57 protein-coding genes and 1 pseudogene (2 of these 58 cut by a window edge) are annotated in these 56,197 nt (G+C 65.0%); 40 read left to right on the forward strand and 18 right to left on the reverse strand.

Annotated elements, in window-relative coordinates; genetic code table 11:
* The 5 genes from gatB to DES52_RS11180 form a co-directional block, all read left to right on the forward strand.
* Positions 1–1,296: the 3' portion of an Asp-tRNA(Asn)/Glu-tRNA(Gln) amidotransferase subunit GatB gene (gene gatB, locus DES52_RS11160; protein ID WP_110886897.1), read on the forward strand. It extends 117 nt beyond the left edge of the window; 1,296 of the gene's 1,413 nt are visible here — the last part of the coding sequence; its start codon lies beyond the left edge, outside the window; the stop codon is at positions 1,294–1,296.
* Complete coding sequence (locus DES52_RS11165; protein ID WP_110886898.1) at positions 1,293–1,949, forward strand: hypothetical protein; 657 nt, start codon at positions 1,293–1,295, stop codon at positions 1,947–1,949. Before gatB ends, DES52_RS11165 begins: the two co-directional genes overlap by 4 nt.
* Positions 1,950–1,995: 46 nt before the next feature.
* Positions 1,996–2,913: a class II fructose-1,6-bisphosphate aldolase gene (fba, locus tag DES52_RS11170; protein ID WP_110886899.1), complete on the forward strand. Its 918-nt coding sequence runs from the start codon at positions 1,996–1,998 to the stop codon at positions 2,911–2,913.
* A 161-nt stretch (positions 2,914–3,074) separates the two neighbouring features.
* Positions 3,075–3,866, forward strand: a complete 792-nt coding sequence (locus DES52_RS11175; RefSeq protein WP_110886900.1) for a hypothetical protein — start codon at positions 3,075–3,077, stop codon at positions 3,864–3,866.
* A gap of 5 nt (positions 3,867–3,871) precedes the next feature.
* Positions 3,872–4,123 (forward strand): hypothetical protein, encoded by a 252-nt coding sequence (locus DES52_RS11180; RefSeq protein ID WP_245900931.1) that lies wholly within the window; start codon positions 3,872–3,874, stop codon positions 4,121–4,123.
* Between the two features lie 21 nt (positions 4,124–4,144).
* On the opposite strand, the gene DES52_RS22945 is transcribed toward DES52_RS11180, so the two are convergent.
* Both DES52_RS22945 and DES52_RS11190 read right to left on the reverse strand, forming a co-directional pair.
* Entirely contained in the window at positions 4,145–5,545 is a 1,401-nt protein-coding gene (locus DES52_RS22945) for an anti-sigma factor (RefSeq protein ID WP_170131015.1), read from the reverse strand.
* A 39-nt stretch (positions 5,546–5,584) separates the two neighbouring features.
* Positions 5,585–6,166: an RNA polymerase sigma factor gene (locus DES52_RS11190; protein WP_110886902.1), complete on the reverse strand. Its 582-nt coding sequence runs from the start codon at positions 6,164–6,166 to the stop codon at positions 5,585–5,587.
* A 99-nt stretch (positions 6,167–6,265) separates the two neighbouring features.
* Here DES52_RS11190 and DES52_RS11195 point away from each other — a divergent pair, with 99 nt between their 5' ends.
* Entirely contained in the window at positions 6,266–6,586 is a 321-nt protein-coding gene (locus DES52_RS11195) for an FUN14 domain-containing protein (RefSeq protein ID WP_110886903.1), read from the forward strand.
* Between the two features lie 114 nt (positions 6,587–6,700).
* Here DES52_RS11195 and map read toward each other — a convergent pair whose 3' ends face one another.
* Both map and DES52_RS11205 read right to left on the reverse strand, forming a co-directional pair.
* Positions 6,701–7,444 carry a type I methionyl aminopeptidase gene (gene map / locus DES52_RS11200; protein WP_110886904.1) on the reverse strand — a complete coding sequence of 248 codons (744 nt, stop codon included), beginning with the start codon at positions 7,442–7,444 and terminating at the stop codon, positions 6,701–6,703.
* Positions 7,445–7,957: 513 nt separating this feature from the next.
* Positions 7,958–8,437: an FKBP-type peptidyl-prolyl cis-trans isomerase gene (locus DES52_RS11205; RefSeq protein WP_110886905.1), complete on the reverse strand. Its 480-nt coding sequence runs from the start codon at positions 8,435–8,437 to the stop codon at positions 7,958–7,960.
* A gap of 152 nt (positions 8,438–8,589) precedes the next feature.
* Here DES52_RS11205 and der point away from each other — a divergent pair, with 152 nt between their 5' ends.
* Positions 8,590–9,930, forward strand: a complete 1,341-nt coding sequence (gene der, locus DES52_RS11210; RefSeq protein WP_110887038.1) for a ribosome biogenesis GTPase Der — start codon at positions 8,590–8,592, stop codon at positions 9,928–9,930.
* Between the two features lie 142 nt (positions 9,931–10,072).
* On the forward strand, positions 10,073–11,662 hold the full coding sequence (locus DES52_RS11215) for a S8 family peptidase (protein ID WP_110886906.1): 1,590 nt from the start codon (positions 10,073–10,075) through the stop codon (positions 11,660–11,662).
* A 43-nt stretch (positions 11,663–11,705) separates the two neighbouring features.
* Here DES52_RS11215 and DES52_RS11220 read toward each other — a convergent pair whose 3' ends face one another.
* Positions 11,706–13,229, reverse strand: coding sequence for a flavin-containing monooxygenase (locus tag DES52_RS11220; RefSeq protein WP_110886907.1), 1,524 nt, complete (start codon positions 13,227–13,229; stop codon positions 11,706–11,708).
* Positions 13,226–13,870 carry a hypothetical protein gene (locus tag DES52_RS11225; protein WP_110886908.1) on the reverse strand — a complete coding sequence of 215 codons (645 nt, stop codon included), beginning with the start codon at positions 13,868–13,870 and terminating at the stop codon, positions 13,226–13,228. The genes DES52_RS11220 and DES52_RS11225 overlap by 4 nt, the downstream gene beginning before the upstream one ends.
* Positions 13,871–14,010: 140 nt before the next feature.
* Here DES52_RS11225 and DES52_RS11230 point away from each other — a divergent pair, with 140 nt between their 5' ends.
* From DES52_RS11230 to DES52_RS11250, 5 genes are all read left to right on the forward strand, one after another.
* On the forward strand, positions 14,011–14,961 hold the full coding sequence (locus DES52_RS11230; RefSeq protein WP_110886909.1) for an SDR family oxidoreductase: 951 nt from the start codon (positions 14,011–14,013) through the stop codon (positions 14,959–14,961).
* A gap of 105 nt (positions 14,962–15,066) precedes the next feature.
* Positions 15,067–15,843 (forward strand): SRPBCC family protein, encoded by a 777-nt coding sequence (locus DES52_RS11235; RefSeq protein ID WP_110886910.1) that lies wholly within the window; start codon positions 15,067–15,069, stop codon positions 15,841–15,843.
* Between the two features lie 4 nt (positions 15,844–15,847).
* The gene (locus DES52_RS11240) at positions 15,848–17,113 is read left to right on the forward strand and encodes a zinc-dependent alcohol dehydrogenase (RefSeq protein ID WP_110886911.1); all 1,266 of its coding nucleotides are present in this window, start codon (positions 15,848–15,850) and stop codon (positions 17,111–17,113) included.
* Positions 17,110–18,285 carry a zinc-dependent alcohol dehydrogenase gene (locus DES52_RS11245; RefSeq protein WP_110886912.1) on the forward strand — a complete coding sequence of 392 codons (1,176 nt, stop codon included), beginning with the start codon at positions 17,110–17,112 and terminating at the stop codon, positions 18,283–18,285. Before DES52_RS11240 ends, DES52_RS11245 begins: the two co-directional genes overlap by 4 nt.
* Before the next feature lie 113 nt (positions 18,286–18,398).
* Positions 18,399–18,632 (forward strand): hypothetical protein, encoded by a 234-nt coding sequence (locus tag DES52_RS11250; RefSeq protein ID WP_110886913.1) that lies wholly within the window; start codon positions 18,399–18,401, stop codon positions 18,630–18,632.
* A gap of 95 nt (positions 18,633–18,727) precedes the next feature.
* On the opposite strand, the gene DES52_RS11255 is transcribed toward DES52_RS11250, so the two are convergent.
* Positions 18,728–19,504, reverse strand: coding sequence for a VC0807 family protein (locus DES52_RS11255; protein ID WP_245900933.1), 777 nt, complete (start codon positions 19,502–19,504; stop codon positions 18,728–18,730).
* Positions 19,505–19,552: 48 nt separating this feature from the next.
* Here DES52_RS11255 and hrpB point away from each other — a divergent pair, with 48 nt between their 5' ends.
* Entirely contained in the window at positions 19,553–22,000 is a 2,448-nt protein-coding gene (gene hrpB, locus DES52_RS11260; protein WP_110886915.1) for an ATP-dependent helicase HrpB, read from the forward strand.
* A gap of 3 nt (positions 22,001–22,003) precedes the next feature.
* Here the strand turns inward: hrpB and DES52_RS11265 are convergent, their stop codons facing one another.
* On the reverse strand, positions 22,004–22,249 hold the full coding sequence (locus DES52_RS11265; protein WP_110886916.1) for a hypothetical protein: 246 nt from the start codon (positions 22,247–22,249) through the stop codon (positions 22,004–22,006).
* Between the two features lie 108 nt (positions 22,250–22,357).
* On the opposite strand from DES52_RS11265, the gene DES52_RS11270 reads away from it, so the two are divergent.
* From DES52_RS11270 to DES52_RS11285, 4 genes are all read left to right on the forward strand, one after another.
* Positions 22,358–23,410 (forward strand): M42 family metallopeptidase, encoded by a 1,053-nt coding sequence (locus tag DES52_RS11270; RefSeq protein ID WP_110886917.1) that lies wholly within the window; start codon positions 22,358–22,360, stop codon positions 23,408–23,410.
* A gap of 51 nt (positions 23,411–23,461) precedes the next feature.
* Positions 23,462–24,688 (forward strand): cytochrome P450, encoded by a 1,227-nt coding sequence (locus tag DES52_RS11275; RefSeq protein WP_110886918.1) that lies wholly within the window; start codon positions 23,462–23,464, stop codon positions 24,686–24,688.
* Positions 24,689–24,831: 143 nt separating this feature from the next.
* Entirely contained in the window at positions 24,832–25,371 is a 540-nt protein-coding gene (locus tag DES52_RS11280; RefSeq protein WP_170131016.1) for a DUF4142 domain-containing protein, read from the forward strand.
* 145 nt (positions 25,372–25,516) lie between these two features.
* Complete coding sequence (locus DES52_RS11285) at positions 25,517–26,074, forward strand: DUF4142 domain-containing protein (protein ID WP_110886920.1); 558 nt, start codon at positions 25,517–25,519, stop codon at positions 26,072–26,074.
* Between the two features lie 152 nt (positions 26,075–26,226).
* Here the strand turns inward: DES52_RS11285 and DES52_RS11290 are convergent, their stop codons facing one another.
* Both DES52_RS11290 and DES52_RS11295 read right to left on the reverse strand, forming a co-directional pair.
* Positions 26,227–26,529, reverse strand: coding sequence for a hypothetical protein (locus DES52_RS11290; protein ID WP_110886921.1), 303 nt, complete (start codon positions 26,527–26,529; stop codon positions 26,227–26,229).
* A 61-nt stretch (positions 26,530–26,590) separates the two neighbouring features.
* The gene (locus DES52_RS11295) at positions 26,591–27,157 is read right to left on the reverse strand and encodes a YIP1 family protein (RefSeq protein ID WP_110886922.1); all 567 of its coding nucleotides are present in this window, start codon (positions 27,155–27,157) and stop codon (positions 26,591–26,593) included.
* A gap of 115 nt (positions 27,158–27,272) precedes the next feature.
* Between DES52_RS11295 and uvrB the strand changes: the two genes are divergently transcribed.
* Positions 27,273–29,288 (forward strand): excinuclease ABC subunit UvrB, encoded by a 2,016-nt coding sequence (uvrB, locus tag DES52_RS11300; RefSeq protein WP_110886923.1) that lies wholly within the window; start codon positions 27,273–27,275, stop codon positions 29,286–29,288.
* A 282-nt stretch (positions 29,289–29,570) separates the two neighbouring features.
* Here uvrB and DES52_RS11305 read toward each other — a convergent pair whose 3' ends face one another.
* Positions 29,571–29,981, reverse strand: coding sequence for a response regulator (locus tag DES52_RS11305; protein ID WP_110886924.1), 411 nt, complete (start codon positions 29,979–29,981; stop codon positions 29,571–29,573).
* 387 nt (positions 29,982–30,368) lie between these two features.
* Between DES52_RS11305 and DES52_RS11310 the strand changes: the two genes are divergently transcribed.
* From DES52_RS11310 to DES52_RS11325, 4 genes are all read left to right on the forward strand, one after another.
* Positions 30,369–31,076, forward strand: coding sequence for a uracil-DNA glycosylase (locus DES52_RS11310; RefSeq protein WP_110886925.1), 708 nt, complete (start codon positions 30,369–30,371; stop codon positions 31,074–31,076).
* Positions 31,077–31,122: 46 nt separating this feature from the next.
* The gene (locus DES52_RS11315; protein WP_110886926.1) at positions 31,123–31,617 is read left to right on the forward strand and encodes a DUF427 domain-containing protein; all 495 of its coding nucleotides are present in this window, start codon (positions 31,123–31,125) and stop codon (positions 31,615–31,617) included.
* Between the two features lie 111 nt (positions 31,618–31,728).
* Positions 31,729–31,923 (forward strand): DUF2795 domain-containing protein, encoded by a 195-nt coding sequence (locus tag DES52_RS11320; RefSeq protein WP_110886927.1) that lies wholly within the window; start codon positions 31,729–31,731, stop codon positions 31,921–31,923.
* A 67-nt stretch (positions 31,924–31,990) separates the two neighbouring features.
* On the forward strand, positions 31,991–32,503 hold the full coding sequence (locus tag DES52_RS11325; RefSeq protein ID WP_110887039.1) for a 3'-5' exonuclease: 513 nt from the start codon (positions 31,991–31,993) through the stop codon (positions 32,501–32,503).
* 74 nt (positions 32,504–32,577) lie between these two features.
* Here DES52_RS11325 and DES52_RS11330 read toward each other — a convergent pair whose 3' ends face one another.
* Complete coding sequence (locus DES52_RS11330) at positions 32,578–33,045, reverse strand: hypothetical protein (protein ID WP_110886928.1); 468 nt, start codon at positions 33,043–33,045, stop codon at positions 32,578–32,580.
* A gap of 176 nt (positions 33,046–33,221) precedes the next feature.
* Here DES52_RS11330 and DES52_RS11335 point away from each other — a divergent pair, with 176 nt between their 5' ends.
* Positions 33,222–34,616, forward strand: coding sequence for an alpha/beta fold hydrolase (locus DES52_RS11335; protein WP_110886929.1), 1,395 nt, complete (start codon positions 33,222–33,224; stop codon positions 34,614–34,616).
* Between the two features lie 32 nt (positions 34,617–34,648).
* Here the strand turns inward: DES52_RS11335 and DES52_RS11340 are convergent, their stop codons facing one another.
* Positions 34,649–35,200: a DUF1802 family protein gene (locus tag DES52_RS11340; protein ID WP_110886930.1), complete on the reverse strand. Its 552-nt coding sequence runs from the start codon at positions 35,198–35,200 to the stop codon at positions 34,649–34,651.
* Between the two features lie 225 nt (positions 35,201–35,425).
* Between DES52_RS11340 and DES52_RS23725 the strand changes: the two genes are divergently transcribed.
* Positions 35,426–35,956 carry a pilus assembly FimT family protein gene (locus DES52_RS23725; protein WP_425451125.1) on the forward strand — a complete coding sequence of 177 codons (531 nt, stop codon included), beginning with the start codon at positions 35,426–35,428 and terminating at the stop codon, positions 35,954–35,956.
* Positions 35,953–36,030 (forward strand): annotated as a pseudogene (locus DES52_RS23730) (type IV pilus modification PilV family protein); the annotation flags it as partial. The gene DES52_RS23725 and the pseudogene DES52_RS23730, both read left to right, overlap by 4 nt.
* A gap of 92 nt (positions 36,031–36,122) precedes the next feature.
* Here the strand turns inward: DES52_RS23730 and DES52_RS23455 are convergent.
* Complete coding sequence (locus tag DES52_RS23455; protein ID WP_245900939.1) at positions 36,123–36,260, reverse strand: hypothetical protein; 138 nt, start codon at positions 36,258–36,260, stop codon at positions 36,123–36,125.
* A 90-nt stretch (positions 36,261–36,350) separates the two neighbouring features.
* On the opposite strand from DES52_RS23455, the gene DES52_RS11355 reads away from it, so the two are divergent.
* Both DES52_RS11355 and DES52_RS11360 read left to right on the forward strand, forming a co-directional pair.
* Positions 36,351–37,307 carry a prepilin-type N-terminal cleavage/methylation domain-containing protein gene (locus DES52_RS11355; RefSeq protein ID WP_211317914.1) on the forward strand — a complete coding sequence of 319 codons (957 nt, stop codon included), beginning with the start codon at positions 36,351–36,353 and terminating at the stop codon, positions 37,305–37,307.
* Positions 37,308–37,317: 10 nt separating this feature from the next.
* A complete protein-coding gene (locus DES52_RS11360) occupies positions 37,318–38,811 on the forward strand; it encodes a hypothetical protein (protein WP_110886933.1) in 1,494 nt (497 codons plus the stop codon).
* 174 nt (positions 38,812–38,985) lie between these two features.
* On the opposite strand, the gene DES52_RS11365 is transcribed toward DES52_RS11360, so the two are convergent.
* The 3 genes from DES52_RS11365 to DES52_RS23735 are packed head-to-tail and all read right to left on the reverse strand — an operon-like array spanning position 38,986 to position 41,262.
* Positions 38,986–39,345, reverse strand: coding sequence for a prepilin-type N-terminal cleavage/methylation domain-containing protein (locus DES52_RS11365; protein ID WP_110887041.1), 360 nt, complete (start codon positions 39,343–39,345; stop codon positions 38,986–38,988).
* 60 nt (positions 39,346–39,405) lie between these two features.
* Entirely contained in the window at positions 39,406–40,863 is a 1,458-nt protein-coding gene (locus DES52_RS11370; protein WP_146237267.1) for an O-antigen ligase family protein, read from the reverse strand.
* A gap of 12 nt (positions 40,864–40,875) precedes the next feature.
* Entirely contained in the window at positions 40,876–41,262 is a 387-nt protein-coding gene (locus DES52_RS23735) for a prepilin-type N-terminal cleavage/methylation domain-containing protein (protein ID WP_110886935.1), read from the reverse strand.
* A 268-nt stretch (positions 41,263–41,530) separates the two neighbouring features.
* Here DES52_RS23735 and cobA point away from each other — a divergent pair, with 268 nt between their 5' ends.
* The 4 genes from cobA (at position 41,531) to DES52_RS11395 (ending at position 45,815) form a co-directional block, all read left to right on the forward strand.
* Entirely contained in the window at positions 41,531–43,012 is a 1,482-nt protein-coding gene (gene cobA, locus DES52_RS11380; RefSeq protein WP_110886936.1) for a uroporphyrinogen-III C-methyltransferase, read from the forward strand.
* A 103-nt stretch (positions 43,013–43,115) separates the two neighbouring features.
* Complete coding sequence (locus DES52_RS11385; protein ID WP_110886937.1) at positions 43,116–43,670, forward strand: precorrin-2 dehydrogenase/sirohydrochlorin ferrochelatase family protein; 555 nt, start codon at positions 43,116–43,118, stop codon at positions 43,668–43,670.
* Positions 43,667–44,677 (forward strand): glutamyl-tRNA reductase, encoded by a 1,011-nt coding sequence (gene hemA, locus DES52_RS11390; protein WP_110886938.1) that lies wholly within the window; start codon positions 43,667–43,669, stop codon positions 44,675–44,677. Before DES52_RS11385 ends, hemA begins: the two co-directional genes overlap by 4 nt.
* A 28-nt stretch (positions 44,678–44,705) precedes the next feature.
* Positions 44,706–45,815, forward strand: coding sequence for a DUF418 domain-containing protein (locus tag DES52_RS11395; protein WP_110886939.1), 1,110 nt, complete (start codon positions 44,706–44,708; stop codon positions 45,813–45,815).
* On the opposite strand, the gene metK is transcribed toward DES52_RS11395, so the two are convergent.
* Complete coding sequence (gene metK, locus DES52_RS11400; protein ID WP_110886940.1) at positions 45,812–47,002, reverse strand: methionine adenosyltransferase; 1,191 nt, start codon at positions 47,000–47,002, stop codon at positions 45,812–45,814. The two genes, DES52_RS11395 and metK, sit on opposite strands and share 4 nt — an antisense overlap.
* A 166-nt stretch (positions 47,003–47,168) precedes the next feature.
* Between metK and DES52_RS11405 the strand changes: the two genes are divergently transcribed.
* The 8 genes in view from DES52_RS11405 to DES52_RS11435 are tightly spaced (at most 57 nt apart) and all read left to right on the forward strand, a layout consistent with a single transcriptional unit that may run on beyond the window.
* Positions 47,169–48,371, forward strand: coding sequence for a GGDEF domain-containing protein (locus tag DES52_RS11405; RefSeq protein WP_110886941.1), 1,203 nt, complete (start codon positions 47,169–47,171; stop codon positions 48,369–48,371).
* Between the two features lie 57 nt (positions 48,372–48,428).
* Positions 48,429–49,964, forward strand: a complete 1,536-nt coding sequence (locus DES52_RS11410; protein ID WP_110886942.1) for a phytoene desaturase family protein — start codon at positions 48,429–48,431, stop codon at positions 49,962–49,964.
* A complete protein-coding gene (locus DES52_RS23465; RefSeq protein ID WP_245900941.1) occupies positions 49,961–50,875 on the forward strand; it encodes a carotenoid biosynthesis protein in 915 nt (304 codons plus the stop codon). The genes DES52_RS11410 and DES52_RS23465 overlap by 4 nt, the downstream gene beginning before the upstream one ends.
* Positions 50,842–51,507 (forward strand): 1-acyl-sn-glycerol-3-phosphate acyltransferase, encoded by a 666-nt coding sequence (locus tag DES52_RS23470; protein WP_245900943.1) that lies wholly within the window; start codon positions 50,842–50,844, stop codon positions 51,505–51,507. Before DES52_RS23465 ends, DES52_RS23470 begins: the two co-directional genes overlap by 34 nt.
* Entirely contained in the window at positions 51,504–52,679 is a 1,176-nt protein-coding gene (locus DES52_RS11420) for a glycosyltransferase family 2 protein (RefSeq protein ID WP_110886943.1), read from the forward strand. Before DES52_RS23470 ends, DES52_RS11420 begins: the two co-directional genes overlap by 4 nt.
* Positions 52,676–54,073 (forward strand): phytoene desaturase family protein, encoded by a 1,398-nt coding sequence (locus DES52_RS11425; protein WP_110886944.1) that lies wholly within the window; start codon positions 52,676–52,678, stop codon positions 54,071–54,073. The genes DES52_RS11420 and DES52_RS11425 overlap by 4 nt, the downstream gene beginning before the upstream one ends.
* Entirely contained in the window at positions 54,073–55,203 is a 1,131-nt protein-coding gene (locus tag DES52_RS11430; RefSeq protein ID WP_110886945.1) for a cytochrome P450, read from the forward strand. Before DES52_RS11425 ends, DES52_RS11430 begins: the two co-directional genes overlap by 1 nt.
* A gap of 38 nt (positions 55,204–55,241) precedes the next feature.
* A protein-coding gene (locus tag DES52_RS11435; RefSeq protein WP_110886946.1) for an NAD(P)/FAD-dependent oxidoreductase crosses the window boundary here: on the forward strand, positions 55,242–56,197 show its 5' portion. It continues 61 nt past the right edge of the window; only the first 956 of its 1,017 coding nucleotides appear in the window; its start codon is at positions 55,242–55,244; its stop codon lies off the right edge, out of view.

Genomic DNA, 56,197 nt, shown 5'->3' on the forward strand with positions numbered 1-56,197 from the left:
CTGACGCTCGGCTTGCCGGGAACGCTGCCGACGATCAACCAGGAAGCCGTCGAACTCGCCCTCATGTTCGGCCTCGCGCTGAACTGCGACGTCGAGGGCTTCACGCAGTTCCACCGCAAGAACTACTTCTACCCGGACGCTCCCAAAAACTATCAAATCAGCCAGTACGACCGACCCATCGCCCGCGACGGTTTCGTAGAAGTCATGGGCCGCCGTATCGGCATCAAACGCGCGCACCTCGAGGACGACGCGGGCAAGCTCATCCACCCGACGTACGCGCCGTACTCGTTGCTGGACCTCAACCGCGCCGGAATGCCCCTCATCGAGATGGTGACGGAAGCGGACTTGCGCACGCCCGAGGAAGCGCGCGAATTCCTGAGCCTCATTCGCTCCGTCGCGCAAGCCCTCGGGGTGTCCGACGCGAACCCCGAGGAAGGCCAGATGCGCTGCGACGTGAACGTCTCGATTCACAAGCCCGGCGAGCCTTGGGGCACCAAGGTGGAAGTCAAGAACCTCAACTCCTTCAAAAGCGTCGCGCGGTCCCTGGAGTACGAGATCGCTCGGCAAACGCGCGTCCTCGAAAACGGCGGCAAGATCAACCAGGACACCATGGGCTGGGACGAGGGCGGTCAGAAGACGTACCTCATGCGAACGAAGGAAGGCGAGGCGGACTACCGGTACTTTCCCGAGCCGGACCTTCCGCCCCTCAACATCACCCGCGAGTGGATCGAGACCGTTCGCGCGAAGATGCCCGAACTGCCCGCCAACAAGAAAGCCCGCCTCGTCGCCCTCGGCGTCAAGGAAGCGGACGCACACGCGATTTCGCACGACGTGGGGCTCAGCCGCTTTCTCGACGAGGCCTTGCAGAGCGGCGCGGACGCGCAGAAGCTCGCGAACTGGTTGCTCGGGGACGTCGCGGGCTGGCTTGCCGCGCGAGAACTCGAAGTGTTCGCCAGCAAGCTCGTTCCCGCGCACCTCGCGGCCCTCGTGAAGCTCATCGACAACGGCGCGATCAGCGGCAAGATGGGCAAGGACCTCCTGCCCGAACTCATGGAAGGCGCCGACCCCGAGGCGCTCGTCAAAGAGCGCGGTCTGAGCGTCGTCACGGACACCTCGGCCATCGAGGCGGCCGTGGACCGCGCCATCACCGCCAATTCCACGGCGGTGGCGCAGTTCAAGGCGGGCAACGCGAAGGCCATGAACGCCTTGTTCGGCCCAGTGATGCGCGAACTCGGCGGAAAGGCGAAGCCGGAACTCGTGCGAGACGTTTTGACGCGCAAGCTCGGCGAAGCGTGAGCGACCTTGCCCGAGCGCCTCTCTGGGCGATTCGCGCGCAACAGGCGAGCGCCATCGGGTACGCCGTCGCGTCGCTGGTCGTCGATGACCTCAGCGTCTTGTCGCTTTGGACGATCTTGCTGACGTTGCTGTCCGTCGCCGTGCTGCAATTGCAAGCGGCGCTGTTGCCGAACTTGCTGAGCTTGCGCGCGGTCGAACCGTTCGACGTCTCGCTGCAACGCTTCCGTCGCGTGTATCTGTGGTCGCTCGGCGGGTCGACCGTGCAGTTCGGGTTTCTGACGTTGCTGTGGCTTTCGGCGCTCGTGTCGCCCGACGACACCGACGCGTTCAACGTCGGCACCTTCGCGATGGTGCTCGTCGCGTGGAGCTTTTCCTTGTACGCGAGCTTCCGCGTCCTCGTGACCTTCGTCGTGGCCCTGCAGCAACCGCGCGACTTGCCCGTGCGCGCGGAGCTTCGCGAGTGGCTGCTTCGCTCCGCGCTCGCAGGCGGTCTGTTCGCTTTGCTGAACGTCGCAGAGTCGGTGCGAGGTCAAGACGTCGCGAAGGCCCTCGCGTGGCCCGACGTCGTGCCGCTCGCCTTGTTCGCGCTCGTCGCCGGACTCGACGCGGTGGTGCCGCTCTTGATTCGCCGTGCGCTCGCCCGGGTGCCGTGAAGGCAAGGTAGAGTGAGCGCGTACAATTCATTCCCGGGAGGTATTCATGCTCGTCACTGGTTCCGAAATTCTCGTTCCCGCCCGCGAGGGCAAGTACGGCGTCGGCTCGTTCAACACCAACGACCTCGAAATCACCCAGTCCATCATTCACACGGCGGAAAAGCTGCGCAGTCCCGTCATGGTCCAAGTCAGCGAGGGTGCGCTGAAGTACGCGGGCAAGGACCTCGTGAACGTCGTGATCGACCTCGCGACGCGCGCCAGCGTTCCAGTGGCTTTGCACCTCGACCACGGCTCGTCGTACGAAAGCGCCCTCAAGGCCATTCGACTCGGCTTCACGTCCGTCATGATCGACGCGTCGCACCACCCCTTCGAGGAGAACACCCGTGAAACGAGGCGCGTCGTGGAAGCCGCGCACGCCATGGGCATCACCGTGGAAAGCGAACTCGGCCGTCTCGGCGGCATCGAGGAGCACATCGTCGTCGACGAGAAGGACGCGTTCCTCACCGACCCCGAGGAAGCCCAGCGCTTCGTCGAAGCGACCGGCACGGATTATCTCGCGATCGCCATCGGAACGTCGCACGGCGCGTACAAGGGCAAGGGGCGCCCGTACATCGACCACGCGCGCATCCAAAAGGTTTCCGAACTCGTCTCCGTGCCGCTCGTCGCACACGGCTCCAGTGGCGTGCCGCAAGACATCGTCGAGCGCCTGCGGGCCGCGGGCGGCGAGATCGGCGACGCGCAGGGAATCGCGGACGAGGACCTCAAGGAGGCCACGCAGCACGGCATCGCCAAGGTGAACGTCGACACCGACCTGCGCCTTGCCATGACGGTCGGCATTCGCGAAGTGCTGCAAAAGAACCCCAAGGAATTCGATCCTCGCAAAATCCTCGGGCCTGCACGCGACCTCATGAGCCGCATCGTGGAGCACAAGATGACGGTGCTCGGCTCGGTCGGCAAAGCGTAAGCGAGAAATCCCGTCGGCGTCGAGCGGAACGCCAGCCGTCGGAACGTCCGTGGCGGGCGTTCCTGACGGCATTCTCGACGCACCGTACCTCTTCTTATATCTCTTCATGGACCGCAGCTTGAGGTTTTCTCACGCACGGAAGCTATGCTCGAGTCGCCATCATGCTCTCAGCGCGCCTTTTCCGCACTTCGCACCTCCTGCTCGGCACCGCCTTCCTGACCGTGACCCTCGGTGACGTCGCCGCGCAAGGCACTTTGCCGAGCGACGTGCGCAGTCGCTTGGCGGCCCTACTTCCCGACAGCGGGCAGAGCGCGCAGGTGATGAGTCTCGTGCGCGACTCGAACTGGCTGGCCTTGCAACGCAAACTGCAGCAAGCCATCGCGCAGGACACGCGGTGGTTCGACGAGTACCGCCGCGTCAACGCCACCGCCACCGACTTGCCCTGGAACGCCAAGTTCGGCCTCAGCCGAGACGAATGGGAGGCGTTCAACAAGGACTCCGGTTGGCGCTTCATTCGAACCGTCCCCGCTCAAACCGTGCGCGTCGCGTTTCAACGCGTCGGAAATCGCGTGACGTTCCTTGGAACGTCCGGAGCCGAAGGCCTCGACGGTCTCTCGCTTGACTTGTCGAGCGGCGAGATGCGCTTGCCGGAAGGCTACACGACCAAGCCGTACAGCGTGGACATCACCGTTCGCAACGGACGCGACACCAAGAGCGGGTACGTCGATCCTTTCGGGCAGTCGCGGCGCGGTCTGGCGTGGAAGTTCGTCGTGATGAACTCCACCACCCAAGTCTCGGCGTACGTTCATCTGCTGCAACTCGAAAACGGCTCGGTGGTGCTGTCATACGACCGCAGTGTCGGCGTGCGCAACCAAAAGCTGCTGCCTAAAGTCGAGATTCGCCTGCAGTTCGACAAACGTGCGGGCGCGAGCACCACGAAACGCACGAATTGAGGAACTTGACCGTGACGTGGCGGGAACTGGAGGAACGCGTCGGCTTGGAGAACCTGCCGGCCTTTCACCGAGCGTTCCTGCTTTGGCGCGGCGTGGACGACCCGGGCGCCATGCCTCTGCGGCGCGTGCAGCAACGCGTGGAAGCCGAGCTCAACCGCATGGTGCAAAGCGGCGACGCGACGCGCTTGGACGGCGATTGGAACTTGCAGCCGAACGCCCTGGCGACCTTCGAGGCGGCCAAGGCGTACTTGTCTTGAGCGAACTCGTTCGGCGCGACGTCAAGCGCGCAACTCGGGACGGGCGAGCAGCAAGGTTCCCGCGCCCCACAAGCCTCCCAGGATCCACGTGGCGAGCGCGAAGGGCGGCACGAACAGCGTCGCCGCGAACAAGGCGAGGCCGAGAACCGCGCCGAGCACGTCCGCCCGCGGAAGGCGCAAGGCGAGCGCGACCGCTCGGCCTCCGTCGTAAAGACTCACGGCGAGCCCCACGCTGAGCGCGAACAACGCCAGCACCGCGCCCACGAGCGCCGGGACGAGAAAGCCCGACAGTGCGCCAACCACCAGCGGCGGCACGATGAGGCCGAACACCAGCGTTCCCAACGCGAGGGTGCGTGTCAGCGCGTGGCGTTGGCGACGCGCGAGGCGCTCGGCGACGCCCGAGAGGAAGAGCAGCAGCACGATCGCGCACAAGGCGGCGACGTACAGCGGCGTCCACGCGCCCGCCCCGATCCACGCCAGCAACGGCTGGAAGGCGCTCGCCGTGCCGAGCGCGGGCAGCGGCTTGGTGCTGAGACCCTCGCGGCTGCCCTCGACGTTGCCGAGCAGTGCGCTCGGCGCGTTCGCCACGACGGCGCCGGGCCGCTGACGCACATCTCCCAGGAATGCCACGACGTCTCCGCCCACGTTCGCGCCGGGCAGCAAAACGACGTCGCCGCCAAGGGCCACGACATTGCCGGGCACCGCGTGATCCACGACGACGTCGCGTCCGACGCGAACGACGTTCGTGCCGGTGGTGCCGCCTGAAAAGAGAGTGCCGAGCGGCGCGAACATCAGCGCAAAGGCCGAGGCGAGGGCCAGCGCGCCCGAGCGCCGCACGGTGGGGGTGGGGCGCCACAAGCTGAGGACGCTCGCGCCGAGCGCCAGCGCGAATCCCACGAATACCAGCGGCGACAACCCTGAAAGCAGCGACTGCAGAACGGTAACGCCCACCGCGACGTTCGGCCAAGCGAAGGCCATCGTCAGTAGCGAGAACGCCACCAGCAAGCCTCCGACGAGCACGAGCGGCGCCGGGTTTTGGCTCGCCTCGGCGTGCACGCGCTTGGCGACCGCCGCCGCGATCGAGACAGGCGGCGCGACCCTCGGCAAGCTTCTCAGTGACGCCACGACTTCCGGGCGCGCGTCCTCGGCGACGCGGCTCGCGACGATCGCCGCGACGCTGCGCGGCATTCCCGGCGCGCGCGACAACGCCTGCGAGAGGGCGACGTCCCTCGCGACGCGGCTCGCCACCGACGCGGGCAGGGGAACGGACGGCAGGACGCTCAGGTCGTCGCCGACACGCTTGAGCTGCTCGTACGCGCGGCGACGCTCCTCGTCGGCGAGGCCCGCCTCGAAGGCGGCGCGCTCTTGAGATGACAGCGCTTCACCGTCCAATACGCGGTGCATCAATTCCTGCCAATTCACGGTGTTCCGTTCACCTCCTTTCGTGTCTTCGCGGCGTCCTCAATCCACATCCACCGCCCCTTGCAGCAATTCCGCCAGCATCTCCTTGGCGCGAAACACCCTGCTTTTCGCCGTCCCGACCGCGCAGTTCTGAATCTTGGCGATCTCGTCGTACGGCAGTTCCTCCACGAATCGCAGCACGACCGCTTCTCGGTACTCGGGCGCGAGGCGGCTCAGCGCCACTTGCACCCGCTCCGCCGTATCTGCGCTTTCCGCGACTTGCACGGGTCCGCGGCGCGAACTCGTCACCTCGAAGCCGACGTCCTCGGCCGCCTCCTCGATCGAGAAGCGCGGCAGCACCTTGCGGCGATGCCGTTCGATCTGCGTGTTGCGCGCCACTTGATACAACCACGGCAACACCTTCTCACCGGGTTTGAACGTCGAGATCGAGCGCCACGCTCGGTAGAACACTTCTTGCGTCAAGTCCAGCGCGTCCTCCTTGTTGCCTTCGAGGCGAAACAGGTAATTGAACATTCGGCTTTCAAAGGCGCTCACGAATTCGTGCCACGCCTCCTCATCTCCGGTCTTGAGGCGCGCGAGAGCGTCCGCAGTCAGAACTTCGGCCTCCGACACGTCTTTCATTACGCTCCCTTCCGCCCGAAAGTTCCGCGGCGATCCGACAAGGTGATCTTCCGTGCGTGTCCTCACTTTAGCGAGATTTGTCGCTATCTTGATGGCACCTTGAACGCCGTCGACGTCATCACGCCCTTGCTGCCCGACCTGAGCCTCGGCGGTCTGCTGGGATTCTGCGCTGGCTTCGCGATCAAGAAGGCCAGCCGTGTCCTCATCCTGGTCGTCGGCGTCGTGTTCGTCCTCGTGCAAATCCTCGCGTACTACGGCATCATCACCGTGCACTGGACGAAAGTGCAGGAACTCGCCGAACCCGTGCTGCGAACGGGCGCCGAGGACGGCGGCGCGTGGGCGCTCGAAGTCCTGCGCGCCAACCTTCCGTTCGGCGGAGCGTTCGTGGCGGGTCTGCTGCTGGGCTTGCGAGCGAAGTGAGCGGTGCGGGACGGGTGAGCGCCCGATTCGTTCGCGGCCCGCTCGATTCGAGTTCCAACCGTGTCGCACGATCTCGGGCGGGCGCTTTGACACCGCTGCCTCGACGCGCGCCCTTCACGCCGTGAGAATCAGGGGGCGCCGCTTGGTGATCACCACGGTGTGCTCGTAATGCGCGGCCAGTCCACCGTCGCGGGTGCAGATCGTCCAGCCGTCCGTCCGAGTGCGCGTGCGCCACGACCGTCCGCTCGACACCATCGGCTCGATCGCCAGCACCAGCCCTTCGCGAAGCGGCTTGCTCAACGACGGCTGGTAGAAATTCGGCACGTCGGGCGCTTCGTGGATGGTGCGGCCCACGCCGTGCCCTTGCAACTCGCGCAGCAACGAGAAGCCGCGCCGCGCCACTTCCGCTTCGACGGCTCGCCCGATGACGTTGAGCGGACGGCCCGCGCGCGCCGCTTGCATCGCCGCCTCGAACGCGGCTTCGGCGCACGCGACGAGCCTCTGCGCGACCGGGGAAACGGGCGGCACGGCGACCGTGAGGGCGGCGTCTGCGACGAATCCGTCCACGAGCGGCGTGACGTCGAGGCTCACGACGTCGCCCTCTTTCAAGGGGCGCTTCGAGGGCAGGCCGTGCACCACGTCGTCGTTGACGCTGACGAAGACGTTGACGGGGGCGCCGTACACGGCGCGCGGAGCGGAGGAGGCGCCGTGCCGTCGAAACACTTCGCCTGCGAGCGCGTCGAGGTCGGCGGGAGTGACGCCGGGCGCGACGGCCTCCTCTAGGATTCGGAGGGTGTCTGCCACGACGTGTCCCGCGCGCGTCATGCCGTCAAGGTCCCGCTCGTCTTGAATCGTCATGCTTCACTGTACGCTCGTCGATCCCTCTGTTCGGGGATTGCCGAAGCCGTTCCTCTCTTTTTCGAGGCGGAGGTGCGCTGCAACATGGCGGTACTTGATTTCATGTTCGTTGCGTTTTTGCCGCTCACGACCGGACGGTTCGCGGCGCAAACGCGCCGCGTCGGCGTGGCCATCGACCCTCACCCGAGCGTTCCGGCCGAGACCACCACGCAGCATGTCACGCGTCCGCTCGCTTCGTCTCGAGCGCTGCCGCCCCTGGAGACGATGGAGGCCCGGTATCGAAGCGAGCGAGCGCGGCGTGAAGGACGCGTCGTTCCCCTTGCGCGGGACAGCTCTCACGGTCACGGTGATCGTCGGTTCTGTCGCGAGCGGCAAGACGACGTTGCTGCGCGCCCTGCTCGGCCTCTCGCCGGTGCGCTGCAACGGGGCTCGGTCGTGCCGCCGACGGCGAGCCGCGCTGACGCGAAAAGGAGCGGGACCGGCACGACGGTGCCGGTCCCGCTGCTCGGTCGCTCACTCTTCGTCTTCGAATTCGTCGCCGTCAACGTGGCCGCGCTCGAGCTCCTCGGGCGTGGCGTCGCGGATGGTGCGCACCGTGACTTGGAAGTCGAGGGTCTCACCGGCGAGCGGCGGGTTGAAGTCTACCTTCACGCCCTCGGGGAGCACTTCCACGACCGTGAGGGGCGTGATGGAGCCGTCCTCGCTTTGCGCGAAGTAGCTCGCGCCGACTTCCACGTCGTCCTCGAAGTCTTCGCGCGGCAGGATCTGCACGTTCTCCTCGTCACGCTCGCCGTAGCCTTCCTCGGGCGGCACGGTGACTTGGAAGGAATCGCCGACGGACTTGCCTTCCAGCGCTCTTTCGAGGCCCGGAATGATGTTGTTGTGTCCGTGGAGATATGCGAGAGGCTCGTCCGGATCGCTTTGATCGACGACCTCCCCACCAACGCGCAACACATAATCCAGCTCGACCACTTTGTTCTGAGTAATTCGCATGAAATCTCCTCCCACCAATCCAGGTCTTCAAACTCTAACACGGTTGCGAATGCACACTGGTCGCCATGAGGACGCGCTAAACTTTGGTTTGCATTTTCTCGGCGCGCGAGGAACACCGACTCGGCTTCGCGCGGCACCGAAAGGAGTCTGAAATGCATAAAGTTGCGATCGTCGGACGCCCCAACGTGGGCAAGTCCAGCCTCTTCAATCGCCTGATCGGCCGACGCGAAGCCGTCGTAGCCGACTTTCCGGGCGTCACGCGCGACGTCAAGGAAGGCGTCATGCTCTACGAAAACCACCGAATGGTCCTCATGGACACGGGCGGTTTGTGGAGCGGCGACGAATGGGAGCAAGCCATTCGCGAGAAAGCCGAAATGGCCCTTCACGACGCGCTCGCCGTGATTTTCTTGCTCGATCCGCGCGAAGGATTGTCCACCGCCGACTATGAAGTCGCCGAGTGGCTGCGCCGCCTCGACAAACCCGTCGTGATCGCCGCGAACAAAATCGATTCGCCGCTGCACGAGGCGTACCTCGCCGAGTTGTGGGGCCTCGGATTCGGCGAGCCCGTTCCCGTCAGCGCCGAGCACGCTCGCGGACTCGACACCCTCATGGAGCGCGTCTTGGAGCACCTTCCCACAGATGACGAGGACGTGCCGGAGATCGCTCCCATCCGCATCTCCCTCATCGGTCGCCCCAACGTCGGAAAGTCGAGCTTGCTGAACGCTATTCTCGGCGAGGAGCGCGTCATCGTGTCCGAGGTTCCCGGCACGACGCGCGACTCGGTGGACGCCGAGTTCAACTTCGCCGGGCAACGCTTCGTGCTCGTGGACACGGCGGGCATTCGCCGCAAGCCTGACACGTCCATCGAGGAATACTCGATGCAGCGCTCCGAGACGGCCATCAAGCGCAGCGACGTCATCTGGCTCGTCATCAACGCCACGGATCTCGGCGACCACGAGCTCAAGCTCGCCAACCTCGCGTACGAAAGCGGCAAGCCCGTGATCGTCGTCGTGAACAAGTGGGACCTCGTGCCCGACGAGGACCTCAAGCGCACCACGAAAGACCTCGACCAAAAGCTGTTCCACATCAGCTTCGCGCCGCGCGTTTACACGTCGGCGATCAACGATTACGGCATTCACGACATGCTCGCCGAGGCGATGAAGCTCTACGCGAAGTGGCAGTCGCGCCTGCAAACGTCCGAGCTCAACCGCTGGCTCGAAATTTGGCAGGTGCGTCAGCGCGTTCCGAACTTCCACGGCAAGCCCTTGAAGATGTACTTCATGACGCAAGCCGAAACGGCGCCGCCCACGTTCGTGATCTTTTGCAACCGCGCGGATTTCGTGACGCGCGCCTACGAAAACTTTTTGCACAACCGTATTCGCGAGGATCTCGACCTCGCGGGCATTCCCGTGCGACTCGTGTGGCGCGAGAAAGGTCCGTACAAGAAGGGCAAAAAAGGCGAGCAGGACGAGGAAGCGCCCGTCAAGAAGTAATCGGGCGAACAGCGAAGGGGAGCCGAGATTCGGTTCCCCTTCGTTTTTTGACGAGAATCTGATGATGTGAGCTTTTACGAGGCGCACATGATGTGTCATTGGAAAGAATGACAGCACTCATCCCTTGAGAGGAGCTTCATCCATGCGTCATCCCTCGACTTTTGCCGCCTTCGCCCTTCTCACGCTCACGCTCGCCGCCTGCGGGACCACGCCGCCTGCATCCGGCGCTCAAACGCCCGCCGCGCCCTCGGCGGCGAACAGCGACGCGACGGCGCCGCTCCTCGCGTCCGAAAACGCCATTCCCGGCCAGTACATCGTCGTCTTCAAGAAGGACGCCAACGTCGTCGCCGACGGCTTGCGTGCCCAGAGCGCCGACGGCCTGCTGCGCGCCCTCGCCCTCGACGCGAGCGGCGTTCAAGTGCAAAACGTCTACGCGACGGCCATCCAAGGCTTCTCGGGCCGCCTCGACGACGCCAGCCTCGCCAAGCTTCGCCGAGACGAGCGCGTCGCCTACATCGAGCAGGACGCCCGCGTGAACGCCACGGCCACCCAAAGCCCCGCGACGTGGGGCCTCGACCGCCTCGACCAAGCGAGCTTGCCGTTGAGCAGTTCGTACACCTACAACCTCACCGGCGCCGGCGTGAGCGCGTACGTCATCGATACGGGCATCAACACGACGCACTCGGACTTCGGCGGTCGCGCCTCGGTCGCGTACGACGCGGTCGGCGACGGCAAGAACGGCGTCGACTGCAACGGGCACGGCACGCACGTCGCCGGAACGATCGGTGGCGGAACGTACGGCGTGGCCAAAGGCGTGAAGCTGTACGCCGTGCGCGTCCTGGGCTGCGACGGGTCCGGCACCACGTCGGGCGTCATCGCGGGCGTGAACTGGGTTGCCCAGAACGCGCAAAAACCCGCCGTGGCGAACATGAGCCTCGGGGGTGGCGTGAGCTCCTCGCTCGACTCGGCCGTTCAAAGCGCCATCAACAACGGCGTGACGTTCGCCGTCGCGGCGGGCAACGACAACCTCGACGCGTGCAACTCTTCGCCGTCGCGCGTCACGAGCGCGCTCACCGTCGCGGCGAGCACGAACGCCGACGCCCGCGCCAGCTTCTCGAACTACGGCACGTGCGTGGACGTCTTCGCGCCCGGCCAGAGCATCACCTCCGACTGGATCGGCTCCACGTCCGCCACCAACACCATCAGCGGCACGTCCATGGCCACGCCGCACGTCGCCGGAGTCGCCGCGCTCTACCTCCAAGGTGCGCCCAGCGCTTCGCCCGCCACGGTCGCGAGCGCTATCAAGGGCGGCGCCGCCTCGAACAAGATCACCGGCGTGAACGGCAGCCCGAACTTGCTGCTGCAAAGCCTCATCGGCAATGCCACCACGACGCCCACGCCTACCCCGACGCCCACGCCGACCGCGCCGTGCACGACGTGCGAGAAGTACACGGGCAGCCTCTCGAGCAGCGGCGCCTACGCCTACCAGCCCAACGGCACGTACTTCCAGTACGCGGGCGGCACGCTGCGCGGTTGGCTGCAAGGCCCGAGCGGCACGGACTTCGACCTTTACCTGATGAAGTGGAACGGCTCCGCGTGGGCGACCGTCGCGAGTGCCGCCACGAGCAGCACGAACGAGAGCTTGTCGTACAACGCCAGCGGCGGCTACTACACGTGGCGCATCGTGTCCTACACGGGCAGCGGAACGTACACCTTCTACTTGCAGCGCTGAGACCGTCCGCAAAAGAGAGCCTTCCACAGGGAAGGCTCTCTTTTCACGTTTTCGAGCTTCGGCGTGCTTCGCGCGGCGCGTACGGCCGTACCCGCAAGCGCCACTGATACGCGGCGGGATCGAACGCTCGAAGGCGGCGGCGAAAGCTCAAGGCGAAGTCGGGCCAAAGGGTGACGTTGCGACCGTGCTCGTCAAGGTACCAACTCGCGCAGTGCCGCGCCGACCACGCCGACCGCTCGAAGCGTGCCTGAAGCGCGTCGTTGTACGTCCGCTGCGCTTCGGGCCGCACGTCGAAGGCCTGCAGGTGCTCGCGGCGCGCGTGCTGCAAGCAAGCGGCGACGTACGCGACTTGCGCCTCCATCATGTACAGCACCGAGTTGTGACCGAGCAGCACGTTCGGTCCCAACAGCAAGAAGAGGTTCGGGAAGTTCGCCACGGTCGTGCCGAGGTACGCCTCGGGTCCGGACGCCCACGTTTGCGCGAGGGTGCGTCCGTCCTTGCCTCTGAACAGTCGCGCGAAGGGCATGGTGGCGACCTCGAAGCCCGTGCCGCACAACATCGCGTCCACCTCGTGCAAGGTGCCGTTCGCCGTCACGACGCCACCCTTGGTGACGCGCTCGATCGGTTCGGTGACGAGCGAGACGTTGGGCTGCTGAAGCGCCGGGTAGTAGTCGTCCGACACGAGGATGCGCTTACAGCCGATGCGGTAATTCGGCGTGAGCTTGGCCCGCAGCGAAGCGTCGCGAACTTGCGCCTTCAAATGCCGAGCGGCGATGCTGCGCACGTACGGCTCCAAGCGCGGCTCCCAAAAGCCCAAGCCGTCACGCTCGTGCTTCAAGAAGATGGCGGCGCGCGACAAACGCTGCGTGATCGGAAGGCTACGGAAAGCTCGCCGCTCGTTGGACGTGAACGCCCGGTCGCCGCGCGGCACGATCCACGGCGCGGAGCGCTGAAAGACCGTCAGGTGCGCGACTCGCGGTTGAATCGCGGGAACGAACTGAATCGCCGAGGCGCCCGTGCCGATCACCGCCACCCGCTTGCCCGCCAGGTCGTACGCGTGATTCCAACGCGCCGAGTGCATCAACTCACCGCCAAAGTCGTGCAACCCTGGAAGGTCGGGCCATTTCGGCGTCGAGAGCGGCCCTTGACCGGACACCACGAAGGTCGCCGTCCACGGCCCTCCGCTCGTCTCCAAGCGCCAAATGCCTTCCGCGTCGTCCCAAGTCGCCGTTCGGACTTCATGCGAGAAGCGCACGTGTGGCAACACCCCGAAGCGCCGCGCGACGTCTCGCAGGTACGCGAGGATCTCCGTTTGCGGAGCGTAGCGACGCGACCAGTCCGGGTACGGCGCGAACGAGAACGAGTACAAGTTCGACGGCACGTCGCACGCGCAACCGGGATAGGTGTTGTCGCGCCACGTGCCGCCGACGTCGCTCGCGCGCTCGAACACCACGAAGTCTCGTTCGCCGTCGCCCAACAGCCGAATCGCCATGGCGATGCCCGCGAAGCCCGATCCGATGACCGCCACGTGAACGTGCGAAGCGGTCGCTTCCGTCGAACTGGTCATACCGCAGTATGATCGCCGCGCCCGCCCGCTCGAAAGGTGGGCGGCGGAAAGCGCATCGTGAAGTTCGTGACGCGCAGCGATACGAGCGGCGTCGGTAACGGTGGAAAAAGGTCGGGATTCACGAGGGCGTGCGAAAGCCGCGCGAAGCGAACGCGTCCGGTTCCTCGGGGACGCGTGAGAAGCACGCGTTCCTGGCACGGTTGTGCCAGCGTGCCCCACCTCGCCGGGATCAACGCGGTCGTCGCCGGGACGCTCGGTCCTGCCTCGGTCCAAGCGAACTCGCCGAGGAGGCGTCCTGACTGCTCCACACGCACGAATCCCCCTTGCCCGTCGCTTCCTTGCCAATCGAAGCGCGCGACTTCCTTCGGTAAGCCCCAATTGCGCCGTCCCCACCGCGCGCTCGCCTCGGAATCCACCACGATGCGCGTGACCTTCGGGTGGACCACGCCGCCCGACTCGAAGAAGCCGCCCAGGAACAGCAACTCGCGGTAAGGACCCACCGGCGAACTCGTGTAGTTCACGAGCATCATCGCCGCGACGCCTCCGCGAAACGAAGAGGCGGACGGATCTTGCCGAGGCGTCGCGGGCAGCAGCGAAATGAAGCCGTGTCCGTGAAGCGTCCATGGAGGAGGCGCGTTCATGCCTCATGATGCGCTTCTCACGCTCCCTTGAGAGCCTCGCTACGCGCTCTTAGACGTTCGGTCATCTTGTGGTCCGCCTGACTTAGCGAGTGGGGGGGCGTTGCTGTGATGGGCTCGATTTTCTCGCGAGGAGGAGCGACATGACGCAGCAATCCGGCAAGCAAGGCGCGCAACAGCAAGGTGGAGCTCAGGAACCGTCGTTCGAGGAAGCCGTCCAGAAGACGACGTCGAACGAGGAAGGCAAGACGCTGCCCGAGCAGCAGCAAAGCCACCGGCCCGGCATCGAAGCCGAGATGAATCCCAAGCCCGTGTACATCAAGGAGACGTACAAGGCGGCGGGCAAGCTCGCAGGCAAGAAGGCCCTCATCACCGGAGGCGACTCGGGCATCGGGCGCGCGGTCGCCGTGCACTTCGCGCGTGAAGGCGCCGACGTCGCCATCGTGTACCTCGGCGAGGAGGACGTGGACGCGCAAAACACGCGTCAACTCATCGAAGCCGAAGGCCGCAAGTGCCTCCTGATTCCCGGCGACGTCGGCAGCGAGCAGTTTTGCAAGGACGCCGTGAACCGCACGGTCTCCGAGCTCGGCGGACTCGACATTCTCGTGAACAATGCCGCCGAGCAGCATCCGCAAGAAAGCCTCTCGGACATCTCCTCCGAGCAACTCGAGAAGACCTTCCGTACCAACATCTTCGGTTACTTCTACATGGCCAAGGCGGCGCTGGAGCACCTGAAGGAAGGCGCGGCGATCATCAACACGGCGTCCGTGACGGACTACAAGGGCAGCCCGCAGCTTCTCGATTACTCTTCCACGAAAGGCGCCATCGTCGCCTTCACCCGCTCGCTGTCCATGAGCCTCATCGAGAAGGGCATTCGCGTCAACGGCGTCGCGCCCGGCCCAATTTGGACGCCTCTCATTCCGTCGACCTTCCCGCCCGACAAGGTGGCGTCGTTCGGCGCGGACGTGCCCATGAAGCGCCCCGGCCAACCGGCTGAAGTCGCCACGTGCTACGTGTTCCTCGCGAGCGACGACTCGTCGTACATCAACGGCCAATTCCTGCATCCCAACGGCGGCGAGGTGGTGAACGGCTGACTTCCGAGGCGCTTCGCGGCCTCTTCTCGAAGCGTGGAAACATCGACGGCAGAGTGCACTTTGGCCTCCTTTCACGGGAGGCCCCTTCGGGATGAGTGAGGAAGTATGACCAACACGCAATTCACCGATCAGCAATTCACGGAAAAGCCCACGAACCGCACGGCGAGTCCCACGGAGCGCATCGTCTTCAGCGCGATCGGCAGCCTCATGGTGCTCGGCGCGGCGCGGCGCGTCTTCCCGACGGGACGCGCGAACGTCATCCTCGGCACGCTGGGCGGAGCGCTGCTGTTCAACGCGGCGCGCGGCTACAGCGTGTACGACGATCTCGTCGGCATTCGCCGGACGAACGAGGGCGGCGGCATTCACGTCAAGAAGAGCATCACCATCTTGGAAGAGCCGCGGCGCCTGTACGAATTCTGGCGGCAGTACGAGAACTTACCGCAATTCATGAGCCACCTGCAGAGTGTGTCGCAACGTGACGCGCGCGTCTCGCATTGGGTCGCGAAGGCCCCGGCGGGTCTCGACGTCTCGTGGGACGCCGAGACGATCGAGGACGTGCCCGGCGAGCGCATCGCTTGGAAGGCGATCGAGGGCAGCACGATTCCCAACGAGGGCCACGTGGAGTTTCGCCGAGCGCCCGGCGACAAGGGCACGGAAGTGCACGTGGAACTGCAGTACTTCCCGCCCGGCGGTACCCTCGGCGCGGGCGTCGCTCGGTTGTTCGGCGAGGAGCCCGGACAGCAGGTCGAAGACGACCTCCGGCGACTCAAGCGCCTCATGGAAGTCGGCTTCGAGCCCACCATCGAAGGGCAGTCGACCGGAAAGCGCGGCCTGAGCGGCAAGATGGCGGCGGCCCTGTACGACTCGGAGAGGACGAAGTGAGAGCGTGAAGGCCGTCGTCTGGAACCGCATCACGGACGTGCGCGTCGAGGAGGTGCCCGACGCGAAGATCTTGCAGCAGAGCGACGTCGTCATCAAGATGACCGCCGCGACGATTTGCGGCTCGGACTTGCACCTCTACGACGGTTACGTGCCGTCCATGACGCCCGGCGACATCATCGGGCACGAGTTCATGGGTGAAGTCGTCGAGGTCGGCCCGGATGTCACGAAGTTCAAGGTCGGCGACCGCGTCATCGTGCCGTCCGTCATCGCCTGCGGGCAGTGCTGGTACTGTCAGCACGGCCGCTTCTCCTTGTGTGACAACACCAATCCCAACGCGAAGATCGCCGAGGCGATGTACGGTTACTCGGGCGCCGCGATCTTCGGCTACTCGCACGCGTTCGGCGGCTACGCGGGCGGTTTCGCCGAGTACGTGCGCGTTCCGTACGCGGACGTCGGCCCGATCCTCGTGCCCGACTCGCTCACGGACGAGCAGGCCCTGTTCGTGTCCGATGCCTTTCCGACCGGTTGGCAAGCCGCGTACTTCGCCGACATCAAGCCTGGAGACGTCGTGGCCGTGTGGGGCGCGGGCGCCGTGGGCTTGTTTGCCATCGCGAGCGCGTTCATGATGGGCGCGGACGACGTCATCGCCATCGACCGCTTCAGTGACCGTCTCGACAAGGCGCGGCAACTCGGGGCGCGCACCATCAACTACGAGGAGATCAACCAGCAAGGCGTCACGATCGTCTCGGCCCTCAAGGAGATGACGGCGGGACGCGGTCCGGACCGCGCGATCGACGCGGTCGGCATGGAAGCGCACGGAACGGGCTTCGGCGCGAACATCGACCGAGTGAAGCAAGCGACGCGCCTCGCCGAACTCGACCGTCCGTACGTCCTGCGTCAAGCCATCCAGGCGGTGCGCAAGGGCGGCACGGTCAGCATCTCGGGCGTGTACGCGGGGCTGGTCGACAAGATGCCGTTGGGCGCCATCGTGAACAAGTCGCTGCACCTTCGTGGCGGGCAGATGCACGCGCAACGCTACCTCAAGGACCTCGTGAAGCGCGTCGAGAACGGCGAGATCGACCCCTCGTTCGTCGTCACGCACCGCCTTTCGCTGGAGGACGCGCCGCAAGCGTTCGAGACGTTCAAGAAGAAGCACGGCCCGAACGAGCACGGCGAGGATTGCCCGTGCTGCCGCGTCGTCCTCAAGCCTCACTTGAAGAAGATCGAGTCCAAGCAAGGACCAGGCAAGCCCGTGGAGGTGAACGCGTGAAGGCCCTCGTTTGGCAAGGCGTCAACCGTGTCGGCATCGAGAACGTTCCCGACCCGCAAATCCTGCAGCCCACCGACGCCATCGTGAAGATCACCTCGACCGCCATCTGCGGCTCGGACCTTCACCTCCTCGACGGGTACGTGCCGACGATGATGCACGGCGACATCCTCGGGCACGAGTTCATGGGCGAAATCGTCGACGTCGGCAAGGACGTGCGGAACGTGCGGGTCGGCGACCGCGTCATCGTGCCCTTCCCGATCTCGTGCGGTTCGTGCTGGTACTGCACGCACGACGAGTCGAGCTTGTGCGACAACTCCAACCCGAACGCCAAGAACGCCGAGGCGTTGTGGGGCCACTCCCCGGCGGGCATCTACGGCTACTCGCACATCACCGGCGGGTACTCGGGCGGCCAAGCGCAATACGCGCGCACCGTTTTCGCCGACTCGAACTTGTTCAAGGTGCCGTCGCACCTCACCGACGATCAAGTGCTGTTCCTCACCGACATCCTTCCGACGGGGTACATGGGCGCCGAGCAAGCGAACATCGAGCCGGGCGACGTCGTCGCCGTGTGGGGCTGCGGTCCTGTCGGTCAGTTCGTGATTCGCTCGGCGTTCCTGCTCGGCGCGGGCCGCGTCATCGCCATCGACCGTTTCGCCGAGCGCCTCGCGATGGCCGAAGCGGCGGGCGCCGAGGCCCTGAATTACGAGAAGGTCGACGTGTTCACGTCTCTCAAGGAGATGACGGCGGGTCGCGGGCCCGACTCGGTGATCGACGCCGTCGGCCTCGAAGCGCACGGCCAAGGACTGGGCGGCGTCTACGACGCCGTGAAGCAGACGACGCGCGTCGCCGAGACCGAGCGTCCGCACGCGCTGCGCGCCGCCATCCAAGCGTGCCGCAAGGGCGGCACCGTCTCCGTGCCCGGCGTGTACGGCGGGCTCGGTGACAAGATCCCCATGGGCGCGTTCATGAACAAGGGCCTCGAGATGCACTCGGGTCAGACCCACGTGCACCGTTACGTCAAGAGGCTTCTCAATCACATCGAGGAAGGTCGCATCCACCCCGAGGAGATCATCACGCACCGCCTTTCGCTCGACGAGGCGCCGCAAGGCTATCAGATGTTCAAGAAAAAGCACGACGGCTGCGTCAAGGTCGTCTTGAATCCTTGGGCGTGAAAGCCGCCCTCGAACGTTTTTCCTCAGCGTTCGACGCTTCACTCAACGTCCCTTCAGCCGACTGAAGCGCCCCCCTCCATCTTCGTCGAGCAATGTTAAGGTGGAGGTCCAACATGAGCGAGAACAAGAGCATCGGCGAGCGACTTGGCGAAGCGGCGGACAGCGTGAAGTCCAAAGTGAACGAACTCGGCGATCGTGCGAGCGCCAACGTTCGAGACGCCCAAGCGGAAACGGCGGACAACCCCGTGGAAGGCGCCGTTCGAAAGGGACAGGCCGCGTACGACCGCGCCAAAGCCGAAGTGCACGAGGAACGCTCGGAGCGTCAAGCGGACGAAGCGTCGCGCTGACGCCCCATCCTCGAAGCCGCCTCGCGCCCAAGAAAGGCGCGCCGAGAGGGAACGAAAAGCCCCCCTGAAGCAGGGGGGCTTTTCGACGGGTGAAGTCACGCTGGCGGCGTTTCTCGCAACTTCTCGGCGAGTTGGGCGGGTTCGAAGATGTTGGCGCCCTTGCCGTACTGAGCGGTCACGGCTTGCTGGATGAGCCAGTAAGCGATGCCGAAACCGATGAGGGACAAGGCGAGGGCGGGCACACGCATGACGGCGTTCGCCGAAGCCACCTCGGCGTTGAAGGCGTTCGTGCCGAACTTCGACGTGACGATGCGAAGGTTCACGAAGAAGTTGACGGCGGCGGACACGAGTTCGACCGCCGCGAAGATGAAGGTCCCGAGGCCGAGGGCGCGCTTCACGACGCCGTTGGAGAAGACGGTCGTGAGGGCGCGCTGCTCGTCAGGCTTCGCGCCGAGGGACGTGACGTCCACGAAAATGCGGAACAACGGGTAACCGACGAAGACGGACAAGACCGCCGCCACACCGACGAGGATGGAACGCGCGGAGTCCTTGAGGGCGTACTGCCAACCGTCGACGAACCAGAAGGCGAGCGCGCCTCCGACGAGGGCCGAGGTCCCCGCGAAGATCGCGATGGGGGAGACGCGCTTGTTCAGCAGCAAATCAACGAGGACATAGGCGACGGGTACGAGCGCCGCCAGAACGTACGAGCGGACGTTGCCGGTGACGCCGCCACCGAAGACGCTTTCGGAAAAGCTGAAACCCGACCCGAGGAGGTTCGGGCTGAGAATGGCGATGGGAATCAGCAGGGTGAAGACGAGATCGAGGAGGATCTTGCGGCCTCCTCCTTGCGGTTGCGCTGGTGCGGTCGTCACAATGCCTTTCATTGTGCCGCATTCGCGTGAGGACGCTAGCATGGATCGGTGACCCTGCCGATTCTCGATGTCCTGCCCGATCTGCGCGCCTCGCTGCACGATCGGCCGCTCGTGCTGCTCTCGGCGCCGCCCGGCGCGGGCAAAAGCACCGTGCTGCCGCTGGAGTTGCTCGAGGCGTCGTGGCTCGCAGGGCAAAAGATCGTGATGCTGCAACCGCGCCGTGTCGCCGCTCGAAGCGTAGCGGCGCGCATGGCGGAACTGCTCGGAGAGGACGTCGGAGAGACGGTCGGGTACCGCGTGCGCTTCGAGTCGCGTGTCTCTTCGAAGACGCGCGTGGAAGTCGTGACGGACGGAATCTTGACGCGGCAGTTGCAGCGCGATCCGGAACTGGCCGGAGTGGGCCTCGTGATCTTCGACGAGTTCCACGAGCGCAGCCTGCAAGGTGACGTCGCCTTCGTGCTCGCACGTGAAGCACAAGGCGCTTTGCGCGACGACCTGCGTCTTTTGGTGATGTCGGCCACGCTGGAAGGCGATCTCGCTGGAAAGCTCGGTGGCGCGCCGACGGTTGCCTCTCAAGGAAGGCCCTTTCCGGTGGAGGTGCGTTACTTGCCGCAAGACCCGACGGGCTCGGTCGCCGAGAACGTGACGAGCGCTGTGACGCGCGCGCTCGACGAGCACGAGGGCGACGTGCTGGCGTTCCTGCCCGGTGTCGGGGAGATCAAGCGAGCCCACGAGGCGCTGAGCGATCGTCACGCCTCGGTGCGCGTGCTGCCCTTGTACGGCGACTTGCCCCTCTCTCAGCAACGCGCGGCGATCGTTCCCGATCCGCAGGGGCGGCGACGTGTCGTCCTCGCGACGTCCATCGCCGAGACGAGCCTGACCCTCGAAGGCGTGAGAATCGTCGTCGACGGCGGGTTTTCGCGCGTGCCGACCTTCGACGCGAGGACGGGCCTCACGAGTCTCGTGACGACGCGCGTGACGAAGGACGCCGCGCATCAGCGGGCAGGCCGAGCGGGCCGCACGGCTCCCGGGGTGGCGTATCGCTTGTGGAGCGAGCGTACGCACGCCTTGCTGCCCGAAAAGCGCAAGCCGGAGATCTTGGAGGCGGACTTCGCCTCGACGCTGCTGGAGCTCGCGCAGTGGGGCGTGACGAACGTCACGTCGCTGCCGTGGCCGGATGTGCCGCCTTCCCGGAACGTCGAGGCGGCCCTTGACCTTCTGGTGAACCTCGACGCCTTCGCGGACGGGCGGATCACGAAGCGCGGCGCGGAACTCCTGACGTTTCCCACGCATCCTCGCATCGCGCACCTGCTGCTCGAAGGGCGAGACGCGGGCCTCGCCTCGCTCGCGTGCGACGTCGCCGCCCTGCTCGAAGAGCGCGATCCGCTGGGGCGAGACGACAGCGCGGACTTCTCCAGCCGGGTGAGCGGGCTGCGGCGAAATCGTCGAAGCCCCGCTTTCGCCCGCATCGAGCAGCTCGCGCGCTCGTGGCGTCGCTTGTTGAACGCGCCCGTCCACGACGAGGAGCCCGATCCCCACGAAGTCGGCTCGCTGATCGCCTTCGCGTATCCGGAGCGCGTGGCGAAGTTGCGGGCGGGCTCGCGAGATCGTTACCTGCTGGCGAACGGCCGAGGCGTGCGTCTGCGCGAAGGCGATTCCCTCATGGGCGCGCCCCTGCTTGCCGTGGCCCACCTCGACGCCCTTCAAGCGGACGGGCGGGTGTTCCTCGCCGCTCCCTTGAGCGCGTCGGCGCTCGAAGCGCGCGTGCAAGAGGTGGACGAGGTGCGCTGGGACGATCGTGACGGAACCTTCGTCGCCCAGCGGGAGCGGCGGGTGGGCGCGATCGTCCTGAGCGCCGAGCCTTTGCGAAGCGTGCCTCGGGATTTACGGGTGAAGGCACTGTTGGGCGCGCTACGGCGCGAAGGACTGTCGCTGCTGCGTTGGACGGAAGCCGCGCGGCAACTGCAGGCGCGCGTGCTGAGCGTGCGGGCTTGGCGACCCGACGAAGGCTGGCCCGACTTTTCCGACGAGGCGCTCTCGGCTTCGCTGGAAGATTGGCTCGCTCCGTACTTGGAAGGTGGGCGGTCACGCGACGACTTTTCGAAGGTCGACGTCGCGGAATTGCTGCGCCACGCGTTGCCGTGGAACTTGGTGGGGCGCCTCGTCGACCTCGCGCCCGAGTCGCTGACCGTGCCGAGCGGCCACGCGGTTCGCCTCGCGTACGCGCCCGACGCGACCGCGCCGATCCTCGCCGTGAAGCTGCAGGAGCTTTTCGGTCTCGCCGACACGCCGACCGTGAACGAGGGACGCGTGAAGGTGCTGCTGCACCTTTTGTCGCCCGCGCGGCGTCCCGTGCAGGTCACGCAGGACTTGAAGTCGTTCTGGGAGCGAGGCTACCCGGACGTCAAGAAGGAACTGAAAGGTCGTTACCCGAAGCATCCCTGGCCGGACGATCCTTGGACGGCCGTGCCGACGCGGGGCACGAAGCCTCGTTGACGTTCAGCGTTCGGCTTGAGGCGCCGTGTACTGCAGGTAGTGCGAGATGAGACCGACGGCGAGCAACGCGAGGCCGACTCCCATGAGCACCGACGTGTTGCGGACGGCGCCACTCACCAGCAGACCGAGCCCGCTCGCGGCAGCGATGGCGTGCAGGGCCGCTTGGTTCCTGCGTTCCTCACGGGCGACATCGGTGAACAGGGCGATGAGGATGGTTCCGACGATGAGGGTGACGAGTCCGCCTTCCATGTGTTCCTTCTTTCGTGATGCTGAAGATTTCCTTTAGACAAGCTTAACACAAAAATCTCCCGTTAGCGATGAGAAAGCCCACTTCAGACAGTGTCGTATAACTCCTTCATGACGCCCACGCCACCCGACCTCGACCTCGCCTACACCACGAACGTTCTGCTGCGCCTGCTCGAAACGCCGTCTCCAACAGGATTCACGGACGACGCCATCCGGCTCGTCGAACACGAACTCGACTTGCTCGGCGTCCAAGGAACGCGCACTCGCAAGGGCGCCCTGCTATGGACGTTGCCCGGCGCGCAGAGCGGCAAGCACGTCACGTTCAGCGCGCACGTCGATACGCTGGGCGCGATGGTGAAAGAGGTCAAGTCCAACGGGCGACTCAAACTCACGTCGCTCGGCGGATATGATCCTGCCACCATCGAGGGCGAATACGTCCGCGTGCACGTGCAAGGCGGCGAGACACTGAGCGGCACGATCTTGAACGTCAAGCAAAGCACGCACATCTTCGGTCCCGAACTGCGTGACCTGCGGCGCACCGAGGAGACGTTGGAGGTGCGCCTCGACGAGATCGCGCGCACGGCCGCCGAGACGCTGACGCTCGGCGTGAACGTCGGCGACTTCGTGAGCTTCGATCCGCGCGCCGTCCTCACGCCCAGCGGCTACCTCAAGAGCCGTCACATCGACAACAAGGCCGCCGTCGCGATCTTCCTCGCGGTCACGAAGGCCGCGCTCGACGGGCGCCTCAGCCTCGCGCACACGGCGTCGTTCTTCATCAGCAACTACGAGGAGGTCGGCCACGGCGCTTCGCAAGGCATTCCCGCCGAGACCGACGAGCTCGTCGCCGTGGACATGGCCGCCGTCGGCCCTGGACAAAACAGCGACGAGCACTGCGTCACCTTGTGCGTCAAGGACTCCACGGGGCCCTACGACCACGCGCTCGGCAATCGGCTTCGCGTCGCCGCGACCCACGCCGACCTCGACTTGCGCGTCGACATCTACCCGTACTACGGCTCGGACGCGTCGGCCGCGTGGCGCGCGGGCGGCGACTACCCGGCGGCCCTCATCGGTCCGGGCGTCGACGCCAGCCACGCGTACGAGCGCACGCACGTCGACGCCCTGAACGCCACGGGCCGTCTCATGCTCGCGTATCTGACGAGCTGACCTCCGCCTCAAGTCGGATGTTCGGGCGCGAAGGGCGTGCCACACTGAGGCATGACCGCCGAACCTGTCGCGCCCGCGCACTTGCAAGCCCTCTTCTCGCCGAGCGCCCTGCAAGACCCCTATTCCGCGTACGACGCGGCGCGGGCGCTCGGCGAGGTGCAGCCACCGCCGCCCGGCTTCTTCGGCTGGTTCGCCTTCGGGCACCCCGAGGTGAGCGCGGTTTTGAAGTCACCGCACGGAGGCGCCGACCGTTTCGGCGGTGACCCCGAGTTCGAGCGCACGAAATCGTACGCGCTGCTCAAGCCGATGATGCTGTTTCACGACGGCGCGTCCCACGCGAGATTGCGAGGTCTGGCGACGCAAGCCTTCACGCCGAAGGCGGTCGGCGAAACGCGCGAATTCGTGCAAGGCGCCGTGAACACCTTGCTCGACGCCATGAAGCGCAAGGAAGCCGCCGGCGAGCCCGTCGATTTCGTGCGCGACCTCGCCGTGCCCCTGCCCGTCACGGTGATTTTGCAGATGCTCGGCTTGCCCGCCGACGACGGCGAGAAGTTCAAGGAATGGTCGGATCACCTCGCCTTCCTCCTCGACGGCTCGTCTCAGTCGCGCGAGAAGTTCGAAGCGGCCGAAGCGGCCGCGCACCAGATGAGCGTGTACTTCCGTGACGTTGCCGACGAGTTGCGCGCTCATCCCAAGCCCGGCCTCATGTCCGCTCTCGCCCTCGCCGAGGCTGACCAGGGACGCCTCAACAACGAGGAACTGCTCGCCAACGCCGTCTTGCTGCTCGCCGCTGGACACGAAACCACCACGAACCTTCTCTCGGGCGGTCTGCTCGCCCTCGCCCAATTTCCAGAGCAATGGCGCCGCCTCGTGCAGGACGAAACGATGACGGCGAACGCCGTGGAGGAACTGCTGCGCTTCGTGTCGCCCGTTCAGGGCACTTCACGCCTCGCCCTCGCCGACTTCTCCTTCGACGGCGTCACGATTCCCACCGGAAGCCACGTCAACCTCTTCGTCGCCGCCGCGAACCGCGACGCGCGCGTGTTTCCCGAGCCGCATCGCCTCGACCTTTCGCGTCCGAACGCGAAGAACCACCTTGCCTTCGCCGTGGGCGCCCATTACTGCCTCGGCGCGAGCCTCGCGCGCCTCGAAGGACAAATCGTCTTTCGTACGCTCGCCGACCGCTTTCCAGGACTCTCGATTGCTCCTCAGCCCCTGTCGTACCGCGCGAATTTCCTCCTGCGCGGCCTCGAACATCTTTTTGTAGCCCTGGGCTGAATCTATATTCCGACTTCACCGCTCTCGCTGCCCTCGTGAGGGGAGAGGCAGGAGCGCTTTATTTCCCGCGAGTCGAACCGACGCCCCCGCTCCTCAAGATGAAACGAGTCGAGCCACGATCGCTCGCGATTCAAGGAGGATGTGTGAAACGACTTGCCTTCGCCCTGACGCTTCCTGTAACCCTCGCGGCCTGTGCGCCCATGATGACTTCCACCGATCCCGACGTGCAGTTCGCGATCAGCGCCGCGCACAGCAACTGGGCCGAGATCAGCACCTCGCAAATCGCCCTCACGAAGAGCAACAACGCCGCCGTCCTCGCCTACGCCCGCGACATGATCGCCATGCACACCCAAATGCAAAACGAACTGCGAGCGGTCGCGAAGTCCAAAGGCATCACCGTGCCCGAAGCGCCCGCGCCCGAGCAACTCTTGCAAGGGCAACGCCTCTCGCAACTCAGCGGCGCCGACTTCGACGCCGAGTACAGCCGCGTGCAACTCAACGGTCACCGTTTCACGCTCGGCTTCTTCGACGCGTACATCAACGGCAATCAAGGCGACGACGCCGACATTCGCGCGCTCGCCGTGAAGGGCCGCCCGATGGTTCAGCAGCACCGCGACCGCGCCCGGACCGAACTTCCTGTGCCCACCGACGCGCTCGCCGCCGACCGAAACGCCTCGCAATGACGCCCGAGCCCTCCGCGGCGTCGGCCGGAGACGAAGGCCACCTGAGTCCTGCTTTCCACTCGGACCCTCGGCGCGAAAGCTCACTTCACCTCATCACACGAACCACCTCGTTCGCGATGCGAACGCACCCAACACGGAGGACCTTATGAAGAAGCGCACTTTGTTGCTCGCAGCGACCCTCGGCCTTTCCACCCTCGCCTTCGCGGGCGGCGCGGGCGTTCCCAACCCCGCCGTGCAAGGCCCCATGAGCACCGCGCAGATGAGCAACGACTCGGACATCCTCGCGATGGAAGTGCTCACGATGAGCAACCTCGCCGAAATCGCGACGTCCCAACTCGCCCTGCAAAAAAGCCAGAATGCCGCCGTGCGCGGATACGCTCAGCGCATGATCACCGAGCATACCGCCGCGCAAAACCAGCTCAACGCGATCGCCGCGCGCAAGGGCGTGAAGCTCACGGACAAGCCCGGCGCCGATCAGCGCCTCATGTACAACCGCCTCTCCACCCTGAGCGGCATGACCTTCGACATGCAGTACGTCGCCGTGCAGATCATGGGCCACGACATGACGGTGAAGCTCATCGACATGTACCTACGAATCGGCAAGGACGCCGACGCCCTCAACTACGCCCGCACCATCCGGCCCGCCGTCGTGATGCACCTGCGCGACGCGCAAGCTCTCGACAAGCAAATGCGAATGCAGTAACCGCTCGCATTATGATGGGGGAGGGTCGTTCATCGACCCTCCCCCGCTCATGTGGGAACGCGGTCCGTTGCCCCATCGCCTCCGAGGCGCGAGCTCCGCACGCCTCGTCTGAGTTCTTCCCGCCTCCGGTGGCGCTCGCTTCGATTCGCTCGTCACGCCTCGTCGATCTTCACGAGGTTCTCCACGCGTTGCGCCGCTTCGTGCAGACCCAGGCCGCGCAACGCGGTCGCCGCGCGTTTCGTGCCCGTCTCGTCCACGCGGCCCTCGTTCCAGCCCGCGATGAGCATCGCGCAGCCTTGCAGGGCTTCGGTCATCTGCTCCTTGTGGAACATCTGCGCGATCGCTCCGGCACCTTGCGGCTTCGTGTTCTGCGCTTCCACTTGCACGCTCTGCACGACTTGCATGAAGATCGGGTCGTACTTTTGACGGTCCTCGAGCGAAATCAGCTTCGACATGCCTTCAAGTGTAAGCGCCCCCTCCGAGAACGAAGGGAGCGCGCCGAGAGGTCTTCTTTACTCAGAGAATCCAGCCCACGATGAGTTGCACGAACCACGCGGCGAGCGCCGATACGGCCATCACGATCACGACGTTGGACGAGCCGCGCAAGTTCAAGCTGCCTTGCAAACCGACGTACGCGTAGAACGCTTGCGCCACCCACCCCAGCAGCAACCACACGGGGATCAACACCCAACCGAGAATCGGGATGATCGTGAGGACGATGGTGCCCGCCGTGACGAGCAGGGCGATCGGCACGTAGGACAGCGACAAGGTGTAGGCCACTTCATTGAAGGTGCCCGTACCGCCTTGGGTACGGCCGAAGGCGTACGCGACGCCCGCGAAGGTCGCGAAGCCTGCCACCAGTACCAACGAGCGCTCCAAGAACGCCCAGAAGGGGGCGTTGCCGAGATTGAACAACAAGGCGAACACACCGGCGACGAGCGCCACGACGGCGACGTACGTGAACGCTTGAGGCGCGCCTCCACTGCGCTCGAAGCGCTCGAACGAGTCCACGCTGGGCCGAGCGAGCACGTACGCGCTTTGCTGCATCATCGTCCCGAGGCTGGCTTTCAACGGCTGGGTCATGCGGTCCTTCCTTTCAAGGTTATGGTACGACCACGCCACCGCAGAAGTTCCGACGTCGGCATTCCATGAAGTCTCCCCCTGGCCAAAGAGTACGTTTTTGGCGTAAAATAGAGGGATGCTCAAGGTCGAATCCGAATTCAGACCGAGCGGCGACCAACCGCAAGCCATTTCCAGCCTCGTCGAAGGGCTCAGCGACGGGTTGAGGTTTCAAACGCTGCTGGGCGCGACTGGGACGGGCAAAACCTACACTGCCGCCAAGGTCATCGAGGCGGTGCAGCGTCCCGCCCTCATCCTCGCGCCGAACAAAATTCTCACGGCGCAACTCGCCTCGGAGTTTCGCGAGTTCTTTCCGGGTGCGGCCGTCGAGTTCTTCGTGTCCTACTACGACTTCTACCAACCCGAGGCGTACATTCCAGGGCGCGACCAGTTCATCGACAAGGACGCGGCGATCAACCAGGAACTCGAGCGTTTGCGGCATTCCACGACGCGCAGCCTCCTGACACGCAAGGACACCATCGTCGTCGCGTCCGTCTCGGCGATCTACGGCCTCGGCGATCCCGAGGAGTACCGCAAGCTCAACCTCATCGTGAAGAAAGGCGACCGCTTGGAGCGCGACGCGATCCTCGACCGCCTCATCGAGTTGCAGTACGAGCGCAACGACATCGAGACGGGCGCCGGGAAGTTTCGCGCCAAGGGCGACGTCGTCGAGATTTGGCCCAGTTACGACGAGCAGCCGTTGCGCGTGGAGCTGTGGGGCGACGAGGTCGACCGCATCGTCGTGTACCATCCCGTGACGGGAGAAGTGCAGGCCGAACTCGACTCGACGGTCGTGTATCCCGCCAAACACTACGTGTCGAGCGCCGGAAACGTCGACCGAGCCATCGTGACGATCCAGCAGGAGCTCGACGAGCGCATCGAGTACTTCAAGAGCGTCGGCAAGCTTTTGGAAGCGCAACGCATCAAGGAGCGCACCTTGTACGACCTCGAGATGCTCAAGGTCCTCGGGCACTGCTCGGGCATCGAAAACTACTCGCGGCACATGGATGGCCGCACTCCGGGGGCCACGCCGTACACGATGCTCGACTACTTCCCGTCGGACTTCGTGACGTTCATCGACGAGTCGCACGTCACGGTGCCGCAGATCGGCGGGATGAGCAACGGGGACCGCGCGAGAAAGCAGACCCTCGTGGACTACGGCTTTCGCTTGCCGTCGGCGATGGACAACCGCCCTCTGAACTTCGACGAGTTTCTCGGGAAGGTGGGGCAGACGATCTTCGTCTCCGCCACGCCCGGCCCCTTCGAACTCGAGCATTCCGACAACGTCACCGACCAAATCATCCGCCCGACGGGGTTGGTCGATCCGCAAGTGACGATACGCCCCATCAAAGGGCAAGTGGAGGACTTGCTGGGCCGCGCGCGAGAGCGGGCGTCGCGCGGCGAGCGCGTGCTCGTCACGACCCTCACGAAGAAGATGGCCGAGGACCTCACGGAGTACCTGCTCGAAAAGGGCGTGCGCGCGCGCTACATGCACTCGGACATCGACGCGGTCGAACGTCAAGTCATCATTCGAGATCTTCGCCTGGGGCACTACGATGTTCTGGTCGGGATCAACTTGTTGCGCGAAGGACTGGACTTGCCCGAAGTGTCGCTCGTCGCGATCCTCGACGCGGACAAGCCGGGCTTCCTTCGCAGCGAGCGCAGCCTCATCCAAACGATCGGGCGCGCGGCGCGTAACGTGAACGGCGAGGTGACCTTGTACGGCGACGCGATCACGCCTGCCATGCACGCCGCGATGGAAGAGACGAACCGTCGCCGCGACAAGCAACTCGCGTACAACTTGGAGCACGGCATCACCCCGACGACGATCAAGAAGAGCGTGCGCGACGTCATTCGCGGCGAAGAAGCGCCCGACGCGGGCATTCCCGAAATCGCCAACGACCGAGACGCCCTCATGGCGCAGCTCACCGATCTAGAGCTCGACATGTGGCAAGCGTCCGAAGCCCTCGACTTCGAGCGGGCCGCCTCGTTGCGCGACCAGATTCGCGCGATCGAGGCGAAGCTGCAAGGCAAGGAGTTCCAGCAACCCACCGTGCCCGGCCAGAAGGTCCGCAAGCGCGGACGACGCGGCTGAACTTCGCCTTCGACGTCTGCAGGACCGTGAAGACCGATCGCGGTCGAGGCCGCTCAAGTCGAATGACTGCGAGCGCACGAACCTGACGAACAGAGCGAACGAGGCGTGCAGAAATCACAGGGAGGTCGAAGGAAAGCTTCGACTTCTCGTTTTCTTGAAGTGCGCTGCAACGGCCCTGTAGGAAGACGGTTTTCGGATGTGCATTCGTCTTCGCATCTCCGCGCATGACGAGCGTCAAGAGAAGGGCCGTCCGACTCGGACGGCCCTTCTCTTGGATTTTCTTTAGAAGGGGTCGAGCGTGCCCGTCGCGCGAATCGCTTCCAATTGCGCCAGCATAGACGCGAGATCGATCGGCTTCGGAAGGTACCCGTCGGCGCGCAGTTGACGGCTGCGCCACACGTCCTCTTCGTTTGCGGAGGCCAGCAGTACGAACACGGGAATTTTCGAGAGCGTCTCGCTCGCCTTGAGATGCTGCAACACTTCCAGACCGCCCATGCGAGGCATGTTGAGGTCCAGCAGGATGACGTCGGGCAACGTCGCCGTTTCGAAGGGCGCTTCGTGATGCAGAAACGCGAGAGCTTCGATGCCGTCCGACACGATAGACAACGTGTGAGGCTGCGAGAAGTCCTCGAGTGCGATCTGCGTCAAGAGAACGTCCGTTGCGTTGTCATCGACGAGGAGAAGATGCAGCATTACCGTATCACCAGGATTCCGTTTCCGGAACGCTTCACACTACCGAGGCGGACATGGAAGCGGTTGAGAAGAATGCTAAGAGAGAATTAATTCAACACGGTCGGCGTTATTCGAAGGCGAGAAAGGCAAGATCACCAAAAGACGTGGGCGGTGGACAGGAGGAACCACCGCACACGACGCGGCAACGAAGAACGACAGTGGAGCGGCGTTGCCGGGGAGGTCGCAAGCGAGCTCGGGGGGGACGAAACTCGCTGCCCTCGACCGACCTCAGATTAGAGTCGCCACCCTTTCCAAATTCTTACAGGCGCGACGATTGCTCGCCTATCAAACCTTCAGATCGTCATGCCGAATCGCTCGAACGCCAAGAGAACCCGCCAGCATGACGGCATGGCCAGCGACACCGCCTCGTCCTTTCCCGAAGTGCCGACGTCTTGGCAGCCGTTCCTCGACGACGTGCTGCGCTCCGCACCCCTGCGAGAACTCGCCGCCTTCTTGCGGGAAGAGCGCGCACGGCACACCGTCTATCCGCCCGCCGAAGACGTCTTCAACGCGTTGCGTTTCACGCCGTACGATCGTGCGAGCGTCCTGATTCTCGGACAAGATCCGTACCACGGGCCACGTCAAGCGCACGGCTTGGCGTTCAGCGTCCGTCCGGGCGTACGACCCCCGCCGAGCCTCGTCAACATCTTCAAGGAACTGCGTGACGACGTCGGCGTGACCCCGCCGAAGCACGGGTACCTCCGCGCTTGGGCCGAGCAGGGCGTCCTGCTGCTCAACGCGGTGCTGACCGTCCGGGCGGGCGAGCCGAACTCCCACGCGGGACGAGGCTGGGAGGACTTCACGGACGCCGTGATTCGCGCGCTCGACGATAAGGAGGAGCGTGTGGTGTTCGTGCTGTGGGGTGCGTACGCACGCAAGAAGAAGAAGCTGGTGACGAACGCCCGTCACGTCGTCGTCGAAAGCGCACACCCCAGCCCGCTGAGCGCCACGAAATTCTTCGGCTCGAAGCCCTTCAGCCAAGTGAACGCCGCCTTGCAGGAAGTCGGACGGCCGAGCATCGATTGGTCGCTGCCGACGACCGTCGAGGAAGACTGAGCAGGGGCATACGGCGCGTGAAGCTTCGGCGCGGCAGCATGAACGCATGAAGCCCACGCCGATTCCGCCCGAGCCCGGTCAAGAATCCGTTTGGACGTATCCACGTCCGCCCCGCTTGGAGCGTACGAGTAAGGTGATCGAGGTGGTCTTCGCCGGCGAAGTCGTCGCGCGAACGACGCGTGCCTGGCGTGTCTTGGAGACGAGCCATCCGCCGGTGTACTACCTGCCGCGCGAGGACGTCCGCCCGGACGTCCTCGCGCTCGCCGCGGGCGCAAGCTTTTGCGAGTTCAAGGGCGAGGCGTCCTACTGGACCGTGCGCGTCGGGGAGCGGCGCGCGACGAGCGCCGCGTGGTCGTACGAGCGTCCCGCCGCTTCGTTCGAAGCCATCGCTGGTCATGTGGCGTTCTACGCGTCGCTCATGGACGCCTGCTTCGTGGCCGGTGAGCGCGTAACGCCTCAGCCCGGCGGCTTCTACGGAGGCTGGATCACGTCCGATGTGGTCGGGCCGTTCAAGGGCGAACTGGGCAGTTTCGGATGGTGACGCGACCGTGAGAATCTGCCAAGGTCCGCGCAACGTCGGATGAAAGAAGCTTGCCCTTACGGTCACGCCGCCGCCTTGCCGGCTTTGCATTCTGATGGCGGAGGCTCAAACATGGCGAAAGTGAATCCCATTCAACTTCAAAAGCACCTCAAGGGGATGACATACCCCGCCAGCAAGGAGGAAATCCTCAACCGCGCCGAGCAAAACGGCGGTCTGGACGACACCATGCGCGAAGTTCTCAACGCCCTGCCCGACAAGAAGTACGACAAGCCGACCGACGTCACTTCGGCCGTCAAGAACGTTTGATTTCCGCTTCCGCCCCCGGGTCGCTTCGTGACTCGGGGGCGTTCACGTCGTCTGCTAGGCTGTGCTCGTGGAGTACGTGGTCTTCGACTTGGAAACGACGGGTTTCTCGCCCGAGAACGACGACATCATCGAGATCGGGGCGGTGCTCGTGGACCGCGACGACATCCTCGAGCGCCCACGTTTTCATCGCCTCGTACGCCCCACGAAGCCGATTCCGTGGCGAGCGACGATGATTCACGGCATTCGGGACTCGGACGTGCGAAGCGCGCCGACCCTCGAGGTCGTGCTTCCCGACTTCCTAGCCTTTGTCGGGGACCGTCCGGTGGTCGCGCACAACATCGGCTTCGACATGGGCTTTGTGCAGGCGGCGATGCGCCGTCACGGCCTGCTGTGGCTGCCTCCGCAAGAAATCTGCACGATGCAGCTTTCGCGCCGCGCGTTTCCGCGCGAGCGCAGCCACAAGCTCGACTCGGTCGCCGAGCGCCTCGGCTTGCACTTTCCCGAAGGAGCGCGTCACCGCAGCGTGGGCGACGCGCTCGTGACGGCCCAGGCCTTCTTGCACATGAGGCGGCACGTGTAAGCACCGCTGCAACGGTGAAAAGACGAGGAGGCCTACGGCCTCCTCGTCGCGTTGCACGTCCTTCCGCCGACTGTTTACTTCGCGGCCTTCGCCTTGCTCGCCCTGCCCGAACGCCCGCTCTTGGGAGCACTACGCGCCTTCGCACGCGACGAGCCGAGGTTTTGGCCCTTGTGGAAGCTCGCTTCCATTTTGCGGCGCGTTTCTTGCGCCAACAGCGTGAAATCCACCTCACCGCGTTCGATCGCTTCGAGGCTCGGCTTCACTTTGGCATTGCGCCTGTTTCCCGTGAGATCGCGATCGATGCGCTCGAACCACGCCTCGAATTCGCTCGTCACCTCGAAGACCATATCTTTGGCCTCCTTGGCGTATTTTTCCTCGCTGCCTCGTTTGGAGTACTGCTTGGGCAGCGAGAAGCGCTCGGGAATGTAGACCGCGTCGAATTCTCCTTCACGCACGGCCGAACGAAAGAGCTTGACGAAGGTGTCACTTCGCTGCGGATTGCTCAATTGCTGAACTTGGTCACTCAATTTGCGAAAAGTCATGAAAAAGCCTCCGCTTCATATTATGAAAGTAAAGACAGGAGAATTGTAAAGATATACGAAGTTGTGCGAGGCCTTCTCATCCTCGCCTTGTGATCTTGCTTTCTTTGACTTCAGCTCTTCGAAAGACGGGTAGGACTTCCACATTGACGCCGAGTACACAAGCGTAATTTGCTTTCGTGAAGCACGCTCTGCTCGCCGTCATCTTCTGCTTCTCTTTTGGCGCCGCCGCGCTCGACGCGCGGCCACCTCTGCGCGTCGAACGCACGGGCGCCGTTGCGCCCGGCACGCCCGCGCGATACAACGCTTCCATCACCTTGCGTTACGGCAACCTCACGCGGCCCGACCGCGTCTTGATTCTCGCTCCCGGATTCCTCGGCGGTGCGGGCAGCCTCGATCGCGTTGCTCGACAACTCGTGGATCTCGACCCTGACCTCGCCGTTTGGACGGTCGATCGACGCTCGAATTTGCTGGAGCCGCAAGACCGCCTGCGCGCCGCCAGCGACGCCGAACTGCACCGAATTGCCCGCGACGGCCTTCGTGCGCTTGCTCCCGAGAACGTCGCCTTCATGAAGGAGTGGGGACTCGACGTCACGCTGCGTGACATGCGCGCCGCCGTTCTGGAAGCGCGCACCCTCACCCCCAATGTCTTGCTGGGCGGCCACTCGCTCGGCGCGACGCTGGCGACGTTGTACGCCGCGTACGACTTCGACGGCGCGCCCGGCTGGAAAGACTTGACGGGCCTCGTGCTGCTCGACGGAACGCTCGGCATGAACGCTTTGCCGAAGCTCTCGGCCGAGCAGTACCAAAGCGGCTTCACTTGGAACTTCCTGCCCGTTCCGGGCGTGCGCGACCTCGGGCGGATGCCGTACGTGAACTACCCGAACGTGTTCGGACCTGACCGCGCTTCCCGCGCGGCGGCCCTCGCCCGCATCGCCGCGAAGGACCCGAACGGAACGTGTGACGCGAACATCACGCGCTTTCCCGTCACGAATCTCGCGGCGGCCATGCTGCAAGTCGAAGGAATTTACAGTCCCATGCCGATGCTGGCCGTCACGACGGGCCGAGCGACGAACGTTCGCGAGTCCTACAACTGGGCGGCGGTGCTGCTCAACGGTGCGGCGGGTTTCGCCGCTCGAGATCCCTTCAACGTCCGCGATTCCTCCAAGCCCGTCGGTTGGCAGCAAGACGAGCGCGCTCCCACGAACGCCCTCGACTTCGTGAATCGTTATTGGACGCCCGAGAGTGATTTCGCCGAGTGGTACTTCCCCACGCGCCTCGCCCTCGACATCGCCGCCGCCGGATTCGATACGCGGGGCACGCCGTTCGAGAAGACGCTGCGGGTGTGGCATGCCAAGGGCGTGCGGCTGCCCGTCCTCGGCGTGTCTGCCCAGAACGGCCTCACGACGGCCGCGAGCTACGAGGCTTTGCGCGCCAATCTCGGCTCGCCCGTCACGGTGCGCGCTTTGCCGGGCTACGCCCACCTCGATGTCGTGACGGCCACCTCCAACGAAGTCGCCAGGACCATCGTGGGATGGGCCGAACCCACGACCGCGACGGCGAGCGGCGAGTAAGCCAAGAGGCCTCTCGAGGAACGAACGGCTCCTCACGTCAAGCGGCGTTCGATCTCCACGCGCAACGTGTCGATACGGTCGTCGCTCGGTACGGCGGTTCCGCGCACCTCAATGTGCTCCATGAGCGGCACCCAGCTCACGCACCCGAGCATCTCGGGCGTTTCCTGAAGGGCCACCGGAGCATCGAGTTTCACGACGCGCAGCAGCAACGCGTGCAACCACGGGCGATTGCGGTAGTGAAAGCGTCGCTCGATCGCCGAGGCGTCCAGCGCTTGCAAGTCCTCCAACCGCATCGCCCGATCCAAGTCCTCGACGCGCCACACGCCCATCACCTCGGCGAGCGCCGGAAAAATCACCGTGCCGGGCGAAGGATCGGTTCTCAGCAAGGGTGTGAAGTCAGGGCGCAACTCTGCTGAATTCTGATGCAGAAAGGTGGGATACAAGAAAAACGAGCGGTGCTCCACCTCGAAGCCCTCGTGCGTCTCCATGATGCCGCCCTTGCGCAGCACGAGCGCCACGTCTCCGCGCGTGAGAGCCTGTACTTGCACGTCCCACTCCTTGAGTGCGTACTCCGCTGTAGGCATGCCTTCACCATAACGTTCGCGTGTTTCTTCGAAGGTGCCGCCAGACAACCTCCCCTCTTGACGTTGGGGCCCCGGGCGGGAGGCTAGTCGGCGTAGGTTGTTCAAGTGGCGCATCTCGGGGAGCCACGAAGCCTATAGCTTGATGCGGGTGAGACTGATGTGTTTTTCACCCATATGATTGGGCGCTGCTCTTATACTGAGCTTGGTGTAAACTCACCATTTTGTATGGAGGCCCCCTTGAATCGCCACGGCTTCACGCTCTTGGAACTGCTCCTCGTCATTTCGGTGGTGGGCGTCTTGGCCGCCATTATCGCCACGAATGTCAATCGCCCGCGTCCCGACTTGTTTGCAGACAGCGTGCGTTCGGCGATGCAGCAGTCTCGCTTCGAGGCGGTGAGGCGCAACCGATTCGTCGTATTCGCCTGGGATGGCGCTTCGAACGCGTTCGTCGTTCGCGTCAAGAATCCCACGTCCGGCACCAGCACGGTATGTGCCAGCGAATCGAGCGATACGAGTTTGTCCTCGCTCTCGGCGAGCTCCTTTCCGGGATTGACCGTTACGACGACGTTCAGCGCGGTCTCCAGCTTGAACGGCTTCGTTTGGCAACCTTCCGGATTGCCGGTGACCTGCTCTACGAGTGGCACCAGTACCACGCTCGCGTCAGGCTCCTTTTCAATGGCACGAAGTGGCACTGACAGCGCGGCTTCGACGCGTACAGTCGTTCTTTCGAGAGCGGGAGGGGTGACCCGGCAATGAACAGGGCACGTCAAAGCGGGTTTACCCTAATCGAGGCTGTGATCGCCTTGTTGATCTTGGGCTTGGGCATCATGTGGTTGGTGTCGGCGCTCACTTCCTCTTACCAAATCAACGGAAGAGCGAGTGGGAACGAGCGAGCAACGATGCTGGCGCGCACGGAGATGAATTACCAGCGCGGGCTCACCACGCGAACCTCGGGGACGAGCAGTTGCGCGGCGAGCACGGACTCGACGTTCACGTGCAGCGTGACGATCACACCCTGCACGCTCGACTCCTCGACAGGAATCGCTACGTGTTCTTCCACCGCGACGTCTCCCACCCTCGATCAAGTGGCCGTGACAGTCACGCGGCCCGGCCGTGGCACCGTCTCTCTGACTTCTCTGGTGTTCCGCCAATGATGCGCCGACGCCAAAGTGGAGTTTCACTTCTGGAAGTCTTGATCGTCCTGGCGATCATCGGAGTGGCATTGGGGGTCCTGGCGGAAGCTTTCGGAAGGTCCAACCGAGACTATGCCGTTCAGCGTCAGCTCAGCGACGCGACCCAAAACGCCGAGGTCGCCTCCGCGCTCCTCATCTACGACCTCAAGACGGCGGGTTTCGCGGGTGACGACACGACGGCGTCTGCGGCGAGCATCACGTCGGCCAACGTCGCCACTTATCTCAGCAACGTCATTTCCTGGCCCTTCACGCCTTACTCGTCCACCGTCACGCCCGACCCCGGTACGCTCAAATTGTCGTCGGTCAATGTGAACACTTTGATCGCCAACAGCGGGCCTTCGACGTCCGAGTGCGGAGCGACGACGCCCTGCGATGTGCTGACGCTCACGCGGGTGAGCGCCGAGGCTCCCGCGAGCGCCAGCGGATACAAGCTCGAGCAGATCACCTACACGGTAAAGAACACGAGTAGCACCATGCCTGGCCTGTACCGCCTCTCGCAGAAGTTCGACTGCACGTCCGCGTTCGCTTGCACGGCCGATACGACCTACAACAACGCGACCGCGAACACCACCGCCGAACTCGCCGTGGAAGGCGTCGAAGACTTCCAAGTTTATTTCGTCAGTACCGGCGGGGCTTACACCACCACTCCTCCCACGGGCCCTGCCCAAGCTTCGACCGCGAGTCCGACCGTCAACACGACGAGCGCCATCGGCGTGTACCTTCGCGTTCGCGCTCCCACGTCGGACGGCTCGGTCACCGATGCTCGAACCTACCCGACCATCGCGCTTCCGACGTCGCAGACGAGCACGACCCTCGGAATCCCGAGCAGGACGTACTCCGGCACGGATCGGAACTACCGCAGGATCGAAAAGTTGCTCACGGTGTCGACGCTCAACAAACAGTCGGTTCGGTAACGAGGTGCACATGCGAAAGAAAGACGGTTTTGTCCTCGTGGTCGCCCTCGTCGTGCTCGGCGCCCTGGCGATGCTCGCGGTCAGCGCGACCTTCCTCAGCACGGCGAACGCCACGACATCAGGAAATCTGCAAAGGCAGGCGGCCGTTCGTTTTCAAGCCGAGACAGGAATCGACCTCGCGCTCGCCCGTCTCTCGGCAAACTTCTCGAAGTGGCCCAGTTGGTGTAGTACTTCGGGCACGAACTGCATCCCCGCGCCGACGGACATGTCGTTCACGGTGTCCATTAAAAACCTAGACTCCACCAACGCTGGAATTTGCGTCGGGAGTGGCGCGAGCGCGGTCTGCAGTTTCAACACCTTGCCTGTCCTCGTGACGGCGACGAGCACGAGCGGTAACACAGAGTACGTCGCTTCCGTCATCGTGAAGCCCAACTACTCGAACGAGGTCGACCCCGTCTTCGGTTACGGCCTCGTGACCCAAGGCAGTGTCGACGTCCCGTCGAACTCTATGGTTCAAACCAACATCTGGTCAGGCGGTTCCGTCACGGGGGGCGGTTCGCCTTACTTCAAGTACATCGCGTCGACTGACAGCGAGAACTCGGGGCAGCCGTACTGGGGACGGTCCACGAACACCACTTGCGGCGTCTTCGATCCCACCACGAGCAACACGGCGGCGAGCACGAAGACCCAGTGCCTCACCAACCAACCCATGCCTACCGTCCCTATCCCCTCGTTCACGGGCCAACGCAGCGATCTCATGACCGAGGCTGGCGTGACCCAAGCCAGCAACGGTACTTACAGTGGCTGCACCCACACCCTAAGCGGTACCGTCAACAACATCAGCAGCGTTGTGGCGAATTTGAGTACCTTGAGCATCAAGAAGGTGATTTGTCTCGCCGCGAACACGACCCTCACCATTCCGAGCGGCGTCTTCTTGAAGAACACCTACATCATCGGGGACACGACGACGACTGTGAACGTCAATGGCGGCACCGGCCCGCTCGCCACTGGCGAGTCGAACAACCGTCTTGGCATGAAGATCGTCAGCAATACCGTCAACATCGATCAGTGCAACCAGTCTTCTTGCACGAACGATACCCTCACGGGGATCAACACTTTCGTTGCCCGCACCAATATGAACTACAAGAAGGCCGCAAGTTCACCGGACCTCGTGTCGCGCACGTTCGTCGTCGTGACGGGCGACAGCGCGAGTCCCTCCACGTATCCGGGCAACGTGACCATCAGTGGCGTGTCCGGTCAGACTGTGAACGCCTCGTTCTGGGTCCGCGGCCAAGCGACCCTCAACGGCGCCGGGGGATCGTTGCAGTTCGTGGGAACGGTCGTGTCGGGCATGATGACCAGTACCGGCGGCTATAGCTCTTCGTCGAACGGGATCAACTTCAACGGCTCGGCAGCGTACGTGCAGCGTCCCCCGGGCGTTGAAAACGAGCAGATTCCTCGCAACCCCTCCTCCAGCAACCTCACGATCTCTGGACGCAAGTAAGGCCTGGCCTCGTTTTCGTGCCAGAAAAGCAGGTTGCCGGAAGCCCGGAGTCGAGTGCGCAAGTCTTGATGTCATAGCCAGAAGTGCAAGTGAAGAAGAGCCGACCTAAGGTCGGCTCTTCTTCTTGCCTTTTTGCGTGACATCTTTTCGCTTCAAGATTGCCAACGCTCTTGTTCAGTGGAAGTCGAAGACGCGTCCTGAAGAGGTGACGACGGAAACGGCCACAAAACCGGACGAGGTCAAGCTGACCGTACAACTTTGAAGATCTACGTTTGCTGTCGCGACGCTGTATTCTCCCGCGGCGTAGCCCAGTCGGCAGTCGGTCGACGTGATGGCGACGTTGCTAGGATCGGAGGCCACGTACGCATTGGCGGCTTTGTACACGAGATGCCCGAACGCTTGGGCGCTTCGGTCGGAGGCGGCCGTCTTGGCTCCTTGAAGCGTGGGCACGAGAATGACTGAGATGATGCCTATGATCGCGATCACAACCAAAAGTTCGATGATCGTGAAGCCAACTGTTTTGTTGCCTCTCACCACTTCCTCCTTTGTTGTGCGGTGAGCCGGTTTCATCAAGTTCCCGGAGACCGAATCGCATCAGATCGTTTCTGAAAGCGTTCTTTTTCGAGGTCCAACGGCCGAAGCCAGACCCCACAACGCCCAGAGCGCGCCTTCCGACCAGGGGATCGGAAACCACAACAACATGAATACGCTGTAAGCGGCGAAAGCGGCCCACACTTCCAGGTTCCGCACGTTCAACAGGGCAAGTACCATCAAGCCTACGAGGATCGCTGCACCGGGCAAGCCGTACATAATCGCGAAGTCCAAGATCTGGTTGTGCGCCTTCCATCCGATCCAAATACGAGGTCGGACGTGGCCGTCTTGGGTGACGCGGTAGACCATGCCGTCCTTGCGGTAGGCGAACTTCTCGTTGAATTCGAAGCGAAGGAACGTTTTGAGCTCCCCGTCCGTCAGTTGATCCGTCCAATGGGAGTAGAATTGGCCTCCACCCCAACCGAAGATAGGACGTTCCATGACGCCGCGTCCCCCGGCGGTCCAAAGCATCGTTCGAGACGACATACTGCTCGTATCTTGAAGTTGTCTCGTCTCTTTGCCTTGATGCATGCGAGAGACGCCCATGCCGAGCAGGAACGTGAGGACCAAGGCGCCGACCTTGACGACTTGCGCGCGCTTCTGGGAATGCATGATCAGGGTAGCGACCGCCACGAGCCCTATCGCCACCAGGGCTGCCCGATTCCCGGTCAACGCGATGGTGCACGCGATCGGAAGCATGGCGAACAAGGCCCAGCGTTGCCGACTGGCGAGCGCGGCCGCACATCCGACGACCAGCCACCCGGCGAGGTGTCCTTTTTGGGGAAAGTTGACGATCGGCAAAAGATTGGTTTGCTCTCCCGCGTTCAAGAAGATCCCGCGGCCCATGACGACTTCCACGATGCCCCCGAGGGCCAAGATGAGAGTCGAGACGATGAGCGCGTTGACACACCTTTGCTTCAGCTTTTCATCGGCGAGCGCCCGAATGTAAACCAACGTGAAAACGGCGATCAAGCTCAAGACCCAAGAAGCCGAGTCGGTGAAGTCGAAACCGCTGCCTGCGAAGGCGGCTGCTCGATCCTGAGCCTGCGACGACGAGATGATGACCCACAGGCCCAGTAGCCAAGCCATGAGAACCGGCTTGTGGCTCCAAAGCCAACGGGGAAGTAACACGATGTCGCGCAGTTGAGTGGCAGGGCGGGCCAGCAATTCGAAGATGGCGCCCAACAAGCTGCAAAGGATGGCCCACGTGGAGTGGATCGTCACGGAGGTGGCAAAGTCTCCGCCGTTCGGCGTCAACAACGGATAGAGCAAGATGAAGGCGGGCCAGAGAAAATCTCGGAGCCAGATAAGGCGCGCAGGAAGCGAAACATGACGGCGCACGGGAGGAAGTGAAGAGGAAAGTGCGATGCCGACAGGAGAGTGTTCCATGAGCATGTTCCCTGGGGGAATAACCCCATTGCAAGAAGAAACGACGAGTGCGTCCGCTTTAAGCGGACGCACTCGCTGGCAAGATTACTTACCGTTGACGGACGAGTAGCCAATCGTAGCGTTGGCGACGGTAACGGTGAAGTCGTTGGATCCGTTCTGAGCGATGGTGCACGTGGAGGTGCCTTGCGGAGCAGCGACCCAGCCGTAGCTGAGCCCGAGGATGCTCGACACGGAGGCCGTGCAATCGGAAACCGCGCTGACGACGTTGCTCGAGGTCTTCGACACGTCTTCGGCGATCACAGCGGTAACAGCCTTGTAGACGTTGGCGCTGTGCGCCTGGACGGCGCGCTTCTGGGCCGCCGTACGGGCGCCGAGAAGGTTGGGAATCAGAACGGCAGCGAGGATGCCGATGATCGCGATGACGATCAGCAGCTCGATCAGGGTGAAGCCTTGGGTGCGACGGTTCTTCATGACTGCTCCTTTGGCCTCCCCATAAGGATGGATGAGCGGGTGAGGCCGAGTATGGCGATCGCAGCTTCGAGACGAAGGACTTGTTGCTGCGTGTGAAAAGGTTACGAAGATCCTTCTTACAAAACTCTTACAAAGATGAAGATAATGTAAGAAAGTTCACTTCGCCCCTAGGGAATCTTAACACCAAAGGAGAGGCGACCATTCGCTTCCGCCAAGAAGGGCGACCTGAAGACACACGTCCCGCTTTTTCGCCGTTAATCTATCGGTCATGACTGCTCGCGCCTTCGTGTCTCTCGTTGGGGCTGGTCCCGGCGACCCTGGCCTTTTGACGCTGCGGGGACGCTCGGCGCTCGCTTCGGCAGATGTCGTTCTCGTGGATTACCTCGCCGCTCCCGAACTTCTCGCGCACGCTCCGCGCGCCGAGGTCATCTACGTTGGCAAGAAAGGCTACTCGCCGTACATCAGCCAGCAGGACATCAACGCCCTGCTGATAGAAAAAGCCTTGGAAGATGGCGGGAAGCGCGTCGTGCGACTCAAGGGCGGCGACGTCTTCGTGTTCGGACGCGGCGGCGAGGAAGCGCAAGCGTGCCGAGCGGCGAGCGTGCCGTTCGAAGTCGTGCCAGGCGTGACGAGCGCCATCGCTGCGCCAGCGTACGCCGGAATTCCGGTGACTCAGCGTGGCATGGCGAGCAGCTTCGCCGTCATCACGGGCCGTGAGCAAGACGGCGACGCGGACTACGGCAATCTGTCGGGCGTCGACACCCTCATGCTATTGATGGGCGTGCGCAATCTCGCCGCGGTCGCTCGAAAGCTCGTGGAGGCGGGCCGCGCGCCGAGCACCCCTGCCGCGACCGTTCAATGGGGAACGACCGCCCGACAGAAGGTCGCCGCCGGGACCCTCGCTACGATCGCCGACGAGGTCGCGCGCGCAGGCATCGAAGCGCCCGCCGTCACGATCGTCGGCGACGTCGTACGCTTGCGCGAGGAACTGCGCTGGTTCGACACGTCCGCGCTCTTCGGGCGAAACGTCGTCGTCACGCGGACGCGTGACGGCAACTCCGCGCTCGCCGACCTGCTACGCGCGAAGGGCGCGAACGTCGTCGAACTGCCCCTCATCAAATTCGTGCCGACCTCCGACACCATGGCCCTCTACCGCACCCTTTCGCAACTTCGCTCGTACACGTGGGTGATCCTGACTTCGCAGCAAGGCGTGTCCGAGCTGTTTCGGCACTTGGAGGAGATGGGCCAAGACGCGCGCGCCTTCGGAGACGCCCGCGTCGCCGCCGTCGGTCCTGCCACGGCGCGCGCCCTAGAGCGCCACGGCATTCGGCCCGACTTCGTGCCGAGCACGCCGGGCGCCGCCCACCTCGGGTCCGCGCTGCCCGCCCGGGCGGGCGCGCGCCTGCTGCACCTCGCGTCACACCTCGCCGAGCCGGACCTCGACGAGGCGCTCTTCGCCCGTGGTCTCACCGTGGAGCGCGCCGAACTCTACGGCACGGAGCCGAACGAGCCCTCGGACGACGAACTCGCCGCGCTTCAGGCAGCCGACGTCGTGACGCTCGCGTCGGGAAGCGCGGCGCGCGCGTTCGCCGAGGTCGCCGGAACGAATTTCAAGGTCGCCGTGATGGGACCTCAAACCGAGAAGGCCGCGCGCGAGGTCGGCTTCACGAAGATCACGTTGGCCCGCGAAGCGAGCTTGGAAGCCCTCGTGGAAGCGGCGGAATCGGCCATGGGGACTATGAAAGGATGAAAGGAGCGCTTCCCGCTTTTCGATTCGACGCGCGCCGCCTTCCTCAAGAATTGGGGACGTTCATCCTCTGTTCGGCACGATCGAGGTCGCTATACTGGCGCTCGTGACGTTGTTCCCGGTCTTTCTCGACCTTTCAGGAAAACGTGGACTCGTGGTCGGCGCTGGACACGTGGGGCTGCGAAGAGCTCGCGGACTGCTCGAAGCGGGCGCCCGCGTGACCGTCGTCTCACCACAGGCGCATCCGGAGGTGCGGGCGCTCGACCTTGAACTCGTCGAGCGGGCCTTCGTGCCGAGCGATCTCGAAGGAGTGGCGCTCGCGTTCGCCTGCACGAACGACGAGGACGTGAACGACGCCGTGTTGCGCGAAGCCGAGGCGCGCGGCCTCTGGGCCTCGTCGGCTTCCCGTCCCGAGCGGGCGTCGATGCGTCTTGGCGCGACCTTGCGAAGCGGCGACCTGCTCGTCGCCATTCAGACGGGCGCGGACTTGCCCTACCTTTCGCAGGCCTTGCGCGACAAGCTTTCCGCCGCCCTCCCAAGCGACCTGCCGATCGCCGCTTGGTCCGAGCGCCGCGCGCAGGCCCTCACGCTGCCCGAGCCCGCCCGCTCGGACGTTCTCGCGTCCTTGAAAGACGAGATTCGAAAGGCGGTGGGCGCGTGAGCCTCGACCTTGCCGTCGTTGGCCTCAACCACAAGACCGCGCCCGTGTCCGTGCGCGAGCGCGCCACCGTGCGGCCCGAGGAGACCGACGCCCTTCTCGCCCATCTGCGCCGCCACGCCGACGAAGTAATGCTGCTTTCTACTTGCAACCGCTCCGAGGTGTACCTCGCCGGAGTGCGCGGCCACGCCCTCTCGGCATTCGAAGGCGCGTGGGGCGTGGCCCTGCGGCCCTATCTTTACCACTACGAAGGCCAAGAGGCCGCGCGCCACCTCTACCGCGTCGCGGCAGGCCTCGACTCGCTCGTGCTGGGCGAGACGCAAATCCAAGGGCAGGTCAAGCGCGCGTGGCAAGACGCCAACGAGCGCGGCCTCACGAAGGCATTGCTGAACAAAGCCGCGCAAGGCGCTTTGCACGCCGGGAAGCGCGTTCGTACCGAGACGGGCGTCGCCGACAAGGTCCTGAGCGTTTCGGCCGCCGCCGTGGAACTCGCCGAGAACGTCTTCGGAACCTTGCAAGGCCGCACGGCGCTCATCGTGGGAGCAGGAGAGACGGCCGAGCTCACCTTGACGCACCTCAAGGCGGCGGGCGTCTCGAACGTTATCGTCGTGAATCGGTCGGTGGAGCGCGCCCGCAGCCTCGCCGACAAGATGGGCGGGCAAGCGTGCCCCGTGGACCTTATGAACGAGGTGCTGCCGAAAGCCGACGTCGTGATCGCGTCCGCCGCCGCGCCGCACTTCGTCTTGTGGCCGGAACTCGTTCGTGAGGCCCTCTCGGCGCGCGAGCACCCGATGTTCCTCATCGATATCTCGTTGCCACGCATCATCGATCCGGCGTGCGGCGGCGTCGAGGGCGCGTACCTGTACAACCTCGACGATCTCACGCGCATCGTGGAGCGTAACCTCGCCGAGCGGCAAAGCTTCGTTCCCGTCGCGGAGCGCATCGTCGAGGAAAGCGTCGCGGATCTCGCGCGGTGGGCGACCTTTCGAGCGGCGCACGTGAAGCGCTGAGCCTTCCTCGCTCTTGTACGCTGGCCGTGTGACGGCCCCCGAACGCGCCCTGCTGCCCGACGCCCTGCGAGGCTTGGCCCTCGGGGGGATCTTGCTCGTCAACCTACAGAACTTCTCGGGGCTCGTGCCGTGGCAGCAGACGGGCGGCGACCGCGTCGCGCAAGCGTTCGTCGACTTTTTCGCGAACGGCAAGTGGATCTCCACCTTCGCGATGCTGTTCGGAGCGGGCGTGTGGCTGCTCGTACGGCGGGCCGGGCGAGGGCGCGAAGCGCGGCGGCTGCTCGGCTTGTTCGGCCTCGGCCTCGCCCACGGCTTCTTGATCTGGTCGGGCGACATCCTCGCGAACTACGCGCTCGTCGGCTTCGCCCTGCTGTCGCTGATTCGCTTGCCGCCCGCCGTGCAAGGCGTGGTCGCCGTCCTCGGCTTTCTGCTGGGCGCGGCACTGTTCGCGTCGCTTACCTTGATTTCCGGCTCGCCGCAAGCGGACCCGAGCTCGGTCGGCGTGAACTTCGCCTTCGCGAGTCCCGACATCACCGTCGTGAGCGCGGCGCGCATCGCCGACTTCAACACCAGCTTGTCGTCGAGCGTTCCCTTCTTCGCGCCGTGGCTGCTGGGGCTCTTCTTGCTGGGCGTTCTCTTCGCGCGAAGCGGCGTGCTCACACATCCGGATCGCTTCCGCCGCCCCTTGATCGTCACGGCCCTCGTGACGTTCCCGCTCGGCGTGCTGCTCAACGTCGCACTCGTGCGCGCGAACGCGTCCGACCTCTTCAAGGATCAGGTGTGGGCCGTGCTGCTGCGTCTCTCGGGCGGCCTCACCTTCGCCTTGCTGTACGGGGCCCTGCTCGCCCTGCTCGTCGCGGGCGGTCGCGGCGCGCTCCTGAGGCTCTTCGCGAACGTCGGCCGCCTCGCGCTCAGCAACTACTTGCTGCAATCGATCGTGTGTACCCTCGTCTTCTACGGCTACGGCTGGGGACAGTACGGACGGTGGGGCGCGACGGCGTGCCTCGCGTTCGGACTCGGGCTGTATGCCGTGCAAATCGCTTTGAGCGCGCTTTGCCTGACGCGCTTCGACCGGGGACCGGCAGAAAGCCTGCTTCGGGGGTTTTACCGAAGCAGGCCCGTGAAGGACGCGCCTTAAAGTTCGGCTTGAAGCGCCTCGACCTTGTCCGTCTGCTCCCAGGGAAATTCCGGGCGGCCGAAGTGACCGTACGCGGCCGTTTGCGCGTAGATCGGGCGTTGCAGGCCGAGGTTCGCGATGATGGCCTGAGGGCGCGCGTCGAAGTGACGGCCCACGATCTCGGCGAGCTTCGCGTCGTCAAGCTTGCCCGTCCCGAAGGTATCGACGCGCATCGACACCGGGTTGGCACGTCCGATCGCGTACGCGACTTCCACCATGGCGCGGTCGGCGAGTCCCGCCGCGACGATGTTCTTGGCGATGTAGCGCGCGTAGTACGCCGCCGACCGATCGACCTTCGTGGGATCCTTGCCGCTGAAGGCGCCGCCGCCGTGAGGCACCGCGCCGCCGTACGTGTCCACGATGATCTTGCGGCCCGTGAGGCCCGTGTCGCCGTGCGGCCCTCCGATGACGAATTTGCCGCTGGGGTTGATGAAGTACTTCGTGTCGTCACGAAGAAGTTCTTGAGGAACGACGGCGCGAATGACGTGCTCGATCATGTCGTCGCGAATTTCGTCTTGCGGGACTTCCTCGTCGTGCTGGGTGGAAATCACGATGGTGTCGACCCACACGCGGTCATCTTCACGCACGACCGTCACTTGCGCCTTGGCGTCCGGACGCAGGTACTTGATGGTGCCCGCTTTGCGAAGCTCGGCGAGGCGGCGGGTGAGCTTGTGCGCGAGGGTGATCGGCAAGGGCATGAGTTCGGGGGTCTCGTTGGTCGCGTACCCGAACATCAAGCCTTGATCGCCCGCGCCGATGTGGCTGAAGGCGTTTTGAGGCAAGGTTCGTTCGGCGTCGCTCATCGCGCGCCACTCTTCCGAGGCGTTCACGCCGCCCGCGATGTCGGGGCTTTGTTCGTGCAGACTCACGAGGACAGCCGAGTAGTCCGCGTCGAAGCCGTACTTCGCGCGCACGTATCCGACCTTCTCGACCGCCTCGCGTACGACGCGCTGCACGTCGACGTGCGCGGTTTGCGCGGTCACTTCACCGGCGACGACCGCCATGCCCGTCGTGACGAGCGTCTCCACGGCGACGCGAGCGCTGGGTTCCTGACGCAGGAACTCGTCGAGGATCGAGTCGGAGATGAAGTCCGCGAGCTTGTCCGGGTGCCCTTCGGACACCGATTCCGAGGTGTAGTACTTGCGCATGGGATCCCTCCTGGATTTCGGCGCCTCGTACAACGGACCGGGGCCCGGCTCCGGCGCGACAGCTTGGAAGTATAGCAGGCGGCGCGGCGCGCGCGGTAGTCGTCCTCTCAAGTGTGCAACGGCGCGCCGTGTAGGATGAAGAAGCGCTCACCTTCCCCGAACTTTCATGACGTCACCGGACCTCTCGTTCGCCTCTCTGATCATCGCCGTGCTCGCCGTCATGACGGCGAGCTATGCGTTGTTCTTGGCCTTGACGCGCCCGTCGTACCCGGGGTGGCGCGCGTGGGCGGCGAGCATTCTGCTCGGATCGATCGGCTTCGCGGTCGTGAGCGTGCGCTCGCCGAGCACCTTGTTGTTCTCGGTGCTCGTCGGCAACGGGCTCGTCGCCCTGAGCGGCGTGCTCGCCGTGACGGCGTATCGACGCTTCATCGGCGTGCGGCGGACGATCGAGCGCGCGTGGATGTGCGCCGTGCCGCCCTTGCTGCTGAGTCTCGCGTGGCTCACGATCGTCACGCCCGCCGCGCGCGTGCGTGTCGTATTGATGGGCGTGTACAGCGTCTCGGTGGCCCTCGCCCTCATCGTCTTGTGTCTGCGCGGCGCGGCGCGGCAGCAAGGGTGGCGCTCCGGATACCTGCTGAACGTGCTCGTGTTCGCGGCGTACCTCGCGCTTCTCGCACCTCGAACCTTCGAGGCGCTCGGCACGCCGAGCGCCTTGCTGAATGCCTTGACCTTCTCGCCCCTGGCGGTCGCGCTGTACGTGATGGCGCCCCTCGTCGCCACCACGGGCGGCACCTTCGCTTTGCTGCTGCTGCACGACGATCGGCGCCGCATGGAGGTCGCGGCGCTGCACGCCCATCTCGGCGCGCTGAGCGAAACGGACGGCTTGACGGGCCTCGTGAACCGCCGAGGCTTGGAGGCGCGCTTTCGCGTCGAGGTGACGCATGCCGATTCCCGTCCCTTGAGTTTCGCGCTCGTGGACATCGACCACTTCAAGCGCATCAACGACGAGCACGGTCACCTCGTCGGTGATCGCTGCTTGAAACGGCTGACCGACGCGCTTCGCCGCGCGTCGCGCTCGTCGGACTGCCTCGCGCGATACGGCGGCGAGGAGTTCGTGCTGCTTTTGCCGGGCGCGAACGTCACGCAAGCGCGCGCGACGCTTCGGCGCGTGCAAGACATGTTGCGGCTCGAGTCTCACCCGATTCCAAGCTTCACGATCAGCGCGGGCGTCGCCGCGTGCCGAACGGACGACGCATTTTCGACGGCGTTCGATCGCGCGGACCGACTGCTGTACTCGGCGAAGCGCGCGGGTCGCGACCGTGTGCACGGGAGCGACGACGCGTTTTCGAATCCGTCGACGGTGGACTGACCGCTGGATTCATGACTATCTCCAACCCCCTCGACTCGTTATGCTGCCTCTCAGCGCATGAGCCACGACTACGACGTGTTGGTGATGGGCGCGGGGCACAACGCCCTCGTGACGGCGGCGTACGCCGCGAAAGCGGGCTTCAAGGTCGGCGTGTTCGAGCGGCGGCACGTCGCGGGCGGCGCCGTCAGCACCGAGGAACTCGTGCCCGGCTACCGCTTCGATTACGGCGGCAGCGCGCACATCCTCATTCGCATGACCCCTATTCCGAGGGAATTGGAGCTGTCGCGCTTCGGGCTGCACTACCTCGAACTCGACCCGTTGTTTCACGCGTCCGACGGCGAAACGCCTTGGTTCGTGTGGCGAGACGTCGACAAGACGGCGGCGGGCTTGGAGAATCTCTTTCCCGGGCAGGGCGAGGCGTACACGCGGTTCATCGACGAGTGGAAGCCGTTCGCGCAAAGCGTGAACGAGATGTTCCTGAGCGCGCCGTCACCGCTGGAAATCGGACGCAAGATGATCTTTCGCGGAAACGGCGCGGCGTGGCAGCGGCAACTGCGCCGGATTTTGCGCCCTTACGGCGAGGTCGCGGCGGAATACTTCTCCGAGGAGCGCGTGCGCGCGCCCCTCGTGTGGATGGCCGCTCAAAGCGGGCCGCCTCCCAGCGAGCCGATCTCCGCGCCGTTCTTGTTGTGGCACCCCCTCTACCACGAGGGCGGCGTGGCGAGGCCGAAGGGCGGCTCGGGCGGTCTCACGAAGGCCCTCGTGCGAGCGGTCGAGGCGTACGGCGGTGAAGTCCACTTGAACGCGCCCGTCGAGAACATCGTCGTTCGAGGCGGCCGAGCGGTCGGCGTTCGACTGCACGACGGCCGGGAAGTCACGGCGAGAAGCGTCGTGAGCGGCACGCACGTTCTCACCACCGCGCGGGCCCTGCCCGACGAGTTCGTGCCGGACGCGGCGCGGGAAGTGCGCGTCGGAAACGGATTCGGGATGGTGCTGCGGCTCGCCCTCAAGGAGAAGGTGAAGTACCGCCAGCACCACGAACCCGAGTCGCGCGTCGGGCTCGGACTGCTCATCAAGAACGAGCGGCAACTTCACAAGGCGTACGGCGAGTACCTCGCGGGCGAGCCGACGCGCGATCCGCCCCTCATTGCCATGAGCTTTTCTGCCGTGGACGACTCGCTCGCGCCGCCTCACGGAGAAGTGCTGTGGCTGTGGGCGCAGTACTACCCGTACGAACTCGCGAGCGGCTCGTGGGACGAGCGCGCGGCGCAAGTGAGAAACTGGATCGTGGACGCGTTCGAGCACTACGCGCCCGGCACGAAGGACAACATCGTCGGCGAACTCGTTCAGACGCCGCTGTGGTTGGAGCGCAACCTCGGCTTGTTTCGCGGAAACGTCATGCACTTGGAGATGACGATCGACCAGATGTTCGCTCTGCGGCCCTTCATGGGCGCGAGCGGCTACCGCTGGCCGACCGTGAAGGGCCTGTACCTCACGGGCGCGAGCACGCATCCCGGTGGAGGCATCATGGGCGCGTCGGGAAGGAACGCGGCTCGGGTGCTGCTCGCCGATCTCTCTCGGAGGAAGATTTGAACGCCGCCGCGCGAACGCGAGTGCTCGGCGCGGCGGCGTGGCTCGGCGTCGCGTTCGCCGGGGCGCTTCTGCTGCGCCTCGGCGAGGCGGCGGTCCTCGGCGGCATGCTGGCGAGCGGCGGCGCGCTTTTGTCGGTCCTTTGGGCGTTCGGCGGCGACTTGCTCGGGCGCGCCGAATGGACGAGCGAGGCGTCGTCGCGTCTGGCGTGGCTGCGCCGAAACGTCGAGCCGTGGATGGTGCTCGTCGCCGTGTCCGCCCTGCTGCGCGTTCCCGTACCGCTGTGGCCCGAAGGCTTCGCGTTGATCGCCACGGCGCAGACGGTCCTGCTCGCCCTCGCCGCCTTGTCCTGGGCTTGGAAGCGCGTCGGACGCCGAGCGCTGTTGCTGTTCGCCGCGTGCTTCGTCCTCGGACTCGCCGTGGAGATCGCCGGCAGTCGAGCGGGCTTTTTGTTCGGCTCGTACGACTACGATCCGCCCGGTCCGAAGGTGCTCGGTGTGCCCCTGCTCGTTCCGCTGGGCTGGTGGTGGATGACGCTCGCCGCCCTCGCGCTCTCGAACGGCAAGCCGGTGCTCGCCGGGGCGCTCATGGTCGCGCTCGACGTCGGGCTCGAGCCTTTGATGACGACGTACGGCTTTTGGTCTTGGGCGCCGGGCGGCACGTCCTACTACGGGGTGCCGTGGACGAACTTCCTGGGTTGGTTCGTCGTCGGAGCGCTGCTGAGCTGGCTGATCTTGCGGCTCACGCCGATCGTCTTGACGCGCGGCACGACTTTTCGCGTCGCGTACCTCGTGGAGTTGTTCTTTCTTCCGGCGGGCTTGCTGCTTCTCGGAAAGTTCGGAGCGGCGCTGCTGACACTCGTACTGATGGGAGGTGGCGCGTGGATCTCGTCGAAAGCGGCTTTCGCACGCTGATTCGCCGCACGGTGCGCGGTCGCCTCGGAGGCGTGTGGTTGCGCGGCGAAATTCCTGCGGGCGGCGCGATTCTCGCGTTGAATCACCACTCGTGGTGGGACGGGTACGTCATCGGCGAGGTGTGCTGGAGCGTCGGAACTCGGCCGTACCTCTTGATGGACGACGCCAACCTCGACCGCCTGCCGTTCTTCCGCAATCTTGGCGTGCTCGGCGCGCACGAACTTCGCAAGGCCGTTCGCCTCGCGAAGTCGGGCGAACTCGTCTGGCTCTTTCCCGAAGGCGCCTTGTGCCCCCCGAGCGGTTTGGGTGACCTCAAGCCGGGCGCCGCGTGGCTCTCGAAGGCGGCGGATGTGCCGCTCGTGCCCGTCGCCTTGCGCGTCGTCCTGCGCGGACACGCGTACCCGGAGGCGTTCGTGCGCTTCGGCCGCCCCGCCACGGACCTCGGCCCCGCGCTGAGCGCCGAGCTCGCCGCCCTCGACGCGGACGTGCGCGCGAACGACCCCGAACGGCCCTTGCCCGGCTACTTGCGCCTCAGGCACGGACAGTCGAGCGACGGAGAGCGCCTCGACTTGCCGAGCCGCGTCCTCGCGTCCCTTCTCAAGCGTGGCTGGCTCGGAGGAGTTCGCGCGTGAAGCGGCCCCTCGACGACGTCCTGCGCGGCTTCTTCGCGTACAAACTCACGACCCTCGCCCTCAACCTCTTGACCTTCGAGGTGCTGAAGTCCGGCGCGTCTTCACGACACGCCTGGCCGAAGGTGAGCTTGCTCGTGCCCGCGCGCAACGAAGCCCGCAATCTCGCCGAGAACTTGCCGAGCTTGCTGTCGCAAGGCGCGTACGAAGTCATCGTGCTCGACGACGACTCCAGCGACGGAACCGCCACGGTCGCCGAGGGCTTCGGTGCCAACGTCATCTCTGGGCGGCCCCTGCCGCTCGGCTGGCACGGCAAGACTTGGGCGTGCCAGCAACTCGCGTGGGCGGCGAGCGGCGACATCCTGATTTTCACGGACGCGGACGTTCGGTGGCACGACGGCGCGCTCCAAGCGGTCATGCGCACCCTGCTCGCGTCGAAGGCCGACTTGCTGAGCGTGTGGCCCCGCCAAGTCGTCGGAAGCCTCGGAGAGCGCTTGATCGTACCGCTCAACGACGACGTGCTGCTGACCTTGCTTCCCGCGCCCCTCATTCGCCTGCCGTTCGCGAGCGCGTCGGCGGGCAACGGCCAGCTCATGGCTTTTTGGCGCGCGGCGTACGAGCGTGTCGGCGGTCACGCCATCGTGAAAGGCGAGGTGCTCGAAGACGTGAAGTTCGCTGCTCGGCTCAAAGCGCGCGGCGGCCGCCTCGCCCTCGCGCTCGGCGGAGACTTCGTGAGCGTTCGCATGTACCGCGATTACGGCGCGGTGGTCGAAGGATTCGGCAAGAGCCTTCTCGCCGCGCACGGCCGCGTGCGAATTTTGCTGGCGCTGTCATGGCTCGCGCACTTTCTCGCGTATACCTTGCCGCTCGCGCAGCTTTTGCAGTCACCCTTGAGGCGGCGCGGTTTGCTGCGCCGCCCGCTCGACTTCGTGCTCTTCGCGTTGCTGGAGCGCGCCCTCGTGAACGTGAAGACGGGACGCACGCGAGGACGCGACCTTCTCGAAGTCCTCCTCACGCCGATCGCGCCGATCGCCGCCTTGCCGGTGTACTGGCGAGCGCTGCAAGGCCGCTACACTTGGAAGGGCCGCACGTACGAACGAGGACGCGCGACCGTGCCGCCATGCTCGGCGCTCGACACGCCCGCGCCCCTTGAGCGCGAACGGGAGCTCGCGTGACGCGCGCCGTCGTGCTCGGCGCGGGCTTCGCGGGACTCGCCGCCGCGTTGCGTCTGCGGCTCGCGGGCGCGGACGTCACGGTGATCGACGCCCTCGCTCGTCCGGGCGGCAAGGCGAGCCTCGGCTGGCAGGACTTCTCCAGCGGTCCCACGGTCGTGACGATGCCGAGGTTGCTGCGAGGTTTGCACGAGCGTGTCGCCTTGCCGCCACCGCTGTTGGAGCCCGCCCGTCCCACGACGCGTTACACCTACCCGGACGGTTCGACGTTCTCCCCGGGCGCCTTGGACGTCGACGGAAGCCTCGAGCCGACCCTCGCCCAGCTTTCCAGAAGCGAGGCGCGCGACTACGAGCGTCTCTTGAACGCCGCTCGCACGATGTACGAAGACGCCCGAGGCACCTTCGTCTTCTCGTCCCCGCCGCGCGCCGTCGACCTCGCGAGGTACGCGTTCACGCGCGGTCGCCGCGCCTTTCCGCACTTGCGCCTCGCGCAACTCGTGGCGAGCGGCCCGCGCCTCACGCCGTTTTGGCTGCGCTTCGCGACGTATCTCGGCGCCAATCCGTACGAGGCGCCCGCCGTGCTGCTCAACATCGCCTGGGTGGAACTCGGCCTCGGCGTGTGGCACCTCACGGGCTGGGAAGACGAACGGTCGAGCGGAGGCGGTCTCGGCCGACTCGCGGCGAGGCTTGCCGAGCGCGCGCGCCACCTCGGCGTGACCTTCGAACTCGACACCACCGTCGAGCACCTCGTGACGAGCGGCAGACGAGTCGTCGCCGCGCACACGAGCCAGGGCGTCTTCACGGGAGACGTGTTCGTCTCGGCGGCGGACGCGGCCTTCACGCGCGCTTGGCTGAACTTGCCTTCCTTGCCGGAGCGGCCGGGCATCAGCGGCTTCGCGGTTCAATTTCGGCTGCGCCAAGCCGTGCCGCCCGCGCACCACGTCCTCTTTCCTCGAGAGTACGCCCGAGAGTGGCGTGAGATCGAGCGCGGCGACCTTCCGTCGGACCCGACGCTGTACGCGCATCTCGACGGCGAGCGAGGCTTCTTCCTGGTGAACGCGCCCGCGCGGCCCGACGCGGTGAAAGACCAAGACGCCTACGCGCGCGTCCTGCTCGATCGCTTGCGATCGAACTTGAAGCTCGACGTGACCGAGTGGCTGCCCATTTCCCCGAGAGCCTACGCGCGCGTCGGACGAGACGGCGCCATCTACGGTCGCGCGCCCCACGGCCTCACGGGTACGCTGCGACCGAGTTGGCGCGTCGGACGCTTGGCGAATCTACGGCAAGTCGGCGGAACCGTGCATCCCGGCGGAGGCGTGCCCCTCTCGATCCTGTCGGGATGGAACGGCGCGGGCGATCTGCTCGGCCTCGACTTCGACGATCTGGGAGGACGCTGATGCACACCTTGCCGCAACCCACGCCGCACCCGCGCGCGGGCCATTTGCCGAAGTGGGGCGGCGAGCCCATCGCCCTGCTTCAAGAAGGCGCGGCGCTCGGCAAGCTCTTCGGGCTCAACCTCGGCTTGCAAGCGATCGTCGGCTACGGTCCGTCGTGGAACAAGCGCGTCCTGACGGACTTGGAGACCTTCGTGAGCGCGGGCAGTTTCAGCCGACTCGTGCCGTACCTCGCCGGGGGCATCATCTTGACGGACGCGCCGACGCACAAAGACCGCCGCGCCCTGCTCAACCCGGGCTTCACGCCGAAGGCCCTCGAAGCGTTGCGCGAACGCGTTCGCGCCGCGCTGCACGCCACGCGGCCGAGCGGTGAATTCGACGCGCTCGCCTGGGCGGACGAAGCCGTCTTGGCGATGCTGAACGCCGCGTACTTCACCTCTGAGTTTCCACGCGACCTTCTGCACGCCTTCCTCGCTCCGCTGCGCTCGCCCTTCCCCACGCCGATGTGGCCTCGTCCCGTCGCCGCTCGGCGCGTGAAGCGCGAACTCGCCGAGCTCGCCGCGAAACGCCGCCTGCTCGGCGGAGACGACCTGCTCGCCTTCCTCGCGCCGTTGCAGCGAGGCGAGGAGGAGGCGCGCATCAGCTTGGCCGCCGCGCACGACACGACGACGCATACCCTCGCGTGGGCGACGTGGCACCTCGCCTGCTTTCCCCGCTGGCGAACGCGAGAAGCCCTCAAGCTCGTCGTGAAGGAAACGCTGCGCCTCTACCCGGCGGGCTTTATGGGCAGTCGGCGCGTGGCGAAGGCGAGCGAGTTCGAAGGCGTCCACCTCAAAAAAGGCGCGCTCGCTCTGTACAGCCCGTTCCTCACGCACCGTGACCCGGACGTCTGGCCGAATCCGCAAGGCTTCGATCCCGAACGCTTCTCGGGTGCGATTCCGGCGTGGTCGTACCTGCCGTTCGGAGGAGGCGAGCGCACTTGCCTCGGAATGCACCTCGCGCACCTGCTGCTCGAAGAAGCCCTCTCGCTGTTCGTTCACGGCGACTTGGAGGCACGCTGGGGTGACCCGACGCCGAGACCTGGCGTGACGCTCGGGCCGGCGGGACCGCTGGTCGTTCGATTTCGCACTTGACACACTCTCGGGACGTGCGCGCCTCTACACTGCCGTTCATGCAAGACGTCATCATCGTCGGAGCGGGCTTGGCAGGCTCGGCGTGCGCCCGAGATCTCGCGCGAAGCGGACGAAGCGTGCTCGTCCTCGACAAGTCGCGCGGCGTCGGCGGTCGCGCGGCGACGCGCCGTCTCGACGACGCGCGCGTTGATCACGGCGCTCAGTACTTCACGGCGCGCGGCGAGCGCCTTCGGACCCTCGTGAGCGGCTGGCTCTACGAAGGCTTCGCGGCGGAGTGGACTCGCGGCTTCCCGGTGTGGGACGCGGGCGCCGTGCACGAACGCGCGGACGGACATGCTCGCTACGCGATTTCGAGCGGGATGAGCTCGCTCGGGCGGAAGTTCGTGCGAGACTTGCCCGTCCTCGGCGAGACCCTCGTCACGTCCGTCAACCGCACCCCCGAGGGTTGGCGCGTCCTCGCGGCGGGCGGCGACGTCTTCGAAGCGAGGACGGTTCTGTTCGATCTGCCCGCGCCGCAACTCGCGCCGATCTTGGAGGACGTGAACCTCGGCGAGCCCGGCGGCGAACTCGCCCACGTCCGCTTCGACCCGACTTGGACGCTGATCGTGCCGCTTCGAGCCGACCTCGCCGTTTCCTGGAAGGCGCTGGAAGTCCGTCATGACGTGCTCGCGTGGATCGCCCGCGATCACACGAAGCGCCCGCCCGGCGCGCCGCCCGTCCTCGTCGCCCACGCGAACGCCGCTTGGAGCCGCGCGCACCTCGAGGACGAGCGCGACGCCGTGAGAAACCTTCTGCTCGCTGCCCTTCGGGACGTTCTCGGTCCCGCCGACGTCCTCGAGGCGTTCGCGCACCGCTGGCGCTTCGCCACGCCCACGCGGCTGTATCCGCACACGCATCATTTCGATGCGTCCTTGTCGCTCGGTTGGTGCGGCGACTGGTGCGTCGCGCCGAAAGTCGAGGGCGCCTTGGAAAGCGGCTGGAGCCTTGCCAGCGT

Origin of the sequence: Deinococcus yavapaiensis KR-236, assembly GCF_003217515.1 — a bacterium.
Classification (GTDB): Bacteria; Deinococcota; Deinococci; order Deinococcales; family Deinococcaceae; genus Deinococcus_A; species Deinococcus_A yavapaiensis.

Bases quoted from the DNA above. Each gene is read 5' to 3' on its own strand.
- DES52_RS23735 (WP_110886935.1), bottom strand. From the start codon at position 41,262: ATGAAGAACCGTCGCACCCAAGGCTTCACCCTGATCGAGCTGCTGATC.
- DES52_RS11225 (WP_110886908.1), bottom strand. From the start codon at position 13,870: ATGAACGCGCCTCCTCCATGGACGCTTCACGGACACGGCTTCATTTCG.
- map (WP_110886904.1), bottom strand. From the start codon at position 7,444: ATGACGATTCAAGACGAGCGGGACCTTGACGGCATGACGCGCGCGGGA.
- DES52_RS11230 (WP_110886909.1), top strand. From the start codon at position 14,011: ATGACGCAGCAATCCGGCAAGCAAGGCGCGCAACAGCAAGGTGGAGCT.
- DES52_RS11315 (WP_110886926.1), top strand. From the start codon at position 31,123: ATGAAGCCCACGCCGATTCCGCCCGAGCCCGGTCAAGAATCCGTTTGG.
- cobA (WP_110886936.1), top strand. From the start codon at position 41,531: ATGACTGCTCGCGCCTTCGTGTCTCTCGTTGGGGCTGGTCCCGGCGAC.
- fba (WP_110886899.1), top strand. From the start codon at position 1,996: ATGCTCGTCACTGGTTCCGAAATTCTCGTTCCCGCCCGCGAGGGCAAG.
- DES52_RS11285 (WP_110886920.1), top strand. From the start codon at position 25,517: ATGAAGAAGCGCACTTTGTTGCTCGCAGCGACCCTCGGCCTTTCCACC.
- DES52_RS11290 (WP_110886921.1), bottom strand. From the start codon at position 26,529: ATGTCGAAGCTGATTTCGCTCGAGGACCGTCAAAAGTACGACCCGATC.
- DES52_RS11320 (WP_110886927.1), top strand. From the start codon at position 31,729: ATGGCGAAAGTGAATCCCATTCAACTTCAAAAGCACCTCAAGGGGATG.
- DES52_RS11410 (WP_110886942.1), top strand. From the start codon at position 48,429: ATGAGCCACGACTACGACGTGTTGGTGATGGGCGCGGGGCACAACGCC.
- DES52_RS11220 (WP_110886907.1), bottom strand. From the start codon at position 13,229: ATGACCAGTTCGACGGAAGCGACCGCTTCGCACGTTCACGTGGCGGTC.
- DES52_RS11355 (WP_211317914.1), top strand. From the start codon at position 36,351: ATGATGCGCCGACGCCAAAGTGGAGTTTCACTTCTGGAAGTCTTGATC.
- DES52_RS11330 (WP_110886928.1), bottom strand. From the start codon at position 33,045: ATGACTTTTCGCAAATTGAGTGACCAAGTTCAGCAATTGAGCAATCCG.
- DES52_RS11295 (WP_110886922.1), bottom strand. From the start codon at position 27,157: ATGACCCAGCCGTTGAAAGCCAGCCTCGGGACGATGATGCAGCAAAGC.
- DES52_RS11265 (WP_110886916.1), bottom strand. From the start codon at position 22,249: ATGGAAGGCGGACTCGTCACCCTCATCGTCGGAACCATCCTCATCGCC.
- DES52_RS11235 (WP_110886910.1), top strand. From the start codon at position 15,067: ATGACCAACACGCAATTCACCGATCAGCAATTCACGGAAAAGCCCACG.
- DES52_RS11275 (WP_110886918.1), top strand. From the start codon at position 23,462: ATGACCGCCGAACCTGTCGCGCCCGCGCACTTGCAAGCCCTCTTCTCG.
- DES52_RS11205 (WP_110886905.1), bottom strand. From the start codon at position 8,437: ATGCGAATTACTCAGAACAAAGTGGTCGAGCTGGATTATGTGTTGCGC.
- DES52_RS11430 (WP_110886945.1), top strand. From the start codon at position 54,073: ATGCACACCTTGCCGCAACCCACGCCGCACCCGCGCGCGGGCCATTTG.
- DES52_RS11405 (WP_110886941.1), top strand. From the start codon at position 47,169: ATGACGTCACCGGACCTCTCGTTCGCCTCTCTGATCATCGCCGTGCTC.
- DES52_RS11310 (WP_110886925.1), top strand. From the start codon at position 30,369: ATGGCCAGCGACACCGCCTCGTCCTTTCCCGAAGTGCCGACGTCTTGG.
- DES52_RS11215 (WP_110886906.1), top strand. From the start codon at position 10,073: ATGCGTCATCCCTCGACTTTTGCCGCCTTCGCCCTTCTCACGCTCACG.
- DES52_RS11270 (WP_110886917.1), top strand. From the start codon at position 22,358: ATGACGCCCACGCCACCCGACCTCGACCTCGCCTACACCACGAACGTT.
- DES52_RS11340 (WP_110886930.1), bottom strand. From the start codon at position 35,200: ATGCCTACAGCGGAGTACGCACTCAAGGAGTGGGACGTGCAAGTACAG.
- metK (WP_110886940.1), bottom strand. From the start codon at position 47,002: ATGCGCAAGTACTACACCTCGGAATCGGTGTCCGAAGGGCACCCGGAC.
- DES52_RS11175 (WP_110886900.1), top strand. From the start codon at position 3,075: ATGCTCTCAGCGCGCCTTTTCCGCACTTCGCACCTCCTGCTCGGCACC.
- DES52_RS23725 (WP_425451125.1), top strand. From the start codon at position 35,426: ATGGAGGCCCCCTTGAATCGCCACGGCTTCACGCTCTTGGAACTGCTC.
- uvrB (WP_110886923.1), top strand. From the start codon at position 27,273: ATGCTCAAGGTCGAATCCGAATTCAGACCGAGCGGCGACCAACCGCAA.
- DES52_RS11250 (WP_110886913.1), top strand. From the start codon at position 18,399: ATGAGCGAGAACAAGAGCATCGGCGAGCGACTTGGCGAAGCGGCGGAC.
- DES52_RS11305 (WP_110886924.1), bottom strand. From the start codon at position 29,981: ATGCTGCATCTTCTCCTCGTCGATGACAACGCAACGGACGTTCTCTTG.
- DES52_RS11190 (WP_110886902.1), bottom strand. From the start codon at position 6,166: ATGAAAGACGTGTCGGAGGCCGAAGTTCTGACTGCGGACGCTCTCGCG.
- DES52_RS11360 (WP_110886933.1), top strand. From the start codon at position 37,318: ATGCGAAAGAAAGACGGTTTTGTCCTCGTGGTCGCCCTCGTCGTGCTC.
- der (WP_110887038.1), top strand. From the start codon at position 8,590: ATGCATAAAGTTGCGATCGTCGGACGCCCCAACGTGGGCAAGTCCAGC.